The organism is Streptomyces sp. NPDC058335, assembly GCF_042723915.1.
Taxonomy (GTDB): Bacteria; Actinomycetota; Actinomycetes; order Streptomycetales; family Streptomycetaceae; genus Streptomyces.
In genome coordinates this window covers 1-40873 of record NZ_JBHXHX010000037.1, presented here as the reverse complement: position 1 = coordinate 40873, position 40873 = coordinate 1, and the positions used below count along the sequence as shown (strand labels likewise).

Below are 40873 nucleotides of genomic sequence, written 5' to 3'. Positions count from 1 at the left end.
GTCGACCAGTGTCCGCACCGGCCCGTCCGTGCACAACAACGCGTCGCACAACTCGAACAGCGCGTCGCCCCGCGCGGTCAGACACGCGTACAACTGATCCACTCTGTGACGGAGCACAGGATTAGACGAAGGCCGCTCTCACATCCGCTGAACTGCGAAAACGCTGATCAAGTTCGAGCCGCGTTCGACGTCGGACGTTAAACGACAAGGTGAGTGCGTGTTTCTGCTCCCAGGTTTCGTAACGGGCGTGGCGGAGGGCTCGTTGGGGGCGGTGTGACGACCCAGCGGCGGGGAAGTACGACGAAGCCAGAGGCGCCCCTGGGACGGCTGACCGGCTTGATCGTGAGGTTGAGATGCTGTTTCGTCCAGTCGATGAGATTGCCGGCGTAGGCGGAGTCGGCCCAGACGATCGTGTTCTCGGGGTGCATGAGGCGGAGGCGGAAGAGGACTTCCTTCGCCGCTGCGGCGTCTTGCAGGTCGGCGGGAGTGACCGTGCCCATGAGGGGCAGGCCGCGAGTGTCGACGACCAGGTGGCGCTTGCGGCCGTCGTTGCACGAATGCCCGTTGCGGGGCTACGGAGGCAGTAATGGGGGGAGGACCTGAAGGTGAGACGTGTTCTGATACCGACCGTGGCGGCGGCCATGGTGCTGATGAGCGGCTGCAGCGAGGACGTGCCCGGCTGCGGCTGGGAGAACCGGCCGAAGAGCTTCCCGATCGAGGGCGAGAAGCGGCCCGTGAAGATCCGGCCCAGCGAGCAGCATCCCGGGTTGGGCGGGCGCGAGGTGACGGCCGCTCTGCCCCCTCGGCCCGACCGGGACGCCGGTCCCACCGCGCAGGCGTTGTACGACCTGCAGGAGAAGACGCTCGACATGGTGGGCGAGCTGGGCGAGATCGAGCCTGGCCGGTGCGAGGGCGGCGAACTCGCCCTGGACGTGGGGGACACCACGCGCTGCACCGTCACCTACGAGGATGTCGAGGTGCCCTGGCAGGTGAAGATCACCAACGCCGTGCCCCAGGGCCTGGGCACGCCCTACGGCATCGACTACCAGTACACCGCTCGGCCGTTGGAAACCGTCGTGCTGGCCCAGGAGGTCTACGACTGGTTCGCCTGGGAGGCCGGGAAGAACGGGCCGGACAGCCTCTCGGCTCCGAAGGAACCGCGGTGCGACAGACTCCCGAAGATCTTCACCGCCGAGCCCGGCCGGGAGACCGGCTACTACTGCCAGCGACTCAGCTGGTCGTGCACCGACGGTGACTTCGACTTCGAGTGGAGCGACGTGCCGGTCCGGGTCGACGAGGAGGGGGAGGTGAGGGTCGGCGGGAGTTCATAGGAGGCCGTCCCTCCGAGGTGGCCGTCGCGCCGCACCGCCGGGGCAGCGCGGCGTGGAGTGACCAGACCGGCGGCTTGGCCGCGTAGCTTCGAAGCTGCCAGCGGGTTGTTTGCTCCACTACTGACGTTGTCGGCGTGGTGTCGTCAAGGTGAGTCCGGTTTCGGCGAGGCATCCGTTGATGAGGTTGCTGCGGTACTGGATCTGGCGGAGACCGTGTCGAAGCGCGCTCATGAGGTGATCGGGATCGGTGAAGGCGGTGTTGGCCTGGCTGCTGCGTCGCAGCAGGGACCAGATGCCCTCGACGGGGTTGAGGTCTGGTGCGTAGGCCGGCAGGAAGTAGCAGGTGATCCAGTCGTGGGTGTCAACGAACTCCCGTAGCCGGCGGTCCTTGTGACCGTTGAGGTTGTCCCACACGAGCACAATGGGTGCGCCGAGCTGCTGGTGCGCGGCGATGAGCAGGTCGCGGTAGTCGGCCCAGGTGAAACTGCGTCTGCCGCCCCGCTTGTGATCGAAGTGCCGCTTGGGCCGGTAGATCAGCCGTCAGCGTTCGCCTTGCTTGTAGCAGGCCAGAGCGGCGATGGAGAAGCGGCGCTGAGAGCGCCCCCGGACCCGGATGAGGGGTGTGTGTCCGCGCCTGGCCCAGGTGCGGCTGGTGGGCGGCGTCATCGGGAAGCCGGCTTCATCTTCGAAGCACAGCCAGGCGTCGAGCGCCGCCACGGACCTTCCACCTGCGACCACGTCTCCTTCACCCAGCCCGCCACGGCCTCCTCGTCGCGCTCGACCGCTCGGCGGGCCGGGACCTGGTGGCTGAAACCATGCCGGTGCAGCATCTTCGCGATCGCCGACAGCGTCATGCTCTTGTGGAACCTGCGCCCGATCAACGTCTTGATGCGCGCCAGCGTCCACGTCTGGTCCGGCCATCCGTGCGCGACGGGACCCTTGGCGAGCTCCTGCTCGAGCACGGTGAACAGGGCCTCACTCAGCTTGGGCCGTGACACCGGCCCGGCAGACCGCAGCCCCTCGGTGCCGGCGTCGTGCCAGCCCCGGCGCCAGCGCTGCACCGAGCGCACACTCACCCGTAAGTCCTTGGCGACCTCGGCGTTGGAGGCATCGGCAGCGAATCGCTCCGCGGCCTCCAGCCGGATCCGCTCGCGAAACGCCTGCCGTTCAGGCGTCAGCCCACCACCTTGCGGATATCTCACACAACCGGCATACCGCGACGACCACGCATCGTCAGCCCTCAACGACATCACGCCGAAAAGGCCAGTAACGGCCGAGGGCGAGGACTGAGGCGGTGTTGGCTGCGCTCGTGGAGGAGCTCCGAGAGGATCTCGACACCGGGGCGTGGGTGCCAGACGAGTACGAGCGCGTGCTGGCCGTTGCGGTGCGGGGAGAGGGCGAGACGGGCGCGGACGCTGTCCGCACCGGGCTGCGTACACGCTGGACGGCCTGAGCCTCACGGATGCGGAGGACAAGCGGGTGCGCAGGCCGCCCTCGATGAGTTGCTGGACCTGGTGATGCTCGCAGGTCTCCACTGACCCCACCCCTGTTGCGCCGGGTGTTGCGGTGGATATTGCGCCAGGCGTTGCGCTAGACGTTGCGGTGGGTGTTGCGCTCATCCTCGCAGCGTCCCGGAGCTCGCCCAGGTCACCACACGCATACGGCGTGGTGAGACTGCTGACATCCTCGTTGCGACCCCCTTCGCCCATGACCTGGCTGGAGTTGAGGAGTGGGAGGGCGGGATGGGCGGCGCGGACGCTGCTGGGGACCGGAGCGCCGTTTCGGCAGGACTGCGAGAGTCGCTGTCCGACCGGGGTGTGCAATCTCGGTTTGTTCTGTTGCAGGTCAGGGGGCCTGCGGTGGGACTGCGGGGATGGACTTCTGGCACTGGCAAGCCGCCCTTGACGCAGGCACCGAGCAGCTGACCGTGGACCTGCGGCAGTCCGTGTTGTGCGGTGTTGAAAGGAACGCCCCGCCATCCGTTCGGCCAGGATCAACACGGCCGCCCGCTGATTCCCCTGCAGCGCGATGCCCCGGACACGGAGGCTCCATGGGGTCGTACGGCTGCGGACTCGCTTCGGCGCCCAGCCCTACGCCTCGCAGCGGCGGCCTGACCAACCTGTGATGCGGCAGGCGCGGCAAGCTGTCTTTCAGCCTTTCCGAGGTTCGACTGGGCCAGCTGTCCGGGCGCCTGAATCCTTGCGTGCCGAGAGCAGGAACAGGACCGCAGCGGCGGTGGTGAAGCCGAAGCCGACGTTCATGCAGTCCATGACCGTCTCGAATGAGGCGTCGGCGATTCGGGGGATGCCGTTGACGAGCATGAGGGCGTAGATGCACAGAATGCCGTAGGCGCGAAGTCGCATCCCGGCCTGTCGCCTGCGCATCCACGGCGGTATCCAGCCCGCCAATATCGCCACCGGCAGCATGAGCGCCGTGGACACTGCCAGCGCTATCCAGTGGTACAGCGGATTGCCGTTCACCCCGCCCCTACGTAGGCGATCACCAGCCAACGGAGGTTGGCGAGGCCCGTCCATGTCGAACACCGGGAGCTTCCGGCGAATCTAATCCGTCAGAGTACTAGCGGGAGCGTGAATGCCGACCAGCCGATCAGCAGAGCCACAGGAAGCCCACTCGTACCTCCGTCCGTAAAGCCGCCCCGGAGGCGGAAAAATCTTTCCACTTACCTCAAGTGCGGTGCCGGACAGCAGAGCCGCCTCCTCGCGCAAGCCCGGGCGGTTCGGGGACCGCCCGGGCTCGCTCTCTACGTGATGTCGGCGTCAGCCGGTGATCTCGACCTTCCCGTTGGCCGCGGTGGGCACCGTCGTCGCGGGCTGCGCACCGCCGGTCCGCCCGGTGATGCCCTTCAGCAGCTCGGCAATATCGACTCCAGTGGTGGAACCGAGGAGTTCGAGGCCCTGGGCCACGTTGTCGGCGACCGTGCGCGAGAGCTGGCTGGCGCCGTCGGTGGAGATCACCGTCATCTTGTCGATCGCGCTGAGCGGTTCGGACGCCTTGGCGACGACCTGCGGCAGTACCTCGACGAGCATCTGCAGGACGGCGGCGTCGCCGTACTGGGCGAAGGCGTCGGCCTTCTTCTGCATGGCTGTGGCCTCGGCGGCACCCTTGGCACCGATGGCGGCGGCTTCGGCCTCCCCCTCGAGGCGTACGGCGTCGGCGAGTGCGGCGCGGTGCGCCTTCTCGCCCTCACCGGTCAGCCTGGAGCGCTGGGCGTCCGCCTCGGCCTGCTTGACGAGGCCGATACGGCGGGCCTCGGCCTCCTGCTCGGCCTGGTAGCGCGCAGCGTCGGCGGGCTTGCGGACCTTGGTGTCCAACTCGCGGTCGGTCAGAGCGGCCTGCCGCTCGGCGACCTTCTCCTGCTCGGCAAGGACCTCCTGCGACCGCGCGGCCTCGGCCAGCGGACCCGCGGCGGCGGCGCGCGCTGCGGCCTCGTCGGTCTCGGCCTTGATCTCGGCCTGCTTCAGCGCGAAGGTCCGCTGGGCGATGGCGATTTCCTCCTCGGCCTTCAGCCGCGCCTGCTCGGCGGCGCGGCGGGCGACGGCTTCGGCGATGTCGGCCTCCTGCTTGGCGCGGGCGGCCTCGGGACGGCCGAGGTCCTCCAGGTAGGAGCCTTCGGTGGTGATGTCCTGGATCTGGAAGGCGTCAAGGACCAGGCCCTGCCCGGACAGGCTGGCCTCGGCCTCCTCGGCGACCTGCCCGGCGAACACGGCGCGGTCGCGGATGATGTCCTCGACCGACATCCGGCCGACGATGGCCCGCAGCGCGCCGGAGAGCACTTCCTGGGTGAAGCCGACGATACCGTCCTGCTGCATCAGGAACCGCTGGGCGGCGGCGCGGATCGAGTCCTCGGTGCCACCCACCTTGACAATGGCGACACCCTCCAGGTGCGCTTTGACGCCCCGCAGTGTGACGGCACCGCGCACGGCGACCGGGATGTGCCGCGAGGAAAGGTCGAGGGAGAACTTCTGCTGTACGAACGGAACGACGAACACGCCGCCGCCGACTACGACTTTCTGCCCGCTGTTGTCGGTGAAGATCCGACCCGTCTCGGGGTCGGTGGACTGCTTGCCGCGCCGGCCGGTGACGATGAACGCCTCACTCGGTCCCGCCACCTTGTAGCGGGTGACGACGACAAGGCCGAGCAGAACGAGGAGTACGACGACTCCTATGACGGCGATGACAACTGGACTCATGATGTCTTTCCCCTCAGCCCTCCCAGGGGACGGCAGATCGATACGAGTTCATCTGAATGAAGGAGCACCGATGTATCGGCTGTGTCGGTGCTCGATGTTGGGGGGCGTGGCGCGAGGGGTCAGCGTTCGACCGGGCGTACGAAGACCGCTGTCTGCGACAGTGCCTCCTCGACCCAGATTTCGGCGCCTCGCGGCACCGGGCTCGGACTCTTCGCCGCGAGCTTCACCGGTTGGCCGGCCAAGCTGACCAGCACCTCGCCGTAGCCGCCGACCGGAATAGCCGTCACCACGGCGCCGGCGGCGCCGATCAGGTCGTCGCCGCGCGGGGCGGCGCCGGACCGGTCGCTCAGCAGCGCGCGACTGAGGCGGTAGGCGAGCCAGCCCATGGCGGCTCCGGCGGGCACTCCGATCGCGGTGGCCCCGACCGCGCCGAGCCCGGTGGTGCCCATGACGATCGCGCCGGAGAAACCGAGCATGGACACGAACCCGGCGATGACCGGGAGCGACAGCCAGCCGTCGAGGAGACCGTCGAGCGCGTCGACGCCGTCGAAGAGGCCCTCAAGGACACCGTCGAAGACGAGGGACAGAACGAGGAGTACGACTCCTGCGATGCCGAGACCCAGAAACCAGGCCATCCGCGTCCACCCGCCTCTCTCTCACTGTCACCGCGCCAGTGACCGCAATACTCACAGGTGGACCCGACCAAAACACTGCCTGGTTCCGGCAATCTTTACGCTCCCTTGATGCCGGTCTCTGCACGGCTCGGCCGGAGTTACGACTCCTAACAAAAAGAGGCTTCTGGACCTCCTCGTTGACGCTGGTCGAAGGGGGTGCGAGCCAGTCGAGACGAGGAAGACCACTGCCAGACCGTGGGAGATCGACGACGAGTTGTGGGCGCGCATCGAGCCGCTGCTGCCTGTCGTCCCGCGTAATCCGCGGCGTCCAGGCCGTAAGCGTCGGGATGGTCGCAAGGTGCTGTGCGGGATCCTGTTCGTGCTGTACACCGGGATCCGCTGGGAGTTTCTGCCCCAGGAGCTGGGCTTCGGCTCGGGGGTGACCTGCTGGCGACGGCTGCGGGACTGGAACGAGGCCGGGGTCTGGCAGCGCCTGCACGAGCTGCTGCTCTCCGAGCTGCGGGCCGCAGACCTGCTGGACTTCTCCCGCGCAGCGGTCGACTCCAGCCACATCCGCGCGATGAAGGGCGGGCCGGCCACCGGTCCGTCCCCGGTGGACCGGGGCAAGGCCGGCAGCAAGCACCACCTGATCGTCGAGGCGCACGGCATCCCGCTCGCGGCAATCACCACCGGCGGCAACCGCAACGACGTCACCCAACTGATCCCGCTGATCCGGGCCGTCCCGCCGATCCGCGGCAAGCGCGGCCAGCCACTGCGCCGCCCCAAGCACCTGTACGCCGACCGCGGCTATGACCACGAGGTCTACCGGGACAAGGTCCGCAGGTTCCAGATCACTCCGCACCTCGCCCGGCGCGGCACCGGGCACGGCTCCGGCCTGGGCGTGTACCGCTGGGTCGTGGAAGGAGCGATCGCGCTGCTGCACTGGTTCCGCCGCCTGCGCATCCGCTGGGAGATCCGCGACGACATCCACCACGCGTTCGTCACCCTCGGCTGCGCCGTCATCTGCTGGCGACGATTGCGCACCGCACTTTGTTGAGGGTAAGGGCAGGCGATGCGCCCCAGGAGATGCCGTGCTCGATGCGTGCGAACGCATACGCGGCAGTCGGGCCCGCGCGGCCTCACATCCGGGATCTCAGCACGTCGACCTCACAGCCCGGCGCGAAGGGGTCGAAGCCCTGCTCGATCAGCGAGCGAACTGCCAGCAGGCTTCGCAACGACGACCACGCGTGGATCACGTCGAGGTCGATGTCGGTGCCGTAGCCAGCGATGACGTCGTCGAGGTGCTCCTCGTGTCCGAGCGTGAAGGTGGCGAGGTCGTACAGGGCATCGCCCTGGCCCGCCTCGGACCAGTCGATGATGCCGGTGACCTCGTCGCCGTCGACGAAGACGTGCGCGATCTGCAGGTCGCCGTGGACGGGCGCCGCATCTGGCAGGCGGAGGGCAGTATCCGCACCGACCAGCTCGCCGAGATCGGCCTGAGCGCCGTCGACGGCCCGTACGAAACCCTCGCCGGCCTGACCGCCACCCTCCTCGAACGCATCCCAAGGCCTGGAGACACCGTGCACTTCGACGGGTGGGACATCACCGTCCTGGGCGTCAACCATCACCGCGCCGACCGTCTCACCCTCACCGCCCCCGCGGCGGACCGTGCCGAGCAGGAGAGTGCCCGATGACCACCATCCAGTTGCTCATCGGTGCGCTGACCCTGCTCACCAACGCCTTCTTCGTCGGCGCCGAATTCGCCCTCATCTCCGTACGCCGAAGCCAGATCGAACCCACAGCCCAGGCCGGGAACAAGCGCGCCAAGACCGTGCTGTGGGGGGTGCAGCACCTCTCGGCGATGATGGCCACCGCTCAGCTCGGCATCACCGTCTCCTCCCTCGTGCTCGGCGCCGTCGCCGAGCCGGCCATCGCCCACCTGCTGGAACCGCCCTTCCACGCCATCGGCGTGCCCGAGGGGCTCATTCACCCGATCGCCTTCGTCATCGCCCTGACCCTGGCCACCTACCTGCACATGCTCTTCGGCGAGATGGTGCCCAAGAACATCGCCCTGGCCGCCCCGGTGCCCACCGCACTGTTCCTCGGCCCGCCGCTCGTCGCGCTCACCCGCGCGCTCAAGCCCGTCATCTTCGGCATCAACGCCTTCGCCAACACCCTGCTGCGCCTGATGAAGGTCGAGCCCAAGGACGAAGTCGCCGCCGTCTTCACCGACGACGAACTCGCCCGCCTCGTTGCCGACTCCAGCCAGGCCGGCCTGCTCGAGCCTGCCGACGGCGAACGGCTGCGCGACGCCCTGGAGCTCGGCACCCGCCCGGTCGGCGAGGTCCTGGTACCGCTGGCCCGGATGAGCACGGTCGACCACCGCGTCACCCCCGCCGAGCTGGAGAAGGCCGCCACAGGCGCCGGCTACTCGCGGATGCCCGTCCTGGGCCCCGGCGCCACGATCATGGGCTACCTGCACATCAAGGACGCCATCGGCGTTGCTGAACGGCACAAGCCATTCCCCCGCACCGCCCTGCATCCCGTGACCCACGTGCAGATCGACACTCCGCTCGACGACGCCCTCACCGCGATGCGGGCAGGCGGCACCCACCTCGCCGCCGTCGCCGGCGACAAGGGCACCGTCATCGGCTTCGTCACCATGGAAGACGTCCTGTCCGAACTCGTCGGCCCCTCCGCCTGACAAGACCAGACGGTCACGACCCGGACCCGGCGGTCCCACCCACAGTGAACGGGCACCCGCCCGGTGAGCGGGAGCCCGTTTGCACGGGCAGAAGCGGTGGTCGGCTGCCGCCCCGCGAACGACCGCGCGACGAGGACCCGATCGGCTGAGGTCAACCGCCGGGAGATGGGACGTCGTATTCGCCCGGCTGGCTCCCTGCGGGTGGGAAATGGCTCATGATGAGCGGTCAGCCGGCCAAGTTCGCTCTGGTCGGCCACGTGTGCGTTGGCAGCCTGCCCCGATACTACGGTGAACACCTGATCGGTCCTCTGTGTAACCGAGCTCACGGCATGCGGGGCAGAGCCCGGGGTATTTAGGGGCGGATGAACGGGGGAACAAGGGTGGATCCGGCGCAATCAGACCCGATGCTGAAGACAACGTGGTGCCTGGCGCCCCTGCGATACAGGGCACCGTCGCCCTGGACGGCGACGGATCCTGCATCGCTCAGGCACGCCACCGCGCGGTGGACTTCCTCACACGCGTCCAGGCCGAGCACGGCCTGCCGGTGTCCGCACGCGCGATGGACCTCACGCAGCTGGTGGTCAGCGAGCTGGTCACCAACGCGCTCAAGTACGCCCCGGGCCCCGCGCTGATGGAAGTGCGCCTTCCGGGCGCCGTGGTGGAAGTTGTCGTGTGGGACAGCGATCCAGTGCTGCCGGTGGCCCTGGGCCGCTGATGCGGGCCGGGTGGGGCAGCACGGCCTGGAGATCGTCATGGCCGTCGCCCAGGGCTTCAAATGTGCCGCCAAGCCGAGGGGAAGCGCGTAGGAGGAAGGCTCGGGCCAGGCGATCGTGCCGTCGGCGCGTATCAGCAGGGGCGCCGGGTGGCCGAAGCACCGCGTACGGCGCTCCCGACGTGGCGACCGGCGAGAAGCAGGAGGGTCCCGCCCGGGTACGGGCGGGACCCTCGTCATTCAGAGCCTGCGGAAGGCGATCTGGTCAGGGCCAGGGGTTCACCGCCGTGAAGGAACTGTCGGCGCGGAAGGTGTCCGTGGCCTGGTACGGGTCCACGCGCAGCGCGTAGTTGTAGTGCCGGATATAGCGGCCGGGGAAGTTGTACGACTCCAGGCGGACGGAGCCGGAGGTCGTACCCGGTCGGGCGCAGTACGTGGCGTCCTTCTTGAAGATGTCCGTTCCGTTGCTCACGTCGAACCGGACCCGGAAGTCCCAGTGACGCAGGTAGCGGCCGGAGGTGTCGCGGAAGGAGTAACAGTTCGCGTCGGCCAGGCCCGGGACGATCGTCCAGGTGGCGCTCTGCTTGACGGCGGTGGTGCTGGAGGAGGTCACCGGGTCGGCGTAGGCGAGGCTGTCGGAGCGGACGACGCCGTAGCGGCCGGTGAAGTTGACGGACTGGAGCGATCGGGTCGTGTTGGTCGGCAGGGTGGCGCCGCCGGACGCCGTCTCCTTGAGCACGGTCAGGTGGCGGACGGTGCCGCTCAGGCCGGGCAGTTCGGTGGGCGCGGACCAGGTGGCGAAGTTGTCGTAGCTGTCGCTGTACCAGTACTTGGTGTCGCGGTAAGCGTCGTAGTAGATCCGCCAGCCGCCGTTGTCGAGCTGGACGAGCGCGGGGCCCTCCACGAAGTCGCCGAAGCCCGTCCAGTTGCCGGTCTTCTGGAATGTGTACGGACCGGTGAGGTTGGAGGCGGTGGCGTACTCGATGTACTTCGTCGTCTCGTTCTTGGTGAACGCGTGGTAGGTGGAGCCGATCTTGACGATGAAGGTGTCGATGTAGTTGGGGCTGATGCCGCTCAGCGCGGTGGGAGTGCTCCAGGCCGTGAGCGCGGAGTTTGTGGCGGTGAGCTTGTACGGCTTGAAGGTGAACTCGCCACCAGCGGTCGTGGACGCCGACAGGATGATGTTGACGCTGCCGTCGGTGTCGACGAACCACTCCGGCGCCCAGGCGCGGGCCAGGCCGCTGATCGGGACCGTGTAGTCGTACAGGAAGGTCCAGTTGAGGCGGTCGGTGGATCGGGCGAAGCCGATTGTGGTGCTCAGCGCGGACCAGGTACGAGTGGTGTAGGTGAGGTAGTAGAAGCCGTCGGTGTGCTTGAAGATGCTGGGATCCCGGATCATCCCGGACGGTGGAACGTAGGCCGGGCCCTTTCGCAGGGTGAACGCGGTGGCGTCAGGCGAGTCGTACACGTACATGTTCGACTCGCTGTTGTTGGTGAACGCGGTCATCGTGTACCGCGTCGCCTGCCCGGCGGGCGGGGCCGCGGCTCCGGCCGTGCCGCCGAGGGCAGTGGTGAGGCCCAGCAGGGCGGCCACCGACGTGAGGAGGGCGAGGACCGCCCTGAGGGTTCTGTCCAACACTGCTTGTCCCATTTCTGCTTGAACTTCCCATAGATTCGGGTATGTTCGAAATATCGGATATGTGTGCAACTTCGAGGCCGTTCCGTCCGGTGCCCCGTACGGGAAGAGGGGCACCGGACGGAGGTACGCCGTCCGGGAGGTGGGTACCGCTCAGGAGGTGAGCAGCGAGAGGTTCACCGTGTTGGCGATGGCCTGCATGCCGGCGCTGTTGGGGTGCAGATGGTCGCCGCTGTCGTAGGCGGGGAGCAATCGCGCCGGGTTGGCCGGGTCCCGGAGTGCCGCGTCGAAGTCGATGACCGCGTCGAAGGCGCCGCTGGTGCGGATCCAGTCGTTGACCTGGGCGCGGATGGCGGCCTTGGCGGTGGTCTGCGAGGAGTGCGGCAGGATGGTCCCGCCGATGATCCGGACACCGGCCTGGTGCGCCTGGTCGATCATGGTCCGATAGCCGGCGATGATCTGGTCGGCGGTGACGCTGCTGTTGTTGATGTCGTTGATGCCCTCCAGCACGATGGCGTTCTTCACGCCCGGCTGGGTCAGGACGTCGTGGGAGAACCGGGTCATGGCCGCGGTGCCCTGTTGCGCGCTCGGGCTGTCGGTGACCACGCGGTTGCCGCCGATGCCCGCGTTGACCACGCCGAGCCGCTGGCCGCCGGACTGGGCCTGGAGCCGCCGGGCGAGGTAGTCGGGCCAGCGCTGGTTGGCGTTGTCGGTGGCGCTGGAGCCGTCGGTGATGGAGTCACCGATGGCAACGACGGTTCCCTTGGCCGTGGGTGACACCACGTCGAGTCCCGCGACGTAGAACCAGCGGGCCGTGGTGGTGGTGAAGTTCGTCGCGGCCTCCTCGGCCGCGCGGTTGCCGGTGTCCGCGGCGGACAGGTAGGAGGTCTGGTGGGCGTCGTAGTGGTAGGTCGAGGCACCGGTGGTGCCCGGGAGATAGACGCTCACCAGCAGGTTCTGCTCCGCGACGACCGGCATCGCGATGACGTCGCTGGTCAGTTCCTGCCCGGCGGGGATGGTCGGCGTGGCCGACCGGCCGAAGGTGACGGTGCGCGTGGTGCCCGCCACCGCGGTGGCGCCGCTGGACTGGACGGCCACCGTGACGGCACCGACCGAGAGGGCGGTCGTGCTGCGCAGGTTGGACAGCCGGATGCGCAGCCCCGCACCGGAGGTGTTGTTGTGGACGACCATCCGGATGGTCTGCTGGGTGAAGGTCTGGCCGCCGCTGACCATGGCCGGGCCCCAGGTGGCGGAGCGCGGGCGCTCGGTCAGGCTCCACTGCTGGTTGGTCTGGCCGTTGCAGGTGTACTGGATGAGCGCGCGGTCCTCCGCGGTGGAGCCGCTGGAGACGTCCAGGCACAGGCCGCTGCGGGCGGAGACGATCGCCGCGCCGTCGAAGGTCCAGCGCTGGTTGCTGGCGCCGTTGCAGGTCCACTGGATGATCCCGGTCCCCGGTGTCATGGAGCCGCTCTTGACGTCCAGGCACTTGCCGCTGTTGATGTTGACCAGCGAGAAGGTGCCGTCGCCGTGGTCGACCGCCTCCCACAGCTGGCCGGGGCCCCCGGAGGCGGTCTTCTGCACGACCGTCGCGCCGTTGGCCAGGGAGTCCGACAGCACGGCGGCGTTCTTGCCGCTGTGCGCCGCTGTCAGCGCGTAGACGTGGCCGCCCTGCGGCGCGCCCGCGGCCGAGGCGTCTCCCGCCGGGACGAGCGCGAGTCCGGCGGCGGCCAGGAAGGTGGCGGATGCCGTGGCCGTGAGTCTGGCGGAGAGTCTTCGGAAGGTGTGCATGCGGCCCTTCTTTCTGGGTGGGGACGTGCGGCTCTCCCGCGTGGGGACGTGCGCGTCTTCTTCGTGGAGACGTGCGGGGCGAGGGGGCTGAGGCGCTCAGGAGGTGACGCTCCGCAGCGTCAACTGCTGGTCGAGCCGGCTTCCGCAGGTCTACTGGACCAGCACGGCCCCGTCGGGGGAGGCCGAGTCGGCGGCCCAGGAGTCGGCGAGGTGCACGGTGGCGCCGGCCATGTCGCCGAGTGCGGGGAAGCCGTGTGCACGGACGGCGTAAGAGCGGCGTTGATGTACGGCAGGAGTGGGGGCTTGGGTGAAACCCGTGAAGTACAGCCGGACGTTGATGGTGACGTGCTCAGAGAAATGATGGAATCAGGCACGCGTTCTGGGGGGCGCGAGGTGCCCAGGCGCCTCGCGCCCGCAGGGGACCGCCACCGCTGCCCCTCGCAACAGGCCGAGGAGGAGCGAGACGCCGGCCGAGTCGGACGACCCCCCGCTTGTAGAACGGATGAAGCGGTCCGCAAAGATCACGGGGTGCGCAGGGAGGTCAGGTCGTGGGGACGAGGCGCCACTGCTGGCAGGTGTTGTTCAGCCAGGTCCACAGCCGTACGTCGGTCCCGTCGGCGGTGCCGCAGTTGGCGACGTCGGCGACCTTGCCGCTGTTCTCGTTCACGATCCGCACATAGTCGCCGGTGGCCGTGTAGACCAGTCGGAACTTCTGGCAGTTGTTGTTCAGCCAGGACCACTGCTTGATGTCCGTGCCGTCGGTCGTGGTGCAGTTCGCGGTGTCCGCGACCTTGCCGGTCGCGACGTTGACCAGCCGGCTGGTGTCGTCGCCGAGGTCCTCGACGCGCCACTTCTGGTTGGCGCCGCCGGTGCAGCTCCACTGGAAGATGTTGGCGCCGTCCAAGGTGCTGCCGCCCTCGACGTCCAGGCACTTGCTGCTGTTGCGGTTCACCAGGGTGTACGCGGTCGGGGTCGTCGCCGTCTCGCCCGACGGGCCGGGCAGCGTGGTGCCGAGCGCGACCGGGGTGCCGAAGTTCGGCGTGCCGTCCGCGTTCCAGGTGAACTTCTGCGCCCGCGTCGTACGTTCGTTGCCGCAGCCGTCGCTCGCGGAGTTGTTGGCGTGGTAGACGATCCAGTTCTCGGTGCCGTCCGGCGAGGAGAAGAAGCCGTTGTGGCCGGGGCCGTAGACACTCGCCGCGTCGTTGCGCTGGAAGACCGGCGTGGACTTCTTCGTCCAGGAAGAGGCCAGCAGGGGGTTGCTGCCGGTGAGCTCCAGCTGGCCCAGCTTGTAGTCCGGGGTCATGCAGTAGCTGGCGGAGAAGGTGAGGTAGGTGCGGCCGTCGTGGTAGAGCGGCTCGGGTCCCTCGTTGACCGCGGCCCCCGAGGTCTCCCAGCTCGCGGTGGGGCTGGAGATGATGGTGAAGGTGCTGCTGGCCAGCGTGTACGGGTTGCTCATCGGCGCGATGACCAGGCTCTGCGGACTGCCGTTGATGTAGCCGCTGCCGACCAGGTAGAGGCTGTTGTTCGCCTTCAGGACCGTGGCGTCGATGAGCCAGCCGCCGGAGCTGAGGTTGGAGCCGCTGAGCTGGTTCTTGTAGGTGTACGGGCCCATGGGGTCGGTGCCCGCGCTCTCCAGGACGTGGGTGCGCTGGGAGTCGCAGCAGGCGACACCGCTCTGCGCCGCGGAGTAGTACAGGTACCAGTGGCCGTCGAGGAAGTGGATCTCGGGTGCCCAGATGTTGGTGTTGCGGGTGGGGGTGGTGTCGCTCCAGATCTGGACGCTGGCGGCGGTGGAGAGTCCGGCCAGGGTCGGCGACTTCCGCATGGTCAGCACACCGGTGAAGGACGTGGCGACCAGGTAGTAGTTGCCGTTGTAGTACTCGAGCCAGGGGTCGGCGCCCTTCTGCGACTTGACCGGGTTGGTGTACGGGCGGCCCTCGGCGGCGGTGGCCGGGGTCGTCGCCGACACCATGGCGATCAGTACGGCGAGCACGCACAGGATCAGGGATCTGTGGCGTCCGGCGGGGGGCTGCTCTGACATCTTTGGCATGCGGGACCGTCCCTGTCCGTAATTACGAACGTAGTTCGTGAATTCGATCAGAAGATAAGCGGGGGCCAAGGTTCCGTCAACGCTTTCGTCACACGCGCTTTACCTGCGAACACGTCCCGCGTACCAGGCCGCGACGGAGCCGCCCACTTGGGCGGCAGTCGCCATGCCCGTGCGGCTCGATCGGCATTGGCGCGAGTACCGGAGGGCAAGCGCGATGAACCAAGAACCGCCTGCAACTGACCTGACCTGCTGAAACTGCTGCTCGTCCAGTGGCGTATATCGGCTACCCGGCCAGCAAAGGCCCTGGACAGGGTCGGGCGCCGGGTTGCCGGCCCGGGCCTGACCCTGTGTTGGTTCAGCTCTTGCCGGTCAGGCGCCAGACCTGGTTCTTCTTGGTGGCCAGGGCACTGGCGGAGTCACAGGGCCACTGGTGGACAAGTGCTCCGACGGCGGTGGAGATCCCGCTGACGTCCACGCACTTGCCGCTGTGCACCGCGACGAGCTGGTAGTCGTTGGCGGCGACCTGCCGCAGCGTGAACTGCTGGTTCGTGCCGCCGTGGCAGGTCCACTGGTGGACCGCCGCGCCGTCGGCGGTGGAGACGCCGCGGATGTCGAGGCACTTGCCGCTGTGGTGGTTCACCAGGGTGTAGGTGTCCGCCACCCCTGGCACCGGGTCGAAGTCGAACCGCTGTTCCTCACCGGCGCCGCAGGTGTACTGCCGGTACTGAGTGCCGTCGGCGGTGCTCTGGTTTGGGTCGTCCAGGCAGTACCCGCTGTGCTGGGCGACGGCGGTTGACGAGAAGGTGGGCTGGCCGGTGGTGAACTGCCACCAGTTCATATTGAACAGGTACCCGCTGCCACCGGCGAAGCGCAGGTAAAGATCGTGGGTCCCGGTTGCACCGGTAACAGGGCACGAGACCGTGCTCCAGGTCTGCCAGCCTCCGGTGCCCGACACAGTGCATGTCCCGACTGTTGGCCCAGTAGGACTGTCCAGGTGCAGCTCAACTCGGCCGCCGCTGGCGCTTGAGGCCACCCTGGCGGTGAACGAGCTGGCACCGGTGCCGAATGCTACGCCCTTGACCTTGATGTAATCGCCGTCTTCGATCCAGCTGATGTTCATCCCGCCCTCGCTGGAGGGTTCGGTTTCGCTGCCGCTGCCCCACGCGACGGTCTCGGCTTCCTGGCGGACATAAGGATCGAGCGTGCCGGCCTGCGGCGCCCCGGCCGTCGTCATATTGATCGTTGGAATGGTGCCGTCGGCGTTGTAGCTGAACTTCTCCACTGCGACCGAGCGGGTGAAGTTGCCGCCGCCCGGGAGGGCGCCGTTTTGGTAGAAGAAATACGAGTTGCCCTGGAAGTCCACGATGCCCGCGTGGTTGGTGAAGCTGTTGCCCTGGGCGGGCATGACTGTTCCACGGTAGGTCCACGGCCCTGTCGGGCTGGGTGCCGTGGAGTAGGCGATGAACTCCGAGCAGCACCTGGCCGCATACACCAGGTAGTACAGACCGCCCCGTTTGTAGACCCAGGGTCCTTCTTCGTACAGCGTGGGGCGGTCGGGGTTGTCGGTGCGGGTTCCGAAGCCCGCGGTGGTGAGCGGAATTTGGACGGGGCTGCCTGCGTAGGACGTCATGTCCGCGTTCAGCTTGACGTACCACAGGTTCGGGTTGCCCCAGTACAGGTAGGCCTGGCCGTCGTCGTCGATGAAGACGGTCGGGTCGATCTCAGTGTTCTCCAGCAGCGGGTGGCCGAGGGCGTCCCGGAACGGGCCGGTGGGGCTGTCCGACACCGCCACGCCGATGGCCATCCGGCCGGTCGCCCGGGCCGTCACCGGCACATACCAGTAGAACTTGCCGCCCCGTTCGACGGCCTGGCCCGCCCACGCGTCGCTGGACGCCCAGCTGAAGGTGGCCAGGCTGAGCGGCGAGCCGTGGTCGGTCCAGTTGACCATGTCGGCGGAGGACCACACCCGCCAGTCCTTCATCACGAAGGAGGTGGAGCCGTCCTCGTCGTGCCCGGTGTAGAGGTAGACCCGTCCGTTGTACACCAGTGGGGAAGGGTCGGCGGTGTAGACGTTCTGCACGATCGGGTTGTCGGCCCTGGCCGCCGTGGGATGCACCGCGGCGGGAAGAACGGCGAACGCCAACATGAAGATCAGCACCCAGGTTGCCCGGGCGAGTCTCGTACCGGTGGCGGGTGATCTCACTGCGGTCGGGTGAGCCGTTGGCCCATGGACGGCGGTACTGGCCATGGTGTGGTCCTTCCTGGTGCTGCGGGTCGGGGACTGAGCAGCTGGTCAGATGCGGGGGAGGGGCGTTGCTGCGCTCGGGGTGTGGTCAGCGCGAACCGTGCGATGCGGACGGAGCCGCCGAGTGTCTGCGCGGCATGATTGGAAAGGGCGAAGCGGTGGCCCGTGAAGAACTGCCAGGTGTGGCCCATGGTGAACGCGGGCCCCAGGCGGGTGAAGCTGGTGCCGTCGGTGCTGTAGGAGAAGGTTCCCGGACGGGAGGTGCCGGGGCGGATGTCGGCGGCCGCGCGCAGCCGGATGTGACCGCCCGTGACGTTGGCGCTCGCGTTTCGGTGCCGGTGCCGGTGGTGTTCCAGTTGCTGTCCGTCGCGGATCGTCGCGTAGTCCAGCTGGATGGTCGCGGTGGAGGTGGGTCCCTGAATCCGGTGGGTGAGGGTATTGCGGGCCCAGTACAGGTGGTTGGTGGCCGGCGCGGTGCGCAGGGTAAGGCCGTTGTTGACGGACCACTTGTCGTGGTCCGGATTGTGGTTCCCTTCCCGCTTCGGTTTCACGGACCGGCGTCGAAGGTGTCGACGCCGGTCAGCGGGGTGACCTGGCGGGGCGGGGAGCGGCAGGACGGGGCTGGGGTACGACGTGCCCCAGGCAAGGCCTACGCGTTGGACGACGGGCCAGGCCGCGCCAGGCTTAATAGGAGGACCACGGCCGCGCGGCACAGGCGCGGGCGCGGGCGTGGCATGGTGCGGGTGATGTCACACGATGCTCCGGGAGGCGATCGGGGCTCGCCGCACGAATGCCGGGTGAGCCCTTCCAGGTCCGGCACTTGGTGTGTGGGGGAGAGCCTTACTGGTACGGATGATGCGGGTGCTGTCATGCCCGGCATGTGCGCCATGCGCAAGCCGCTTCGGCCGAGCGTGTTCGGTACTGCGAACGTGAACCGATCCTTCGGACGGCAGGGATCCTAGGAGTTGAGAGCGGACAGCACAAGATCCTAGATCGACCCATTCATGCCAAAGTGAGGAGTGGGTCGACCGGTCGCAGCGCACGGTGCGAGCCGACAAGCTCCACGAACGCCTCCAGCTACTGGGGTTCACCGGGGACGAGCGGACGACGCGGCGGGCGGTCGCGCGGGCGAAGGGAACAGTGGCGGGCCGGCCACCGTCGTACTTACCGGCCGTGGATCGCCGAGCCCGGTCCCTGGTTTCAGTTCGACTGGGGATAAGGCCCGAAAGTGCCTGGTCCGGGCGGTGGAAGCGAGCGCGAGACGCTGTTGTTCTGCGCATGGCTGGCATGGTCCCGCTTTTCCTCACCGACAACGAGAAGACGATGACCATCGACTGGGTCACCGGGATCGCGGTCCGTCATCCTCAAGTTGTGCACTCGGACCGGGCGGCAACCTTTTCGGGAACGGCGGCAACCAGTACGGCATCGGTGCCTGTCCAAGCCCGCGCCCGCACCGCTACCTGACCCTCTACCAAAGACCCCTACACCACGGGACTTGAGGCCGCCTGGTTTCAGTTGTGAATGTTCCGGCTTGCGAATTTTGCGAGAGGTATTGACGCTGATCACCGGAACCTTATTATCCAGGTGCTCGACACTTCGACCTGCGTTCGCTATGCCGAACACTTCAGGGCCGCACCACACCGCCTCCGGACGGCCCCTGACGGGCCAGGCGGAGTCGCTTGCTCAAGGATGACGACGTTCCCCACCACGCCGTTCCGCCAGTACGTCATGCGCCCGCCGACGCCAGCGGGACGGCACAGCAGCCGAGTTGCCGACACGAACGTCGAGCAGCCCGCGCCAGCTTCAGCACTCACTCGCAGAAGAGGACGACTGCATGAGAAAGCCTTGGATCCTGCCCCTCATCACGCTGGTCACTGCTGCGCTCGGGATGACGCTAGCAGGTGTGGCACCTGCCTCCGCCGCCTCGAACACGCCCTTGCGGGTCATGCCGCTCGGCGACTCGATAACGTGGGGCGTGGGAAGCAGTACGGGCAACGGCTACCGGGCCCCGTTGTGGGACAACCTCGCGGCAGACGGCCATCCGCTGGACTTCGTGGGCACGGGGCGGGGCGGTTCGATGTCCGACCCCGACAACGAAGGTCACCCCGGCTACAAGATCCACCAGATCGCCGAACTCGCCGACGCCTCGCTGACCCGCTACCGGCCCAACGTCGTGACGCTGATGATCGGCACCAACGACCTCAACGAGAGCTATCAGGTCTCCACCGCCACCGCCCGGCTGAAGTCGCTGGTCAACCAGATCACCGCCGACGTCCCCGACGCCACCGTCCTCGTGGCCTCCCTGGTCGTGTCCACCAGCGGCTCGGAGGAGCAGTACCGTGCCGCGTACAACCAGGCCATCCCCCAAATCGTGAGCGAGGCACAGGCCGCGGGCAAGCGCGTCGCGTACGTGGACATGAGCAGCCTGACCACGGCCGACCTGGACGACTTCCTGCATCCCAACGACTCGGGCTACCAGAAGATGGCCGACGCCTTCCACCGCGGCATCCAGTCCGCGGACAGCGCCGGGTGGCTGAGGAACCCCGCCCCCGCTCCCTCACGTGTGCAGTCCGAGTTGGGCGGCAAGTGCCTGGACGTCAGCGGCTTCGGCACGGCCGACGGGACCGCCGTCCAGACCTGGAGCTGCACCGGCGCCGTCAACCAGGTCTGGTCCGCCTACACCGACGGCACCCTGCGCTCCATGGGCAAGTGCCTCGACGCCGCCGGCTGGGGCACCACCAACGGCACCAAGGTGCACCTCTGGACCTGCCACGGCGGCGCCAATCAGGTCTGGGAGCCCTACAACGGCGGCTACCGCAACCCCGCCTCCGGCCGCTGCCTCGACATTCCGGGCTTCTCCACGGCCGACGGCACGCAGCTCCAACTGTGGGACTGCCACGGCGGCTCCAACCAGAAGTGGACCACTCTGGCCGCCGGATGACCCCCGCCCGGGACCGGAGCCCCTCCCCGCCCCGGTCCGGGATTCGAGGGCCGCTCCTGGACCGGCTGGCATCACCACGTCACCTGGTCGCCGCCGCCCATGCGTTCCTGACCGAGCAGCGCCTGGCCCGAAAAGCCGATACAGCGGGTTCACCCTCTACCAGATCCTCGACACCATCCAAGACCTGCTGAACTGCTGGACCGGCACCTGCTTCACCTGCCACCGCCCCCTGCCCAGATCATCCGCCACCAACCAGAACCCCAGAGCCAGAGCGACATTTCGAACTTCGGCTCTCGGTCCCCCTTACCCGTGAGGAAGCTGATCTCGCATGTCCTGGCTCCAACACCCCCGCAGCCGCCGCAGAGTCATGGCGGTCACCGCCGGTCTGGTCGCGGGCGCCACGCTGCCGGCGATGCGCGCGGCGGCGGCCACGACGGCCCAGCAGGAACGGTTCATCAACCCGGTGACCCTGGTGGAGCGTAGGGCGGGAGGTGCCGTGGGAGTAGTGGCCTGGCGTTGTGTCGCTCCCCGGGAGGTCGTGGATTCCGTCGGTGATTGGGCTGCTGGAACAGCGTGAGCTGGGTGCTCGCCGTCGCGTGGACGAGCTGTGGGAGGAGGCCGACCGTATCCAAGCCGAACTGGCCGCGGGGGCGGGAATGGCAGAGTGGGCCATCGCCCGATCGCGGGTCGGCGAAGTGCTGGCCCCGGCGGACGAGAGCGGGCAAGACCACGCTCAGGCTGACCTGACGGCTGCCGAGGGGCAGAGCGTGAAGAGGTCGGTGCTGTCGGTGGACTATCAGCGCATCCTCACCGCCCTCGCGGACCGGCACCGGCGGCGCTGTCACGTTGATTGAGCCCATGCCAACCTGATTTCTGCTGATCAGCGGGGCTGGTGTGCTGTCTCGGTGAAGTGCTCGTGCTGGTCTGGACAGCGGGGTGTTGACCTCGGAGACGTCACGTTGCACGGTCAACGGCTGTTCGGTCGGGACCAGCCGGCTGAACGCTGCTTCGTCGATCTGGGGTGGAACGGCTTCGGATACATGGGACGTCTCCTGGACGACGGAGTGGCCTGGCTGGACGTGCTGCGCCCTCACCGCAGCAAACCCATGGAAGCACTGATCATCGAGCCGACGCCTCGCACTGAGGTTCCCGACTTGTATTGGCCGTAGCGGAGCGCGGTCGGGTTGGCCGCTCGTAGCGTTCCGTAGGACGCTGGGCTGGATGGCTCGGGAGGTTCCTGCCGCCCTTCGGGGCTGGCCCGCTCGGGGTGTGCCGCCGGCCCGGTGTCCGGCCACGGTCTGACTCAACAGAGGCGTGTCCCGGCAGCGGTTCCGGAAGTCGGCGTGTCGGCCGTGGTCGTCCTGTCGTCCGGCCGCGAGGAACGACTCCCGTGATATTGCTCGTGTTGACCCGCACAAGTCCACTCACACCGCTACCGCCGTCGACCCTGTCTCGAATCAGCAGGCCGGTTCGCTGAGGATCGAGGCGAGCCTGGCGGAGTACCGGCGTCTCTTGACCTGGGGCTGGCGGTGGCCGCAGCGCAGGTGGGTGGTGGAGAACGCCAAGCCAGCGAGCCGGCGCGTGTACCGCCCGGACGAGGGCATCGCCGCCGGCGTGCCACGGCACCTGCCTACACCGCCGCTGCCGAGAAGCCTGGCGCGTCGATTCTCGCCCCTTCGTATGTCTGCAGGGCGGAAGACGGCGCGAAGCCGGGCCGGCGGTGGTGCACGCCACCCGGACTACGGCACGAACGAGCTGCTGAGGCGTTCCCGGCTGCCGTAGTTTTCCGCTGTGGACGGTGGTGTCGCGGGTCCATGGGCACCGGCGGTTGTGACACAAGGGGTGGATCAGATGCAACTGATCCACAGGTGAGTACTTCTGCGCCTGCGTGCTCAAATCATGAGGTGCCGGTCTGCAACCCCGCGATGAGTCCGTCGAGTATCCGCAACTGGCGGGAGGGTGTGGTCAGGCGAGCCGTGAAGATCGCGTTGATCTGGAGTCCCATCAGCGTGGCCATCGCAAGGTCCAAGAACGCATCGAGATCGCAGGATGGGTTGATCTCTCCCGCTTCAGCCGCAGTGTGCAGATACGAGAGCATCTGATCGCGCCAGCGCGATATCGCCTGGTCGTAGACGCCGATCAGTTCCTGATCGGCTACCGCGTAATTCCAGAAGCCGATGACCACGCGGGCCTCATTGAGACGCTCGTCGTCCAGGGGCATGATCTCGACGCAGAACTTGCGGAACGCGTTCAGGCCGTCGGCGCTGGCGATGGTGCGGGCGGCCCGCTGCTCGGTGGCTGCGTTGGCGCGCTCCAGCGCGGCCCGCAGAATTGCTGCTTTGGTGGGAAAGTATCGTGTGAGCGCACCGTTGGTGAATCCAGCTTCGGCGGCGAGATCCCGCATGTTCAGCGCCGCGAATCCTCGCCGCGCGACAAGGCGCCATACGGCTTCGATGATCTCTTCACGCCGCGCGTCGTGGTCCACGATCTTGGGCATGGTGACACCTTACCAACGGGTAGACGCCTGAATGCCGAGGGCTTTGGTCGCACTCGCGGGCCTCACGGCGGATGAGTCCGAGGGGTCGTGTGACTCGCAGACCCAACCCTGTGACCTGGTGAACCTCTTACGCCACGTGCTCGCGGGCAGGGGCGCACGGAGCGAGGGCGAAGAGCTGTCATTCCCCGTGGGCGTGAGAGGGGTCCCCATGGCGCCCCCTTCCCAGCGGCCCCTTAAGGGATTACATTGGAGCTATTAATCTACAACTGTAGACGACAGGCTCTGGTGCGGCACCAGTCGGTACGCGGCATCGAGGCCCTCTGAATCCGGTAGCGGCCAGCTCGCCCCGGGCACCTGATCGTCCCCAGCGCTCAGGTGGGCGCTCAGCCCTCGTCATGACCAACACCGCCTCTGAGGACAGAGCATGCCTGATCTTGAGCCAGATGAATTCCGCCGCCAGGGCCACCAGTTGGTCGACTGGGTCGCCCAATACCGCACCTCGCTCCCTTCCCTGCACGTGCGGCCGAAGGTCTCACCGGGCTCCGTGAAGGCTCAGCTTCCTCGTGAACTGCCTGAGCAGCCGTCCCAGGCGCTGGGCGATGATCTCATCGCCTTGCTCAACGACGTGGTCGTCCCCTCGTCGCTCCACTGGCAGCACCCGGGCTTCTTCGGCTACTTCCCAGCGAACGCGTCCCTGCTGTCGCTCCTCGGTGACATCGCATCGGGCGGGATCGGAGCGCAGGGAATGCTCTGGTCGACATCGCCGGCCGGGACGGAGATCGAGCAGGTCCTGCTCGACGGCCTGGCGGATGCCCTGGGCCTTGGTCGCGAGTTCACTTTCGCCGGAGGCGGAGGCGGTTCGCTGCAGGATTCGGCTTCGTCGGCATCGTTGGCTGCCCTGCTGGCTGCGCTGCAGCGCAGCAACCCGGACTGGCGCGAACACGGCGTGGACGGCACCGAGACGGTGTACGTCACTGCCGAGACCCACTCGTCACTGGCCAAGGCCGTGCGTGTGGCCGGGCTCGGCGCGCGAGCATTGCGGATCGTCCCCTTTACCCAGGGCACGCTGTCCATGTCGGCGGATGCCCTGGCAGACATGCTGGCCAAGGACGCGGCCGCCGGAAAGAGGCCGGTCATGGTCTGTCCGACCGTGGGAACAACCGGCACGGGTGCCATCGACCCCGTGAGAGACGTCGCGCTGGCAGCGCGTGCGTACGAGGCGTGGGTGCACGTTGACGCCGCGTGGGCAGGAGTCGCGGCGTTGTGTCCCGAGTTCCGCTGGCTCCTGGACGGCGTGAACCTTGTCGACTCGTTCTGCACCGACGCACACAAGTGGTTCTACACCGCCTTCGACGCCTCGTTCATGTGGGTGAGGGATGCCCGAGCGCTGCCCACAGCGCTGTCCATCACGCCGGAGTACCTGCGTAACGCTGCGACCGAATCGGGCGAAGTCATCGACTACCGAGACTGGCAGGTCCCGTTGGGCCGTCGTATGCGTGCGTTGAAGATCTGGTCGGTGGTGCACGGCGCCGGACTGGAAGGCCTGCGCGCAAGCATCCGCGGCCACGTCGCTATGGCCAACTCCTTGGCCGGCCGGATTGAGAGCGAGTCGGGCTTCGCCCTGGCCACCCCGCCATCACTGGCACTCGTATGTCTGTACCTCGTCGACCGGGAAGGGCGCCCCGACGACGCCGCTACCAAGGCAGCAATGGAGGCGGTCAACGCCGAAGGGCATTCCTTCCTCACGCACACATCGGTCAACGGTCACTTCGCGATTCGCGTCGCCATCGGCGCGACGACGACGCTGCCCGACCACATCGACACCCTGTGGGACTCGCTTCGCAAAGCCGCTCGCCAGAGCGGTGGATGACTACTGAGCTTGGCGGATTGGCTTCGGGTGCCGGGGTTGAAGGTCAGGCCGGTTTCGGTGAGGCAGCCGTCGATGAGTCCCGGGTGGCGCTGGATGTGGGCGAGGCCTCGACGGAGGGTGCGGGTGAGGTGGTCAGGGTCGGTGAATGCGGTGTTGGCCATCGGGTCTCTTCGTAACAGGGACCAAATTCTTTCCACCGGGTTCAAGTCGGGGCTGTAGGAGGGGAGCTGGACGATCGTGAGCCAATTGAAGCCGCCTGGTTTCAGCCTGCGAACGTTTCTGCCCGCGAGTTTCGCGCGAGGTATTGACGCTGATCACCGGAACCCTATTATCCAGTTTGCTCGACACTTCGACCTTTGTTCGGCATAACGAACACACAGGGCCGCACCACACCGCCTCCGGGCAGCCTCTGACGGGCCAACCGGAGCCGCTTGCTCAAGGATGACGAGGTCCTTATGCACAGACGTATTTTCAGCCGCAGACGCCCGTCCGCGGTGCTCGCCGCCGCGGTCGCGGCCCTGGCCGCGTTGGCGGCGCTGCTCGTCGCCAGCCCGGCTCAGGCGGCCACCACCAGCGACGTGCGCGGTGTTGATTCCGGCCGCTGTCTCGATGTGTCAGGCTTCAGCCAGACCGACGGCGCGAACGTGCACATCTGGGACTGCCACGGCGGAATCAACCAGCAGTGGACGTTGACGGACAGCAACCAGCTGACCGTGTACGGCAGCAAGTGTCTGGACGTCCGGGGCGGCGGTACCACGAACGGGACCCCGGTGCAGATCTGGACGTGCAACGGCAGTGACAACCAGCAGTGGCGGGTGAACCCCGACGGCACGATCGTCGGTGTGCGGTCCGGGCTGTGCCTGGAAGCTTCGGGCTGGGGCAAGACCAACGGCACGGAGGTGCGGCTCTGGTCGTGCCAAGGTGGCGCCAACCAGAAGTGGACCGGCCTGTCAGGGGCGAACAACGTGTGTGCTCTTCCGTCGACGTACCGCTGGACATCGACCGGCCCGCTGGCGGAGCCGAAGGCGGGGTGGGCCTCGCTCAAGGACTTCACCAGCGTCGTCTACAACGGCAAGCACATCGTCTATGCCACGACGCACAACAACCTCGCCGGTGACGACGGTCGCTGGGGACTGACGACCTTCAGCCCCTTCACGAACTGGTCCGACATGGCCACCGCCACCCAGAACACGATTCCCTTCGACGGCATCGCGCCGACGCTGTTCTACTTCGCCCCGAAGAACCTCTGGGTGCTCGCCTACAACGGGGGTTGGCCCTACAGCTTCTCCTACCGCACCTCGAGTGACCCCACCAACCCCAACGGCTGGTCCGCGCAGCAGGAGCTGTTCACGGGCACCCTCCCGAAGGGGGGTCCCCTCGACGTGACCCTCATCGGCGACGACACGAACATGTACATGTTCTTCGCCGACGACGAGGGCGGCATCTACCGCGCCAGCATGCCCATCGGCAACTTCCCGGGCACCTTCGGTTCGTTCACGAAGATCATGAGCGACACGCCGCTCAACCTGTTCGAGGCGGTCGAGGTCTACAAGGTCCAGGGCCAGAACCAGTACCTCATGATCGTCGAGGCCCAGAACTACACAGGATATGGCCGCTACTTCCGCTCGTTCACGGCCACCAGCCTTGACGGCGCGTGGACACCGCAGGCCGGGGCCGACACCGTGACCAGCCCCTTCGCCGGCAGTGCCAACAGCGGCGCGACGGCCTGGACCAGGGACATCAGCCACGGCGATCTGGTTCGCACCAACCCCGACCAGACCAAGACCATCGACCCCTGCAACCTGCAGTTCCTCTACCAGGGGCGCGACCCCAGCACCGACGGCGGGGACTACGGCCTCCTGCCCTACCGGCCAGGGGTACTGACACTGCAGCGCTAGCCGGTGGCATGGCACAGGTCCGGCGCCGGTGTTCCTGACGCTCGCGGGCAACGACGTACGCCGAACCGGACGACCGTCACAGTGAGCGATCAGGAACGGGTGGAGTGGGAGCGGCGGGCTCGGTGCAAGGCCGAGCCCGCCCGTGCACGAGGACTGGCGGCGCGATCTGCCGCTGCTCGCCGCGCCGGATATTCAGGCCGACGCCGTGGACGGGATGCGCAAGCGGCTCGCCGAACTGCTGGAGGACCCGGCGCTGCTCGCCCGGTACCGGACGGCGATGGACGGGCAGGCTGTCGGCCGGATGGTGCCGAGCCTGCCGTACATCGACGGCACCCATGTCCACCCCCACTTGCGGGTGCGACTGACGACCGCCGCGCCGTGCTGGAGGTCGGCGAGGACGTGGTGATGCTGTCAGCCGCCGGGAGTACGTTCGAGTTCGCGCCCGAGGCGGAGGCGGTGCTGCGCCCGCTGGTCGCCGGCCGCACCGTGGACCTGGCCGCGCTCGCCGAAACAGCCGGCCTGCCTGTGGAGGACGTCGCGGGGCTGGTCCAGGAGCTCGTTGCCGGGCAGGCCGCGACGGTGGGGAGCCTGTTGTGACGGCACAGCTCGCTCTGGGCACCTACCGGTGCCGGGAGATCCCGGAGGCGGCCGTCCGTGCGGCCGCCTCCGGCGCGCAGTGGATCGACACCGCCCCCAACTACGCCACCGGCCGCGCTCAGGCCTTGCTGGCCCCGGCCCTGGCCGCCCACCCTGCCCTGCGGATCGCGACGAAGGCTGGCTACTTCACCCCGGCCACCGGCGCCGATGCCGTGAACGCCGGTGTCCTCACCGAGGACCAGGCCAGGGTGGGGCACAACCTCGCTGCGCGTCGGCGGGGCCGCCGCGCCGGGCCGCCGTCAGTGCGGCGGTGACGTTAGGCGGGGGACGTCGGTGGGGGAGAGGTCGGGGCGGGCACGGTGCCAGCGGGCGGGATGCCGCCACCGGCCGGAGGCGTCGCGGGCGATGTCGACGCCGACTTCCACCACTAGCTCGGGTTCGACCAGCGTGACGTTCAGCTTTTCCTGGCTGCCCCACCCGGCGGAGAACGACCAGCCTGTCCACGGACGACCGCGCCGCCCCGCAGCGAGAAGACCGGCGACCGCCGCACCTGCCGCCTGGACAAGGGTGGGGGGGCGCCCGACGTACTGAAAGCATCCTTCGGTGTCGTACCTGCCGAGCAGCAGCGTGCGGGGAACGGCCAGGGAACCAGTGATCGCGCCGACGATCGCTTCGCTCGTCTCACGGACCTTGTATTTCTGTCAGCCCCTCACCGACGGGCGGTAGGCGTCGTCCAGCCTCTTGAAGACCACCCCTTCCATCCCGACCGACGCCCACGTCAGCCACTCGCGCACGACGTCGGCCTCGGTGGCCGACGGACACAGCGCCCACGGCGCCGACAGCCGACGGGCGGCGAACACGGACTCCAGCGCGGCCCTGCGCCGCCGATACGGCGAGGTGGTGTCCGTCCCGGACAGCCGCAGCAGATCGAACGCGCCCGAAGTGGGCCGGCCACTCCTCCGCCGCCCGGGCCGCACCGGCACCACGCCGGGCAAGCCGGTTCTGCAACCCGCTCGAACGCGAGGCGGCCCGCGGCATCCCATACGACCAGCTCGCCGTCCAACGCGGTCGCGTCCGGCAGCTGCACGGCCCCGGACACGACCTCCGGGAACGCCGGCCCCATCTCAGTGCCGCGCCTCGCGCGCGGCACCACCTGGCCCGCGTTGACGGAGACCATGGCCCGGAAGCCATCCTTCTCCCTGCGACGTGTCTCAGAGACGCCTAGTAGGGCTCCGTTAGGTTCTGGTTCTGCTTGTTTTGAGGGGGCGACCGCAGGTGCTGCAGGTGCCGGTCCAGCACCTCAGCGGGTCTTGGAGTGCGTCGAGGGTTTGGTAGAGGCTTGGGGCGGTGCCTCGACTTTTGGGTCGAGCCTGCGGAGGGTGAGGAATGCCTGCGCGGCGGTGACGAGGGTGACGTGGTGGTGCCAGCACTGCCAGGTTCGGCCTTCGTAGTGGTCGAGTCCCAGGCCGTGTTTGAGCTCCCGGTAGTCATGTTCGATCTACCAGCGCATCTTCGCCCACCGCACCAGGTCAGCGGTCGGTGTGGTGGGCGGCAGATCCGATCTCCAGTAGTCCGTCGGGGCGTCCTTGCCGTCCGGCCATTCGACCGGGAGGTCTGGGTGGGCAGGACGCCGTCCCACCGGCTGCGGCCCCCGCCCGATTCCTGGGCGGCGGCCAGGGACTGTGTGCCTGCGGGCCGCACCGTCAGCACCGTGAACCGTGAGGTCATCGCGCCCTTGCTGCCCTGGCGCCAGGTCACTACGGAGAATCGCTCCGCACCTGCCTCCGCCGCGAGGGTGGAGATGGCTCGCGGCGGGGTGCGGTAGCGGGGAAGGGTGGGCGGCCCGAGCCCGCCATAAGCGGGCTGGTGCGGCTCGACATCCTCCGGATGCGCGACTTCCTTCCCGTGCAGGGCCAGGGCATAGGGCAGCCTTCGCTCCTCGAGACCGAGCCGGAATGGTGTGCCGACGCTGTCACCCCGCCAGGGAGGGGAAGGCAGAGCCTCCCACGCCCCCGGTGCCTTCCGGAGCCCCGGCCCGGCCCGGACGGGGCTCCGGGGGCCGCCGGGCGTCGCGAACCGTCGTCCGGTCTCGACTCCCCGCACTCGGTCTCCCGCTTCGTCTACTTCGTCACCTTGATCCCCTCGAACGTGGTGGACTTCGGCGCCAGGCAGACGAACCAGTCGTAGGGCGAGTGCTTGGGGCTGTGGATGACCGGAACGGCGGCGTTCGCCTCGGTGGCCGCGGACGCACGGTCGACCTTGGTAGACGTGCCGTCCTTCCAGGTGCAGGTGACCTCCCGGGCGGTCTTGGCGACCTGGCCAGTCACCAGGCGCGGGGCCGTGTCGTTCTGGGGGAGCAGCGGGAGCGAGACGGTCCCGTACTCGCCGCCGGACAGGACGTCGTCCTCAGGTAGCACCATGCCCGCGATCTGGGTGGTCCTCGCCTCTTCACCGGTGACCCGGTGCACGAAGTGCGCGACCTTGCCCACCAGTTCGGAGGCCGTGGAGACGTCCTCCGGGTGCTCGCCGAACTCCGCCATCGCCGCCAGGGTGGCCTGGGCCTCCGCCGTGTCCGCCGGAGCCTTCCACACGTCGATGTACACCCTCCACGGCACTCCCGCGTCGGTGCCGCTCGCCAGGGTCGTCCGCATGTGCGGCTCGGACGCCTCCGCGCTGGCGACCGGCCGGCTCGCCGGCGACACCCCCCGGTCCTCGTCACCGGACAGCCCTGTCAGCGCCAGAGCCCCCGTGGAGCCGGCCACGACCAGGGTGGTGGTCGCCACGACCGCCCAGCGACGGGCCTTGCGGCGGCGGCCGCCGCGAAGCAGCGCCTGGGCGGGGGCTATGCCGATCTTCACCTCGTCGGCCGCGTCGGCCAGCAGGAGTGCGATGTCGTGCTGTGTCATGTTGTGGCTCGTCTCCCAGTCCGCGCTTTTCACTTTCGTCCTCCCAGCGTCACTGTCTCCGCCAGCTCCGATATGGCGCGCAGCTTCGCGATCCCCTTGGCTGCGTTGCTCTTCACCGTGCCGACCGAACAGCCCATCGCCTCGGCCGTCTGTGTCTCGGTGAGGTCCTCCCAGTAGCGCAGGACCACTGCTTCCCGCTGCCGTGTCGGCAGTTCGGCCAGCGCCTTCAGCAGCGTGTGGCGGTCGTCGGCCTGGGCGATCCGGTCACCGGTGTCGGCCACCTCGTGTGTCAGGCCCGCGTCCTCGCTCCTGGGCACCAGGAACTCCCGCAGTTTCCTGCGGTACCTTCGGGCATGCACGTTGATCATCACTCGTCGTACATACGCCTCCGGGGCGTCGGCCGAGGCGACCCTGTGCCAGGCCACATAGACCTGTTCCAGCGTCGACTGGACCAGATCCTCCGCAGCATGCTGCTCCCCCGTGAGCAGGAATGCCGTGCGCATCAGCCGCGGCCAGCGGCCGACGACAAAGGCCTGGAACTCTCTGTCCCCGGCCTGTTTTCGAACCCCCATGAGCACCTCCTAGATGTTCAAAAGAGGCCATGAGAGGCCGAGACCGTTGCCTCACCGCGGAAACTTCCATGCGGCAGCCATCCGGACGCTGCGGCAGCCGCCGAGCCCGGAGGGGGAGAGCGAGGGGCTGGAGGGGTAGTCGTCACCGTTTGCGGCTGGTGACATGGCCCTTACCAGCACTTTAGTGAGTGGGTGTTTCATCGTGCTGGCACCGGTCCGTGGTGTTCCGGGTGAGCGGGACGATGACGGCGGACCGTCCCGCCGTCTGTTCGCGCAGGGCGGCGTTCTCGGTCAGGAGCGTCGCGATCACGGTGGCTGCCGCACTTCTCGCCGCAGGGGGACTGCGAGGCCGGCCCGGTAGGCGGGCCACACATGCGGGGGCGGCAACCCCGATGGAGTTTAGGGATTGCCGCCGCGAGACGGGAAGACGGTATCAACCGCGGCCGTCAACAATCTTGATTGTCACGTCCCCAACCGTTCCATGGCCGGCAAGGCCCTCGACTTCCGCGGACACGTCTTCGTTGAAGGTCTCCGTCTTGACGCGATTGGGTGCCCCGCTGATCCACGGGACGTCCCAGTAGATTTTGATCCACTCGTCAGCGTTATCGCCGATTTGATAGTAGACGGTCCCCTCCGTTCCCGACGAAGCGCTAGCAGTCCGTTCGCGTCCGACAGGACGTGCATCTTGGAACCCGGCTTGCCCCGGTCCACGGGGCTCGGACCCGTGTGTTTACCCCCCTTTTTAGCGCGGACATGGGCGGTGTCCAGGACAACGCGGGTGACGTCGATGAGGCCGGCGTCGTCGAGCCGATGCAGCACGGCCTCATGCAGCCGCCCGGTCGACTTCGATATGCCGAAGCAGGGCGGCAGTTGGCGCCAGGCGCAGCCGCTGACCAACACGTAGATGATGGCCGCGAACAGCGTCTCATCAGGGGTGTCCTGCGTGCCACCGCCCTGAGGCCGCACCCTCGACGGTGGGATCAACGGCTTCCGCGATCTCCCACAGCCCGTCCGGAACGATCCAACTCCACGTACCCCGCCCCATACCGAGGTCAACGACGCCTCACCACATAGGACACGGTCTAAAGAGCGCTTTTCCGCAGGTCATGCGGCCCTTACAAGGGTGGGGGGTTGCGGACGCTGACCAGCCCGGAGCGCCGAAGAGACCACCCCAACGCGCGAGGTGGTCTCTTCACTCTGTACCGCTGGCTCACCGCAGGCGCGCAACGGCCGGCGGGAGGTTATGCCACGCCGTGGCCGATCCCGTGGTTGGCATCGTTGTCGCCCCAGTACTCGTAGACGTCTAGGCCGACCACTGTCTCCTCCAGGAAGAAGTTGCCCTGATACGAGTGGCACTGCCCGTCGTTGGACGGGTCGGTCACGAATAGAAACACCCCGCCGTCCCCGTCCTTGCCCGACACGAAGACCCGGGTACCGCGGCCGTCGGTTGTATTGTCGCAGACCGTGATCTTCTCTACGCCCGGGATGCCGTTCAGGTCGGCGTCGAAGTACGCGGCCCCGCTCCTGTTGGCTGTATAAACCCAGCCGCTGTTCTGCGACGCTTGTGCCTGAGTGGCAAGGGCCATCGTCGACATCGCTGCGATCCCAGCCACCATCGAGACTCTTCGTAAGACTCGCCTAATTTCCCCTGTTTCTGTTTCGCCCCCAAGGGAGGCACCAACGATCTATTGGGGATCTTTCCGTTGCGCCATGAACCCGACAAGGAGGTGGCTAGGGTTGTGGACTCTCCGCCAACTAACTGTGGACTCTCCGCCAAGGCCGCCATTGGCCGTGTGCACCATCGTGGCCCCCTAGCAGGTCCGCTCCCCAGGTCCGCCCACGGCCTGGAGGTGGAGTTCACCGACGTCGAGCACCTGGAGTTCGACCTACAGCAGAAGCCGCCAGGCGGAACGGTCTGGCCAGCTGTGACCAAAGTGCCCCTTTCTCAACTGGTCGTCCGATTCTCGGCTTCAGCCTGGCGGGCGCGCCGCTGCGCGCGTATGCCGGTGCCAGCTCTGTCCGGGGCCGACCAGTCCGGTTCGTCCCCGGGGTCCTTCGTCGCCACTTTGGTCACCTGCAGCCCGGAGTTGCGCCAAGGGGTTGTGCTGCCCGGATTCCGCGGCCCGTCGCTTTCGCAGATCGGGCGCGTGGTCGGGGGATTCCGGATGGGCTGACATCCCCTCACCCCACCCACCCCCCGCCGGAGCAACAGGAGCGAGGGAGCAGGGGCGGGGTGCGGGAGGCGTGCGAGGGGATCGGGCGGCCCGGTCTTCCCGTTCCGCGCGGCCCGGACCGCGCGGCGGCGACGTGCCGGATACGGTCGGGCTCAGCGACGACTTCCTCGTCCTCCGCGGGGGCAGGCGCCGCGATATCGCGTAGCGGGCCATCATCGGCCTGGAGGTCCGCAAGACCGCTGGGGTCCGGACGGCGGCCGATGTCCCTTAGCTTGTTCTTTATCTACCAGGACCTGCCAGGTCTACCGATGGCCTTGAGGGTCTCGGGGCGTTTGACGGTTTTGCCGACGTCGTAGCGGGGTGCGCGGTGTTTGTTCTTCGCGCCGGGTGGCCGTCCGGGGCCGGTGCCTGTGGGTTTGGGAACACGGCTCGGGCAGGCCAGGTGAGCGCGGATGTTCCTGAACCCCCGGCGGGACCCGGGCCGGAGTGAGCCGGTGGGGGGCGGTGGGTTTCTCCCAGGGCCGGCGAAGGTCTTCGGCGAGGGGCCGGGCGAGCCGCAGTTGGGTGTGAGCGATGATCAGGATCCAGGTCCAGCGGTCCGCCGCCTCGGGACTACGGAGCTTCGGGGTAGTCCAGCCGAGGGTCTGCTTCGCGAAACGGAAGGTGTGTTCCAGGTCGAAGCGGCGGAGAAAAGCCCGCCAGAATCGGTCCACATCGCCCGGGGTGGCGCCGGTTTTCGAGGACCACAACCACACCGGTGGGGCGTCCCGTTCCTTCGACAGGTGCTCGACCTTCAGCCGGATCAACGCGCCTTCGACCAGGGGAAGTTCACCCTCATGGTCAAGCCAGGAGGAGCGGTGGGTGAGCCGGGGGTGGACTCGGTCCCATGCCTGGGCTTCGGCCGTGCCGTAATTGCTGGTGTCGGTGACCGTGGTGATCGCGGGCTCGGGCCAGGTCTCCGGCTTGGCAATGCGGAATTCCGGGCCGTGCTTGGGCGGCCGGCCGTTGACGCCGTGCATCCGCGGTGGTTTCGGCAGACGCATGACGCGGTCAAAGCGGACCCGGCCGACCAGCTCGACCGGCAGGTCGCGCAGGACCCAGGCCAGGCGGGTGACGTCGTAGTCGGCATCGCTGACGATCACGATGTCCGGGTCCCCGGTCTGCCACTGGCCCGCGGCGATGAGCCGCTCGACGACGCCCCGGAGTTGGGCGGCGGTGATTGCCGTCGCGTCGTCCGCCGGCCCGAGCCGGACCGCGTTCAGGTCGCGGTCCAGGACGTGGCGCCCGGCTCCAGCACGGCGACGAAGGAGTAGGGCCAGCCCGGGACGAACTGCGACGCCGTCTTCGCGCGACCGTAGACGTGGCAGAACAGCCGCTCGGACGAGCACGGCGCGTCCGAGCGAAGCCACGGCGATACATCGACGGCCAGGACCAGGCGCCCGCCGTCGAAACCCAGTTCGAGACGCTATTCGAGCCGGTGACCTGTCGCAGCGAAGGCTGAGTGTTCTCATCGAACATTGAGCGCAATCGGGGCGGCGTGGTCGGCGGTCCTGGCCTACGCACACCCGACCGAGGCGGTCGCCGCGGGTCCCCCGTGCTGGGCGAGCCCCTTCAACGCGGCTGCCGCCGGGAGTGGCGCCGATCCGGCCGGGCAGCGTGCCGGCGGTCTGTCGGCCCCGTCGTCAGCTCCGGCTCAACCGCCGCGCGATGGCCTCTAGCAGCTCATCCAGCGCCGCCTCGCGTGTCCGGCCCTTTGGTCGGGCCAGCCCTACCCGGCTCGGTGAGACCCCGCGGACTGGACGGAACACCACGTTCGGGTGGGAGTAGAAACGGGCCGTCGACGCCGGGGCCAGCGCTACGCAGCCGGCAGCCACCGCTCCGAGCCACTCGTCGGGCCGGCTGGTGACGGCGCCGACCCGGACTGGGTGCCCTTCCCGCTCCTCCGCCGCCAGCCAGTGCTCCCTCCAGGCTCCGGTCTCGGCTCCGGCCGCGACGAAGGGCTCGTCCCACAGCTCCGGGAACTCCACCGTCCCGCTGTTCGCCAGCGGATGTCGAGCCGGCATGAGCACCCCACGCTCCTCAACGAACAACTCCCGCACGTTCAGTCCCTCCTGCCCCGGAAACGGCAAACGCACCACTGCCGCATCCACTTCGCCCCGGGCCAGGCCGGCACTCGGGTCCGACCAGTCGAACTGACGCAGTTCCACCCGCCACTCCGGCTGCGCCTGACGGAACTCGGCGATGACCTCGTGGACGGAGCCCACGGCGCCCGCGTCCAGGAAGCCCAGGCGCAGCACCCGCGCCGTCCGGCCGGTTGCCTGTACCGCCTCGTCCCAGTCCTCCAGCAGTGCGGGCACCCGCGCGGCGAACTCTCGACCGGCCTCGGTCAGCGCCATCCCGGACCGCGAACGCGCGAAGAGCGGTACCCCGAGATCGTCTTCCAAGCGCCGGATCTGCTTGGTCAGCGAGGGCTGCGAGACGAACAGTTTTTGCGCCGCCCCGGTCAGGCTGCCCTCCTCCGCCACTGCGGCAAAGTACCGAAGCAGGCGCGTGTCCACGTCCATGCCACCAGGTTATAGAAGCAGGTATTGGACGGTGCCGAAGCGCCTGCGGACCCTGAAGGCATGACCGGTACCCAGCTCGCATTCCTCGTCGTCACCTTGTTCACCGCCGCTGTCAACGTCGGTATCGCCGCAGCCGACCTCGCCGGGGCGCGCTTCGTGCTGGCAAACTCGGCGCAGGTGGGTGTGCCCCGATCCTGGCTGCCCTGGCTGGCCGCCCTCAAGCTGGCTGGTGCGGCGGGCCTCCTCCTCGGCCTCTTCGACGCGGCACTGCGTCCCCTCGGTGCCGCCGCGGCCTGCGGTCTCGCCCTGCTCTACCTGGGCGCGCTCGCCTTCCATCTGCGCGCCCGCGTGCTTTACAACCTCGCGTTTCCCGGTTTCTACTTCGCCACCGCCGTCGCCTCGTTGGCCTTGACCGTGTCCTCCTGATGGCGGCACCGCTCAACGTTCGATGAGAACACTCAGCCTTCGCTGCGGCAGATCAGCCCGAAGATAAAGAACAAGCTCAAGCGAGACAGGACAGGAGGCCCTACACAGGCCCCATGAGACGCAGCCGAGAAGAGACCGCACCCCAGGATCTGCCGGGCGAGCTGTGGCACGCCCTGTCCCAGCTCCAGCACACCCATCCCGCCCCCGTGGGCCGCGTCGGGCCGCTCGCCCGCCCGGTCTGGCTGCTGTCTCCTTCGCCGCAGCCACCGACACCGTCCTCGCGGCCCGCGTGCAGTTGTCCGGCGCGGAGACGATGCACGAACTGAACGAGACGCTCCGTGCGATCACCGGGGGCATGCACGCCCACTTCACCGGCCCCGGCGTCGCGCTGGAAGTCACGCTCGGCAGACGGCAGGAGCTCCCGATCCACGCGGCGCACACTGCCGGCCTCACCCGGCTCTTCCAGAATGCTGCCGACACCATCGGTGCCCGCAGCACGCCGGGAGGCGGGCGGTGCTTCCACTGCGACGGGACTGGGCTCGCCCGACCCTTGTGGGAGCCGGCTGCCGGGCACGCGTGAGCGGCGCGCAAGAAGAATGCCCGCGTCCTGGGCAGCCCTTCTGGACGGCGTGGGGCGCGGGCGGGCGGAAGGACCTCGGAGGCTTACGCCGGTACGGGTGCCGGCTTCGGGCGCAGCGCCGCGAGCGGAGAGCGTCGGCCCTTCTTCACCGTGCGCAGCTGCTCCCAGTCGACCTCGGGGTGTTCGGCGGGCACCGCGTCGACGGACGCTGTGGTGTAGAGCGCGACGTCGACGGCTCCGGCCCGGCTGATGCCGAAGCGGACCTCGATCGACTGCGGGGAGCGGATCCAGCCGAGCCGGACCATGTGGTCGAAGTCGGCGCGGCTACGGGGCCGAGCAGGCAATCGTCGCCGGCAACGCCCTGTTCTTCGCCCTGTTCACCCACCTCGCCGAGTGCGGCGAGCGCGGCATCAGCGACGACCGGATCCGCCACGCCCTGGCCGTCCAGGCCCGTGCCGGCCTGGAAGTCTGTGCAGGGGCATCAGACGAACTCGCGCTCACCGGCGATTTCGACAGCGGCGTCGACGCCTACCTGTCCATGGCCCGCCGCAAGACCGCCGTCATGCTCTCCGCCGCCTGCCAGATCGGCGCCATCCTCGCCGGGGCTACCTGTCACCAGCAGGACAAGCTGGCCCACTTCGGCGAACACCTCGGACTCGCCTTCCAGATCCGCGACGACCTCCTGCCCTACGACGACGCACCCGGCCGCAGCGGCAAACCCGACGACAGCGACCTCCGCAACCGCCGCCCCACCCTGCCCATCCTGCTCGCCCTGGACCGCGCCGACGAACCCGACCAGCAGACCCTCCGGCATCTGCTCACCACAGACACCCACACGCGGGGCGCCCAGCAACAGTTGAGCCACCTGCTCCGACGGTCAGGAGCGCTCGCCGAAGCCCGGAAGACCGCCGACCGCCGACCGCCATGCCAGCGCCGCAGGCGATGCACTGACCTGGTTGCCGCCCGGCCCACACGTCGAGGCGCTGAGTATCTGGCCCGATAGCCAACGAGCTCACCGGTTATCGGCCTGCGACAGCCGTTCACACGCAGTCGTGCAGCTTTCCCACGGGTGGGTTCACCAGGTCGCAGGCGCCAGACACCAGGTGCGGAAGTGCTCATTGCCGCTGGCAGTCTGCCGTGCATCGTCAACCGTTCTAAGGCCCGCTGCCCTCGCCGAACAGCGGGATGTCGTCCGACGCCAAGCCGGTACGCACGCGATGCGGGCGGGCCGGGTGCCGCCACCGGCCAGCTGCATCGCGGGCAACATCGACGGCGACCTCCATCACGACGCTGGGCTGCACCAGATGGACATCGAGTGTGCGCTGCGTTCCCCACCCGGCACTGAAGGACCACCCGGTCCACGGGTGCACGCCCGTCGGCGGGGCCAGCCGGTCGGACAAGGCGCAGCCAGCGGCCTGGGACAGCGTGGTGCTGCGCCCGACGTACTGCAGGTGGCCCGCAGCGTCGTAGCGACCCAGCAGCAGCGCGCGGGGAGCGGTGCGAGAGCCGGTGACCGCACCGAGCACGGCCTCGGTGGTGACCCGAACCTTGTACTTCTGCCAGCCCCTCACCGACGGCCGGTAGGCGTCGTCCAGCCTCTTTAAAAACCAGTCCCTCCATCCCGACCGACGCCCACGTCAGCCACTCGCGTACGGTCTGCGGATCGGTGGTCGACGGGCACAGCGCCCACGGCGCCGACAGCCGCCGTGCGGCGAACAGGGGCTCCAGCGCAGCCCTGCGCCGCCGGTACGGCCACGCAGTCGTGTCGGTGCCGGACAGCCGCAGTAGACCGAAGGCGACGAAGTACGCCGGCCACTCGCCCGCGGCCCGTGCCGCGCTGGCGCCGCGCCGGGCGAGCCGGTCCTGCAGCCGCTCGAAGGCAAGCCGCCCGGCGGCGTCCCACACGACCAGCTCGCCGTCCAAGGCCGTCGCGTCCCCAAGCTGCGCGGCCTCGGCCACGATCTCCGGAAACGCCGGTGCCATCTCAGAACCGCGCCTCGAACGCAGCACCACCCGGCCGGCGTCGACGGAGACGAGCGCCCGGAACCCGTCCCACTTCGGCTCGGCCGCCCAGCCCGGCCGCAGATCCGCGACCGGGACGGAAACGCTCAGCAACGGCTCCGGCAACGTCCACGTCACGCCGGCTCCCTTCCACCAAGCACCCCAGTGCTGTCGCTGCGCCGCAAGTCCCGCTAAGTAGATGCTTTTACCTCGGTTCGACAGGTCGGATTGGGCTCGTATGAGGCTTCGAAAGGCCGTTTTGCCAAAGCGTTTCCCGAGCGCCGACCCAAGACGGCGATCGCCGCCCTGCGAGTTCTTGTGGGGAACGGGTAGTCCGCGTCGCTGTTACGCGCCCGAATGGGTGGTGAGGGAGCGAGTTGCCCGCTTGCCAGTGGAGCGAGGCGCGAGCATACGGTCATGCATGCATTGAGTGATCAATCTGGCGTAGCACGCCGCCGGTTCCTGAAGGGCGTGCTCGCTACCGCCGCAGGCAGCGTCCTGGTACCGGCCATGGCGCGCCCTGCACGGGCGGCCGGCACTCTGCCCGCTGTCGGGCAGACGGTCAACTTGTCGGTTAGCGTCTTCGGCGCTGTCATGACAACCGGAATTCAACCCGGCGAGCACACGATCGACTTCACCGGCGGCCGTGTGGTCAAGGTGTTGGAAGGAGGCCCTGACTTCGTACGGCTGCAAACGGTCGACTTCCGGATCGAGGGAGCTCACCCGCTCTTCGGCAAGATCATCATCCGCTTGCCGGACGTCGAGGTCTCGCCGCCGAGCACCCTGCGAGTGTCATCCGGCGAACTCACCGAGACCTGGAACGAGAACTCCCAGATCTCGTTCGATAGGTCTGGAGGCACGGAAGGCCCGTTCTCGTTCGTAACGGAGAAGCCGCTACAGGCCACTGCGACCATGCCCGACTGGCCGCCGCCCCAGGGCACGAACCCGGACGGCACACCCACAGGCGGTGTCCTCTACTCCGCTGTCCAGCCGCCGACGTTCACGTCAGGCGACCAGCGGGTCGACTTCACGGCATTCCCGCTCCGCCTCGGCCACCTAGCGTCGTAACCCTGTCCTGCCCGGCGGCTTTAGCTTGTCGTTTAACGTCCGGCGTCGAACGCGGTTCGAACTTGATCAGCGTTTTCGCAGTTCAGCGGATGTGAGAGCGGCCTTCGTCTAATCCTGTGCTCCGTCACAGAGTGGATCAGTGCGAAGGCCGTGGTCTGGAGCATCAAGGCGTCCTTCGGGATGCATTCGCGGAAGTGCCACGCTTCCGAACGGAGTTGTACGCGTGTCTGACCGCGCGGGGCGACGCGCTGTTCGAGTTGTGCGACGCGTTGTTGTGCACGGACGGGCCGGTGCGGACACTGGTCGACTTGGCACTCGCGCCCGAACACCGCCGCGGACACGGCGCCCTCTACGGAGGCGCCTCAACCAGGGGCGGATCGATGTGGCCCGGCTGCGCCGCGCGCTGGCCTCAATGCCGTTGCCGAGGGCGGCGGATGGCCGGATCGTGCTGGCCGCGGACGTCTCGCCGTGGCTGCGGCCGGACGCCAACACCTGTGCTGACCGGGCCTTCTGCCACACGTTCGGCCGGGGTGAGGGCAAGCACCAGATGATTCCGGGCTGGCCGTACCCGATCGTGGCCGCGCTGGAGACCGGCCGCACGTCATGGACGGCGGTGCTGGACGCGGTCCGCCTGGAGCCGGGTGCCGACGTCGCCGCGGTGACCACGGTCCAGCTTCGGGAGGTCGTCGAGCGGCTCGTCGCGGCCGGCCAGTGGAAGCCGGGCGATCCCGAGGTGCTGGTTGTACTGGACGCCGGATACGACGCACCCCGCATCGCTCACCTGCTGAGCGACCTGCCCGTCGAGATCCTCGGCCGCCTGCGTTCCGACCGTGTCATGCGTCGGCCGACACCGCCGCGGGTCTACGACCCCAAGGGCGGCCGACCGCCCAAGCACGGCGGGGAGTCCGTCTTCGGCAACCCCGGCACCTGGGGCACCGAGCAGGCCGTGGCCGTCACCGACACCCGCCTCTACGGGAAGGCGACCGCGCAGGCGTGGGACCGGCTGCACCCGCGGCTGACCCGGCGGGCGGCCTGGCTCGATCACGACGGACCGCTGCCCATCATCGAGGGAACCGTCATCCGCCTGGTCGTGGAGAAACTGCCAAGCGGCGGGGTGAACAAGCCGGTCTGGCTGTGGTGGTCGGGCACTTCCGCCACCGCCGGAGAGGTGGACCGCTGCTGGCAGTCCTTCCTCCGTCGTTTCGACTTGGAGCACACGTTTCGCCTGTTCAAGCAGACACTTGGGTGGACCAAGCCCCGGCTCCGCAGCTCAAAGGCGGCCGACAGGTGGACCTGGCTGGTGATCGCTGCCTATGCCCAGCTCCGGCTCGCCCGGCCACTGACCACCGACCTCCGGCGTCCCTGGGAGAAGCCGGCCGAGCCGAACAGGTTTACACCCGCCCGTGTTCGCAGGGGGTTCAGGAACCTGCGCACGAAGACCGGCTCTCCGGCCGGTGCACCGAAACCGTCTCGTCCCGGGCCCGGCCG

At 68.2% G+C, this 40873-nt stretch carries 34 protein-coding genes and 13 pseudogenes; 21 read left to right on the top strand and 26 right to left on the bottom strand.

Going from position 1 to position 40873, the window contains the following annotated elements:
* Nucleotides 1-275: 275 nt before the first annotated feature.
* Nucleotides 276-548 (bottom strand): annotated as a pseudogene (locus ACFWJX_RS39930) (transposase); the annotation flags it as partial.
* A 57-nt stretch (nt 549-605) separates the two neighbouring features.
* On the opposite strand from ACFWJX_RS39930, the gene ACFWJX_RS39925 reads away from it, so the two are divergent.
* Nucleotides 606-1331: a hypothetical protein gene (locus ACFWJX_RS39925; RefSeq protein ID WP_383251882.1), complete on the top strand. Its 726-nt coding sequence runs from the start codon at nt 606-608 to the stop codon at nt 1329-1331.
* Nucleotides 1332-1448: 117 nt separating this feature from the next.
* Here the strand turns inward: ACFWJX_RS39925 and ACFWJX_RS39920 are convergent.
* Nucleotides 1449-1997, bottom strand: a pseudogene (locus ACFWJX_RS39920) (transposase).
* On the bottom strand, nt 1994-2533 hold the full coding sequence (locus ACFWJX_RS39915) for a winged helix-turn-helix domain-containing protein (RefSeq protein ID WP_383251880.1): 540 nt from the start codon (nt 2531-2533) through the stop codon (nt 1994-1996). Before ACFWJX_RS39915 ends, ACFWJX_RS39920 begins: the two are co-directional and overlap by 4 nt.
* 107 nt (nt 2534-2640) lie before the next feature.
* On the opposite strand from ACFWJX_RS39915, the gene ACFWJX_RS39910 reads away from it, so the two are divergent.
* The gene (locus ACFWJX_RS39910; RefSeq protein WP_383251878.1) at nt 2641-2784 is read left to right on the top strand and encodes a hypothetical protein; all 144 of its coding nucleotides are present in this window, start codon (nt 2641-2643) and stop codon (nt 2782-2784) included.
* 697 nt (nt 2785-3481) lie between these two features.
* Here ACFWJX_RS39910 and ACFWJX_RS39905 read toward each other — a convergent pair.
* The 3 genes from ACFWJX_RS39905 to ACFWJX_RS39895 form a co-directional block, all read right to left on the bottom strand.
* Entirely contained in the window at nt 3482-3811 is a 330-nt protein-coding gene (locus tag ACFWJX_RS39905) for a hypothetical protein (protein ID WP_383251876.1), read from the bottom strand.
* Nucleotides 3812-4108: 297 nt separating this feature from the next.
* A complete protein-coding gene (locus ACFWJX_RS39900) occupies nt 4109-5542 on the bottom strand; it encodes a flotillin family protein (protein ID WP_383251874.1) in 1434 nt (477 codons plus the stop codon).
* 119 nt (nt 5543-5661) lie between these two features.
* Complete coding sequence (locus tag ACFWJX_RS39895; protein ID WP_383251872.1) at nt 5662-6177, bottom strand: hypothetical protein; 516 nt, start codon at nt 6175-6177, stop codon at nt 5662-5664.
* Between the two features lie 241 nt (nt 6178-6418).
* Between ACFWJX_RS39895 and ACFWJX_RS39890 the strand changes: the two genes are divergently transcribed.
* On the top strand, nt 6419-7213 hold the full coding sequence (locus tag ACFWJX_RS39890; protein ID WP_383251897.1) for an IS5 family transposase: 795 nt from the start codon (nt 6419-6421) through the stop codon (nt 7211-7213).
* 82 nt (nt 7214-7295) lie between these two features.
* Here the strand turns inward: ACFWJX_RS39890 and ACFWJX_RS39885 are convergent.
* Nucleotides 7296-7628, bottom strand: a pseudogene (locus tag ACFWJX_RS39885) (phosphotransferase); the annotation flags it as partial.
* Here ACFWJX_RS39885 and ACFWJX_RS39880 point away from each other — a divergent pair.
* The 3 genes from ACFWJX_RS39880 (at nt 7566) to ACFWJX_RS39870 (ending at nt 9575) form a co-directional block, all read left to right on the top strand.
* A complete protein-coding gene (locus tag ACFWJX_RS39880) occupies nt 7566-7850 on the top strand; it encodes a transporter associated domain-containing protein (protein WP_383251895.1) in 285 nt (94 codons plus the stop codon). The pseudogene ACFWJX_RS39885 and the gene ACFWJX_RS39880 sit on opposite strands and share 63 nt — an antisense overlap.
* Complete coding sequence (locus tag ACFWJX_RS39875; RefSeq protein WP_383251871.1) at nt 7847-8860, top strand: hemolysin family protein; 1014 nt, start codon at nt 7847-7849, stop codon at nt 8858-8860. The genes ACFWJX_RS39880 and ACFWJX_RS39875 overlap by 4 nt, the downstream gene beginning before the upstream one ends.
* A gap of 421 nt (nt 8861-9281) precedes the next feature.
* Nucleotides 9282-9575 carry an ATP-binding protein gene (locus ACFWJX_RS39870; protein ID WP_383251902.1) on the top strand — a complete coding sequence of 98 codons (294 nt, stop codon included), beginning with the start codon at nt 9282-9284 and terminating at the stop codon, nt 9573-9575.
* A gap of 262 nt (nt 9576-9837) precedes the next feature.
* Here ACFWJX_RS39870 and ACFWJX_RS39865 read toward each other — a convergent pair whose 3' ends face one another.
* The 5 genes and pseudogenes from ACFWJX_RS39865 to ACFWJX_RS39845 all read right to left on the bottom strand — a co-directional run.
* Nucleotides 9838-11208 carry a glycoside hydrolase family 43 protein gene (locus ACFWJX_RS39865; RefSeq protein WP_383251893.1) on the bottom strand — a complete coding sequence of 457 codons (1371 nt, stop codon included), beginning with the start codon at nt 11206-11208 and terminating at the stop codon, nt 9838-9840.
* A 153-nt stretch (nt 11209-11361) separates the two neighbouring features.
* On the bottom strand, nt 11362-12996 hold the full coding sequence (locus tag ACFWJX_RS39860; RefSeq protein ID WP_383251868.1) for an RICIN domain-containing protein: 1635 nt from the start codon (nt 12994-12996) through the stop codon (nt 11362-11364).
* 541 nt (nt 12997-13537) lie between these two features.
* Nucleotides 13538-14968 carry a family 43 glycosylhydrolase gene (locus ACFWJX_RS39855; protein WP_383251892.1) on the bottom strand — a complete coding sequence of 477 codons (1431 nt, stop codon included), beginning with the start codon at nt 14966-14968 and terminating at the stop codon, nt 13538-13540.
* A gap of 433 nt (nt 14969-15401) precedes the next feature.
* Nucleotides 15402-17192 carry a family 43 glycosylhydrolase gene (locus tag ACFWJX_RS39850; RefSeq protein ID WP_383251890.1) on the bottom strand — a complete coding sequence of 597 codons (1791 nt, stop codon included), beginning with the start codon at nt 17190-17192 and terminating at the stop codon, nt 15402-15404.
* 179 nt (nt 17193-17371) lie between these two features.
* Nucleotides 17372-18001: pseudogene (locus ACFWJX_RS39845) on the bottom strand (xylosidase); the annotation flags it as partial.
* A 282-nt stretch (nt 18002-18283) separates the two neighbouring features.
* Here ACFWJX_RS39845 and ACFWJX_RS39840 point away from each other — a divergent pair.
* The 5 genes and pseudogenes from ACFWJX_RS39840 to ACFWJX_RS39820 form a co-directional block, all read left to right on the top strand.
* Nucleotides 18284-18677, top strand: a pseudogene (locus tag ACFWJX_RS39840) (IS21 family transposase); the annotation flags it as partial.
* 448 nt (nt 18678-19125) lie between these two features.
* Complete coding sequence (locus ACFWJX_RS39835; RefSeq protein ID WP_383251866.1) at nt 19126-20232, top strand: ricin-type beta-trefoil lectin domain protein; 1107 nt, start codon at nt 19126-19128, stop codon at nt 20230-20232.
* A 42-nt stretch (nt 20233-20274) separates the two neighbouring features.
* Nucleotides 20275-20423: pseudogene (locus ACFWJX_RS39830) on the top strand (IS701 family transposase); the annotation flags it as partial.
* A 137-nt stretch (nt 20424-20560) separates the two neighbouring features.
* Complete coding sequence (locus ACFWJX_RS39825) at nt 20561-20809, top strand: hypothetical protein (RefSeq protein ID WP_383251901.1); 249 nt, start codon at nt 20561-20563, stop codon at nt 20807-20809.
* Nucleotides 20775-21065 (top strand): annotated as a pseudogene (locus tag ACFWJX_RS39820) (hypothetical protein); the annotation flags it as partial. The gene ACFWJX_RS39825 and the pseudogene ACFWJX_RS39820, both read left to right, overlap by 35 nt.
* 1064 nt (nt 21066-22129) lie before the next feature.
* On the opposite strand, the gene ACFWJX_RS39815 reads toward ACFWJX_RS39820, so the two are convergent.
* On the bottom strand, nt 22130-22729 hold the full coding sequence (locus ACFWJX_RS39815; protein WP_383251864.1) for a TetR/AcrR family transcriptional regulator: 600 nt from the start codon (nt 22727-22729) through the stop codon (nt 22130-22132).
* A gap of 424 nt (nt 22730-23153) precedes the next feature.
* Here ACFWJX_RS39815 and ACFWJX_RS39810 point away from each other — a divergent pair, with 424 nt between their 5' ends.
* Nucleotides 23154-24599, top strand: coding sequence for a pyridoxal phosphate-dependent decarboxylase family protein (locus ACFWJX_RS39810; RefSeq protein WP_383251862.1), 1446 nt, complete (start codon nt 23154-23156; stop codon nt 24597-24599).
* A 32-nt stretch (nt 24600-24631) separates the two neighbouring features.
* On the opposite strand, the pseudogene ACFWJX_RS39805 reads toward ACFWJX_RS39810, so the two are convergent.
* Nucleotides 24632-24847, bottom strand: a pseudogene (locus tag ACFWJX_RS39805) (transposase); the annotation flags it as partial.
* A gap of 207 nt (nt 24848-25054) precedes the next feature.
* Between ACFWJX_RS39805 and ACFWJX_RS39800 the strand changes: the two are divergent.
* From ACFWJX_RS39800 to ACFWJX_RS39785, 4 genes are all read left to right on the top strand, one after another.
* Nucleotides 25055-26497, top strand: a complete 1443-nt coding sequence (locus tag ACFWJX_RS39800) for a non-reducing end alpha-L-arabinofuranosidase family hydrolase (protein WP_383251860.1) — start codon at nt 25055-25057, stop codon at nt 26495-26497.
* Nucleotides 26498-26639: 142 nt separating this feature from the next.
* The gene (locus ACFWJX_RS39795) at nt 26640-26903 is read left to right on the top strand and encodes a hypothetical protein (protein ID WP_383251858.1); all 264 of its coding nucleotides are present in this window, start codon (nt 26640-26642) and stop codon (nt 26901-26903) included.
* Complete coding sequence (locus ACFWJX_RS39790; protein ID WP_383251857.1) at nt 26876-27094, top strand: winged helix domain-containing protein; 219 nt, start codon at nt 26876-26878, stop codon at nt 27092-27094. The genes ACFWJX_RS39795 and ACFWJX_RS39790 overlap by 28 nt, the downstream gene beginning before the upstream one ends.
* Nucleotides 27091-27408, top strand: a complete 318-nt coding sequence (locus ACFWJX_RS39785) for a hypothetical protein (protein ID WP_383251855.1) — start codon at nt 27091-27093, stop codon at nt 27406-27408. The genes ACFWJX_RS39790 and ACFWJX_RS39785 overlap by 4 nt, the downstream gene beginning before the upstream one ends.
* Before the next feature lie 387 nt (nt 27409-27795).
* Here ACFWJX_RS39785 and ACFWJX_RS39780 read toward each other — a convergent pair whose 3' ends face one another.
* The 9 genes and pseudogenes from ACFWJX_RS39780 to ACFWJX_RS39740 form a co-directional block, all read right to left on the bottom strand.
* Entirely contained in the window at nt 27796-28080 is a 285-nt protein-coding gene (locus tag ACFWJX_RS39780; protein WP_383251888.1) for a hypothetical protein, read from the bottom strand.
* A 235-nt stretch (nt 28081-28315) separates the two neighbouring features.
* Complete coding sequence (locus ACFWJX_RS39775; protein WP_383251854.1) at nt 28316-29197, bottom strand: transposase; 882 nt, start codon at nt 29195-29197, stop codon at nt 28316-28318.
* Between the two features lie 17 nt (nt 29198-29214).
* Nucleotides 29215-30000, bottom strand: coding sequence for a hypothetical protein (locus ACFWJX_RS39770; RefSeq protein WP_383251852.1), 786 nt, complete (start codon nt 29998-30000; stop codon nt 29215-29217).
* Nucleotides 30001-30029: 29 nt separating this feature from the next.
* Nucleotides 30030-30572: a SigE family RNA polymerase sigma factor gene (locus tag ACFWJX_RS39765; RefSeq protein WP_383251850.1), complete on the bottom strand. Its 543-nt coding sequence runs from the start codon at nt 30570-30572 to the stop codon at nt 30030-30032.
* Between the two features lie 433 nt (nt 30573-31005).
* Complete coding sequence (locus ACFWJX_RS39760) at nt 31006-31185, bottom strand: aegerolysin family protein (RefSeq protein WP_383251886.1); 180 nt, start codon at nt 31183-31185, stop codon at nt 31006-31008.
* A 41-nt stretch (nt 31186-31226) separates the two neighbouring features.
* A pseudogene (locus tag ACFWJX_RS39755) lies at nt 31227-31617 on the bottom strand (transposase); the annotation flags it as partial.
* Nucleotides 31618-31813: 196 nt separating this feature from the next.
* Nucleotides 31814-32158 carry a hypothetical protein gene (locus ACFWJX_RS39750; RefSeq protein WP_383251848.1) on the bottom strand — a complete coding sequence of 115 codons (345 nt, stop codon included), beginning with the start codon at nt 32156-32158 and terminating at the stop codon, nt 31814-31816.
* Nucleotides 32159-33029: 871 nt separating this feature from the next.
* Nucleotides 33030-34187, bottom strand: a pseudogene (locus tag ACFWJX_RS39745) (NF041680 family putative transposase); the annotation flags it as partial.
* Between the two features lie 241 nt (nt 34188-34428).
* A complete protein-coding gene (locus ACFWJX_RS39740; protein WP_383251846.1) occupies nt 34429-35310 on the bottom strand; it encodes a LysR family transcriptional regulator in 882 nt (293 codons plus the stop codon).
* A 60-nt stretch (nt 35311-35370) separates the two neighbouring features.
* On the opposite strand from ACFWJX_RS39740, the gene ACFWJX_RS39735 reads away from it, so the two are divergent.
* Entirely contained in the window at nt 35371-35736 is a 366-nt protein-coding gene (locus tag ACFWJX_RS39735; protein WP_383251844.1) for a DoxX family protein, read from the top strand.
* Nucleotides 35737-36049: 313 nt separating this feature from the next.
* Entirely contained in the window at nt 36050-36316 is a 267-nt protein-coding gene (locus tag ACFWJX_RS39730) for a hypothetical protein (RefSeq protein WP_383251842.1), read from the top strand.
* A gap of 83 nt (nt 36317-36399) precedes the next feature.
* Here ACFWJX_RS39730 and ACFWJX_RS39725 read toward each other — a convergent pair.
* A pseudogene (locus ACFWJX_RS39725) lies at nt 36400-36639 on the bottom strand (hypothetical protein); the annotation flags it as partial.
* A 20-nt stretch (nt 36640-36659) separates the two neighbouring features.
* Here ACFWJX_RS39725 and ACFWJX_RS39720 point away from each other — a divergent pair.
* Entirely contained in the window at nt 36660-37319 is a 660-nt protein-coding gene (locus ACFWJX_RS39720; protein ID WP_383251884.1) for a polyprenyl synthetase family protein, read from the top strand.
* Between the two features lie 151 nt (nt 37320-37470).
* Here the strand turns inward: ACFWJX_RS39720 and ACFWJX_RS39715 are convergent, their stop codons facing one another.
* Together ACFWJX_RS39715 and ACFWJX_RS39710 are read right to left on the bottom strand one after the other, a co-directional pair.
* A complete protein-coding gene (locus tag ACFWJX_RS39715; RefSeq protein WP_383251899.1) occupies nt 37471-37887 on the bottom strand; it encodes a hypothetical protein in 417 nt (138 codons plus the stop codon).
* A gap of 82 nt (nt 37888-37969) precedes the next feature.
* Nucleotides 37970-38455: pseudogene (locus tag ACFWJX_RS39710) on the bottom strand (ATP-dependent DNA ligase); the annotation flags it as partial.
* 279 nt (nt 38456-38734) lie between these two features.
* Here ACFWJX_RS39710 and ACFWJX_RS39705 point away from each other — a divergent pair.
* Nucleotides 38735-39385: a hypothetical protein gene (locus ACFWJX_RS39705; protein WP_383251840.1), complete on the top strand. Its 651-nt coding sequence runs from the start codon at nt 38735-38737 to the stop codon at nt 39383-39385.
* A 155-nt stretch (nt 39386-39540) separates the two neighbouring features.
* Nucleotides 39541-40873 (top strand): annotated as a pseudogene (locus ACFWJX_RS39700) (NF041680 family putative transposase); the annotation flags it as partial.

Coding starts and splice junctions, on each gene's coding strand:
- ACFWJX_RS39705 (WP_383251840.1), top strand. CDS start 38,735: ATGCATGCATTGAGTGATCAATCTGGCGTAGCACGCCGCCGGTTCCTG.
- ACFWJX_RS39850 (WP_383251890.1), bottom strand. CDS start 17,192: ATGTTGGCGTTCGCCGTTCTTCCCGCCGCGGTGCATCCCACGGCGGCC.
- ACFWJX_RS39825 (WP_383251901.1), top strand. CDS start 20,561: ATGTCCTGGCTCCAACACCCCCGCAGCCGCCGCAGAGTCATGGCGGTC.
- ACFWJX_RS39800 (WP_383251860.1), top strand. CDS start 25,055: ATGCACAGACGTATTTTCAGCCGCAGACGCCCGTCCGCGGTGCTCGCC.
- ACFWJX_RS39810 (WP_383251862.1), top strand. CDS start 23,154: ATGCCTGATCTTGAGCCAGATGAATTCCGCCGCCAGGGCCACCAGTTG.
- ACFWJX_RS39770 (WP_383251852.1), bottom strand. CDS start 30,000: ATGACACAGCACGACATCGCACTCCTGCTGGCCGACGCGGCCGACGAG.
- ACFWJX_RS39895 (WP_383251872.1), bottom strand. CDS start 6,177: ATGGCCTGGTTTCTGGGTCTCGGCATCGCAGGAGTCGTACTCCTCGTT.
- ACFWJX_RS39740 (WP_383251846.1), bottom strand. CDS start 35,310: ATGGACGTGGACACGCGCCTGCTTCGGTACTTTGCCGCAGTGGCGGAG.
- ACFWJX_RS39875 (WP_383251871.1), top strand. CDS start 7,847: ATGACCACCATCCAGTTGCTCATCGGTGCGCTGACCCTGCTCACCAAC.
- ACFWJX_RS39730 (WP_383251842.1), top strand. CDS start 36,050: ATGCACGAACTGAACGAGACGCTCCGTGCGATCACCGGGGGCATGCAC.
- ACFWJX_RS39860 (WP_383251868.1), bottom strand. CDS start 12,996: ATGCACACCTTCCGAAGACTCTCCGCCAGACTCACGGCCACGGCATCC.
- ACFWJX_RS39900 (WP_383251874.1), bottom strand. CDS start 5,542: ATGAGTCCAGTTGTCATCGCCGTCATAGGAGTCGTCGTACTCCTCGTT.
- ACFWJX_RS39855 (WP_383251892.1), bottom strand. CDS start 14,968: ATGGTGTCGGCGACGACCCCGGCCACCGCCGCCGAGGGCCGCCCGTAC.
- ACFWJX_RS39815 (WP_383251864.1), bottom strand. CDS start 22,729: ATGCCCAAGATCGTGGACCACGACGCGCGGCGTGAAGAGATCATCGAA.
- ACFWJX_RS39735 (WP_383251844.1), top strand. CDS start 35,371: ATGACCGGTACCCAGCTCGCATTCCTCGTCGTCACCTTGTTCACCGCC.
- ACFWJX_RS39750 (WP_383251848.1), bottom strand. CDS start 32,158: ATGGCCCTTGCCACTCAGGCACAAGCGTCGCAGAACAGCGGCTGGGTT.
- ACFWJX_RS39835 (WP_383251866.1), top strand. CDS start 19,126: ATGAGAAAGCCTTGGATCCTGCCCCTCATCACGCTGGTCACTGCTGCG.
- ACFWJX_RS39765 (WP_383251850.1), bottom strand. CDS start 30,572: ATGGGGGTTCGAAAACAGGCCGGGGACAGAGAGTTCCAGGCCTTTGTC.